At 59.6% G+C, this 56,635-nt stretch carries 50 protein-coding genes, 1 other RNA gene and 1 pseudogene (1 of these 52 cut by a window edge); 33 read left to right on the forward strand and 19 right to left on the reverse strand.

All coding sequences use genetic code 11. The annotated features are described in order from the left end of the window. Window positions 1–200 precede the first annotated feature (200 nt). The 7 genes from ACW9HW_RS05305 (at window position 201) to ACW9HW_RS05335 (ending at window position 6,750) form a co-directional block, all read left to right on the forward strand. A complete protein-coding gene (locus tag ACW9HW_RS05305) occupies window positions 201–1,646 on the forward strand; it encodes a SulP family inorganic anion transporter (RefSeq protein ID WP_457398801.1) in 1,446 nt (481 codons plus the stop codon). 186 nt (window positions 1,647–1,832) lie between these two features. After that, complete coding sequence (locus ACW9HW_RS05310; protein ID WP_095194042.1) at window positions 1,833–3,182, forward strand: GntT/GntP/DsdX family permease; 1,350 nt, start codon at window positions 1,833–1,835, stop codon at window positions 3,180–3,182. A 15-nt stretch (window positions 3,183–3,197) separates the two neighbouring features. Continuing rightward, a complete protein-coding gene (locus ACW9HW_RS05315) occupies window positions 3,198–4,058 on the forward strand; it encodes a MurR/RpiR family transcriptional regulator (protein WP_095194041.1) in 861 nt (286 codons plus the stop codon). Window position 4,059: 1 nt separating this feature from the next. Next, a complete protein-coding gene (locus tag ACW9HW_RS05320) occupies window positions 4,060–5,517 on the forward strand; it encodes an N-acyl-D-amino-acid deacylase family protein (protein WP_457398802.1) in 1,458 nt (485 codons plus the stop codon). A gap of 119 nt (window positions 5,518–5,636) precedes the next feature. After that, entirely contained in the window at window positions 5,637–6,005 is a 369-nt protein-coding gene (locus tag ACW9HW_RS05325) for a glyoxalase superfamily protein (protein WP_095194039.1), read from the forward strand. 83 nt (window positions 6,006–6,088) lie between these two features. Further along, window positions 6,089–6,334, forward strand: coding sequence for a FitA-like ribbon-helix-helix domain-containing protein (locus tag ACW9HW_RS05330; RefSeq protein ID WP_457398803.1), 246 nt, complete (start codon window positions 6,089–6,091; stop codon window positions 6,332–6,334). After that, complete coding sequence (locus ACW9HW_RS05335; RefSeq protein WP_457398804.1) at window positions 6,331–6,750, forward strand: PIN domain-containing protein; 420 nt, start codon at window positions 6,331–6,333, stop codon at window positions 6,748–6,750. Before ACW9HW_RS05330 ends, ACW9HW_RS05335 begins: the two co-directional genes overlap by 4 nt. Before the next feature lie 119 nt (window positions 6,751–6,869). Here ACW9HW_RS05335 and ACW9HW_RS05340 read toward each other — a convergent pair whose 3' ends face one another. From ACW9HW_RS05340 to rimJ, 4 genes and pseudogenes are all read right to left on the reverse strand, one after another. Beyond that, window positions 6,870–7,733 carry a methyl-accepting chemotaxis protein gene (locus ACW9HW_RS05340; RefSeq protein WP_372237759.1) on the reverse strand — a complete coding sequence of 288 codons (864 nt, stop codon included), beginning with the start codon at window positions 7,731–7,733 and terminating at the stop codon, window positions 6,870–6,872. Between the two features lie 42 nt (window positions 7,734–7,775). Continuing rightward, window positions 7,776–8,825, reverse strand: a pseudogene (locus tag ACW9HW_RS05345) (methyl-accepting chemotaxis protein); the annotation flags it as partial. Between the two features lie 383 nt (window positions 8,826–9,208). Continuing rightward, window positions 9,209–9,481, reverse strand: coding sequence for a DUF6124 family protein (locus ACW9HW_RS05350; protein ID WP_457398806.1), 273 nt, complete (start codon window positions 9,479–9,481; stop codon window positions 9,209–9,211). Between the two features lie 329 nt (window positions 9,482–9,810). Further along, entirely contained in the window at window positions 9,811–10,398 is a 588-nt protein-coding gene (gene rimJ / locus ACW9HW_RS05355) for a ribosomal protein S5-alanine N-acetyltransferase (protein ID WP_457398808.1), read from the reverse strand. A 245-nt stretch (window positions 10,399–10,643) separates the two neighbouring features. Between rimJ and ACW9HW_RS05360 the strand changes: the two genes are divergently transcribed. After that, window positions 10,644–10,895, forward strand: coding sequence for a transcriptional regulator (locus tag ACW9HW_RS05360; protein WP_457398809.1), 252 nt, complete (start codon window positions 10,644–10,646; stop codon window positions 10,893–10,895). A 53-nt stretch (window positions 10,896–10,948) separates the two neighbouring features. On the opposite strand, the gene ACW9HW_RS05365 is transcribed toward ACW9HW_RS05360, so the two are convergent. The 3 genes from ACW9HW_RS05365 to ACW9HW_RS05375 all read right to left on the reverse strand — a co-directional run bounded on the left by ACW9HW_RS05365 (window position 10,949) and on the right by ACW9HW_RS05375 (window position 12,583). Further along, a complete protein-coding gene (locus tag ACW9HW_RS05365; RefSeq protein WP_457398810.1) occupies window positions 10,949–11,116 on the reverse strand; it encodes a hypothetical protein in 168 nt (55 codons plus the stop codon). Continuing rightward, the gene (locus ACW9HW_RS05370; protein WP_457398812.1) at window positions 11,116–11,838 is read right to left on the reverse strand and encodes a zeta toxin family protein; all 723 of its coding nucleotides are present in this window, start codon (window positions 11,836–11,838) and stop codon (window positions 11,116–11,118) included. The genes ACW9HW_RS05365 and ACW9HW_RS05370 overlap by 1 nt, the downstream gene beginning before the upstream one ends. A gap of 274 nt (window positions 11,839–12,112) precedes the next feature. Continuing rightward, window positions 12,113–12,583 (reverse strand): cysteine hydrolase family protein, encoded by a 471-nt coding sequence (locus ACW9HW_RS05375; protein ID WP_457398813.1) that lies wholly within the window; start codon window positions 12,581–12,583, stop codon window positions 12,113–12,115. A 267-nt stretch (window positions 12,584–12,850) separates the two neighbouring features. On the opposite strand from ACW9HW_RS05375, the gene ACW9HW_RS05380 reads away from it, so the two are divergent. The 10 genes from ACW9HW_RS05380 to ACW9HW_RS05425 all read left to right on the forward strand — a co-directional run bounded on the left by ACW9HW_RS05380 (window position 12,851) and on the right by ACW9HW_RS05425 (window position 28,185). After that, window positions 12,851–13,783, forward strand: coding sequence for an NAD-dependent epimerase/dehydratase family protein (locus tag ACW9HW_RS05380; RefSeq protein WP_457398815.1), 933 nt, complete (start codon window positions 12,851–12,853; stop codon window positions 13,781–13,783). A gap of 60 nt (window positions 13,784–13,843) precedes the next feature. Further along, window positions 13,844–16,657, forward strand: a complete 2,814-nt coding sequence (locus tag ACW9HW_RS05385) for an endo alpha-1,4 polygalactosaminidase (protein WP_457398816.1) — start codon at window positions 13,844–13,846, stop codon at window positions 16,655–16,657. After that, window positions 16,635–20,273: a tetratricopeptide repeat protein gene (locus ACW9HW_RS05390; protein WP_457398817.1), complete on the forward strand. Its 3,639-nt coding sequence runs from the start codon at window positions 16,635–16,637 to the stop codon at window positions 20,271–20,273. The genes ACW9HW_RS05385 and ACW9HW_RS05390 overlap by 23 nt, the downstream gene beginning before the upstream one ends. A gap of 28 nt (window positions 20,274–20,301) precedes the next feature. After that, complete coding sequence (locus tag ACW9HW_RS05395; RefSeq protein WP_095194028.1) at window positions 20,302–20,820, forward strand: penicillin-binding protein activator LpoB; 519 nt, start codon at window positions 20,302–20,304, stop codon at window positions 20,818–20,820. A 5-nt stretch (window positions 20,821–20,825) separates the two neighbouring features. Next, window positions 20,826–22,190 (forward strand): PelD GGDEF domain-containing protein, encoded by a 1,365-nt coding sequence (locus tag ACW9HW_RS05400; protein ID WP_256590200.1) that lies wholly within the window; start codon window positions 20,826–20,828, stop codon window positions 22,188–22,190. Continuing rightward, window positions 22,168–23,157: a HEAT repeat domain-containing protein gene (locus ACW9HW_RS05405; protein ID WP_095194026.1), complete on the forward strand. Its 990-nt coding sequence runs from the start codon at window positions 22,168–22,170 to the stop codon at window positions 23,155–23,157. The genes ACW9HW_RS05400 and ACW9HW_RS05405 overlap by 23 nt, the downstream gene beginning before the upstream one ends. Next, window positions 23,154–24,668, forward strand: coding sequence for a GT4 family glycosyltransferase PelF (gene pelF, locus ACW9HW_RS05410; protein WP_095194025.1), 1,515 nt, complete (start codon window positions 23,154–23,156; stop codon window positions 24,666–24,668). The genes ACW9HW_RS05405 and pelF overlap by 4 nt, the downstream gene beginning before the upstream one ends. Continuing rightward, on the forward strand, window positions 24,669–26,039 hold the full coding sequence (gene pelG, locus ACW9HW_RS05415; RefSeq protein ID WP_095194024.1) for an exopolysaccharide Pel transporter PelG: 1,371 nt from the start codon (window positions 24,669–24,671) through the stop codon (window positions 26,037–26,039). 339 nt (window positions 26,040–26,378) lie between these two features. Then, on the forward strand, window positions 26,379–27,329 hold the full coding sequence (locus tag ACW9HW_RS05420) for an enoyl-CoA hydratase/isomerase family protein (RefSeq protein ID WP_095194023.1): 951 nt from the start codon (window positions 26,379–26,381) through the stop codon (window positions 27,327–27,329). Window positions 27,330–27,465: 136 nt separating this feature from the next. Next, window positions 27,466–28,185, forward strand: a complete 720-nt coding sequence (locus tag ACW9HW_RS05425; protein WP_095194022.1) for a hypothetical protein — start codon at window positions 27,466–27,468, stop codon at window positions 28,183–28,185. Window positions 28,186–28,216: 31 nt separating this feature from the next. Here the strand turns inward: ACW9HW_RS05425 and ACW9HW_RS05430 are convergent, their stop codons facing one another. Continuing rightward, window positions 28,217–28,594 (reverse strand): winged helix-turn-helix transcriptional regulator, encoded by a 378-nt coding sequence (locus ACW9HW_RS05430; protein ID WP_095194021.1) that lies wholly within the window; start codon window positions 28,592–28,594, stop codon window positions 28,217–28,219. Window positions 28,595–28,684: 90 nt separating this feature from the next. On the opposite strand from ACW9HW_RS05430, the gene ACW9HW_RS05435 reads away from it, so the two are divergent. Beyond that, a complete protein-coding gene (locus tag ACW9HW_RS05435) occupies window positions 28,685–29,842 on the forward strand; it encodes an alkene reductase (protein ID WP_095194020.1) in 1,158 nt (385 codons plus the stop codon). A 121-nt stretch (window positions 29,843–29,963) separates the two neighbouring features. Here ACW9HW_RS05435 and ssrA read toward each other — a convergent pair. From ssrA to ACW9HW_RS05470, 7 genes are all read right to left on the reverse strand, one after another. Next, window positions 29,964–30,360: a transfer-messenger RNA gene (gene ssrA, locus ACW9HW_RS05440) on the reverse strand. Between the two features lie 96 nt (window positions 30,361–30,456). Beyond that, window positions 30,457–30,732: a hypothetical protein gene (locus ACW9HW_RS05445; RefSeq protein ID WP_095194019.1), complete on the reverse strand. Its 276-nt coding sequence runs from the start codon at window positions 30,730–30,732 to the stop codon at window positions 30,457–30,459. A 248-nt stretch (window positions 30,733–30,980) separates the two neighbouring features. Continuing rightward, the gene (locus ACW9HW_RS05450; RefSeq protein WP_457398820.1) at window positions 30,981–33,791 is read right to left on the reverse strand and encodes an FAD-binding and (Fe-S)-binding domain-containing protein; all 2,811 of its coding nucleotides are present in this window, start codon (window positions 33,789–33,791) and stop codon (window positions 30,981–30,983) included. After that, a complete protein-coding gene (locus tag ACW9HW_RS05455; protein ID WP_457398822.1) occupies window positions 33,788–34,459 on the reverse strand; it encodes a LutC/YkgG family protein in 672 nt (223 codons plus the stop codon). Before ACW9HW_RS05455 ends, ACW9HW_RS05450 begins: the two co-directional genes overlap by 4 nt. Continuing rightward, window positions 34,459–35,913 (reverse strand): LutB/LldF family L-lactate oxidation iron-sulfur protein, encoded by a 1,455-nt coding sequence (locus ACW9HW_RS05460; RefSeq protein WP_095194016.1) that lies wholly within the window; start codon window positions 35,911–35,913, stop codon window positions 34,459–34,461. The genes ACW9HW_RS05455 and ACW9HW_RS05460 overlap by 1 nt, the downstream gene beginning before the upstream one ends. After that, window positions 35,910–36,734 carry a (Fe-S)-binding protein gene (locus ACW9HW_RS05465; RefSeq protein ID WP_095194015.1) on the reverse strand — a complete coding sequence of 275 codons (825 nt, stop codon included), beginning with the start codon at window positions 36,732–36,734 and terminating at the stop codon, window positions 35,910–35,912. Before ACW9HW_RS05465 ends, ACW9HW_RS05460 begins: the two co-directional genes overlap by 4 nt. Before the next feature lie 151 nt (window positions 36,735–36,885). Then, window positions 36,886–38,580: a lactate permease LctP family transporter gene (locus ACW9HW_RS05470; RefSeq protein WP_095194014.1), complete on the reverse strand. Its 1,695-nt coding sequence runs from the start codon at window positions 38,578–38,580 to the stop codon at window positions 36,886–36,888. Between the two features lie 262 nt (window positions 38,581–38,842). Between ACW9HW_RS05470 and ACW9HW_RS05475 the strand changes: the two genes are divergently transcribed. Beyond that, window positions 38,843–39,610 carry a GntR family transcriptional regulator gene (locus ACW9HW_RS05475; protein ID WP_095194013.1) on the forward strand — a complete coding sequence of 256 codons (768 nt, stop codon included), beginning with the start codon at window positions 38,843–38,845 and terminating at the stop codon, window positions 39,608–39,610. 171 nt (window positions 39,611–39,781) lie between these two features. Here the strand turns inward: ACW9HW_RS05475 and smpB are convergent, their stop codons facing one another. After that, window positions 39,782–40,264 carry an SsrA-binding protein SmpB gene (smpB, locus tag ACW9HW_RS05480; protein WP_090315874.1) on the reverse strand — a complete coding sequence of 161 codons (483 nt, stop codon included), beginning with the start codon at window positions 40,262–40,264 and terminating at the stop codon, window positions 39,782–39,784. Between the two features lie 119 nt (window positions 40,265–40,383). Between smpB and ACW9HW_RS05485 the strand changes: the two genes are divergently transcribed. The 3 genes from ACW9HW_RS05485 to ACW9HW_RS05495 are packed head-to-tail and all read left to right on the forward strand — an operon-like array spanning window position 40,384 to window position 42,536. Next, window positions 40,384–41,787 carry a sodium-dependent transporter gene (locus tag ACW9HW_RS05485; RefSeq protein WP_457398824.1) on the forward strand — a complete coding sequence of 468 codons (1,404 nt, stop codon included), beginning with the start codon at window positions 40,384–40,386 and terminating at the stop codon, window positions 41,785–41,787. Window positions 41,788–41,794: 7 nt separating this feature from the next. Beyond that, window positions 41,795–42,229 carry a type II toxin-antitoxin system RatA family toxin gene (locus ACW9HW_RS05490; RefSeq protein WP_137806059.1) on the forward strand — a complete coding sequence of 145 codons (435 nt, stop codon included), beginning with the start codon at window positions 41,795–41,797 and terminating at the stop codon, window positions 42,227–42,229. Next, window positions 42,222–42,536: an RnfH family protein gene (locus ACW9HW_RS05495; protein WP_457398825.1), complete on the forward strand. Its 315-nt coding sequence runs from the start codon at window positions 42,222–42,224 to the stop codon at window positions 42,534–42,536. The genes ACW9HW_RS05490 and ACW9HW_RS05495 overlap by 8 nt, the downstream gene beginning before the upstream one ends. Window positions 42,537–42,594: 58 nt before the next feature. Here the strand turns inward: ACW9HW_RS05495 and ACW9HW_RS05500 are convergent, their stop codons facing one another. Then, window positions 42,595–43,122, reverse strand: coding sequence for an outer membrane protein assembly factor BamE (locus ACW9HW_RS05500; protein WP_095194009.1), 528 nt, complete (start codon window positions 43,120–43,122; stop codon window positions 42,595–42,597). A 97-nt stretch (window positions 43,123–43,219) separates the two neighbouring features. On the opposite strand from ACW9HW_RS05500, the gene fur reads away from it, so the two are divergent. Next, window positions 43,220–43,624, forward strand: coding sequence for a ferric iron uptake transcriptional regulator (fur, locus tag ACW9HW_RS05505; protein ID WP_003197684.1), 405 nt, complete (start codon window positions 43,220–43,222; stop codon window positions 43,622–43,624). 76 nt (window positions 43,625–43,700) lie between these two features. Here the strand turns inward: fur and recN are convergent, their stop codons facing one another. Further along, a complete protein-coding gene (recN, locus tag ACW9HW_RS05510) occupies window positions 43,701–45,374 on the reverse strand; it encodes a DNA repair protein RecN (RefSeq protein WP_457398827.1) in 1,674 nt (557 codons plus the stop codon). Window positions 45,375–45,615: 241 nt separating this feature from the next. On the opposite strand from recN, the gene grpE reads away from it, so the two are divergent. The 8 genes from grpE to ACW9HW_RS05550 all read left to right on the forward strand — a co-directional run bounded on the left by grpE (window position 45,616) and on the right by ACW9HW_RS05550 (window position 56,086). Beyond that, window positions 45,616–46,182 (forward strand): nucleotide exchange factor GrpE, encoded by a 567-nt coding sequence (grpE, locus tag ACW9HW_RS05515; RefSeq protein WP_095194007.1) that lies wholly within the window; start codon window positions 45,616–45,618, stop codon window positions 46,180–46,182. A gap of 102 nt (window positions 46,183–46,284) precedes the next feature. Continuing rightward, window positions 46,285–48,201, forward strand: coding sequence for a molecular chaperone DnaK (gene dnaK, locus ACW9HW_RS05520; protein ID WP_095194006.1), 1,917 nt, complete (start codon window positions 46,285–46,287; stop codon window positions 48,199–48,201). Between the two features lie 298 nt (window positions 48,202–48,499). Beyond that, window positions 48,500–49,624, forward strand: coding sequence for a molecular chaperone DnaJ (dnaJ, locus tag ACW9HW_RS05525; RefSeq protein WP_007973132.1), 1,125 nt, complete (start codon window positions 48,500–48,502; stop codon window positions 49,622–49,624). Window positions 49,625–49,634: 10 nt separating this feature from the next. After that, entirely contained in the window at window positions 49,635–50,438 is an 804-nt protein-coding gene (gene dapB, locus ACW9HW_RS05530; RefSeq protein WP_095194005.1) for a 4-hydroxy-tetrahydrodipicolinate reductase, read from the forward strand. A gap of 259 nt (window positions 50,439–50,697) precedes the next feature. Next, a complete protein-coding gene (gene carA / locus ACW9HW_RS05535; protein ID WP_457398830.1) occupies window positions 50,698–51,834 on the forward strand; it encodes a glutamine-hydrolyzing carbamoyl-phosphate synthase small subunit in 1,137 nt (378 codons plus the stop codon). 118 nt (window positions 51,835–51,952) lie between these two features. Next, the gene (carB, locus tag ACW9HW_RS05540; RefSeq protein WP_095194003.1) at window positions 51,953–55,174 is read left to right on the forward strand and encodes a carbamoyl-phosphate synthase large subunit; all 3,222 of its coding nucleotides are present in this window, start codon (window positions 51,953–51,955) and stop codon (window positions 55,172–55,174) included. A 2-nt stretch (window positions 55,175–55,176) separates the two neighbouring features. Then, on the forward strand, window positions 55,177–55,653 hold the full coding sequence (gene greA, locus ACW9HW_RS05545; RefSeq protein ID WP_095194077.1) for a transcription elongation factor GreA: 477 nt from the start codon (window positions 55,177–55,179) through the stop codon (window positions 55,651–55,653). A 28-nt stretch (window positions 55,654–55,681) separates the two neighbouring features. Next, on the forward strand, window positions 55,682–56,086 hold the full coding sequence (locus ACW9HW_RS05550; protein WP_207261696.1) for an MFS transporter: 405 nt from the start codon (window positions 55,682–55,684) through the stop codon (window positions 56,084–56,086). A 9-nt stretch (window positions 56,087–56,095) separates the two neighbouring features. Here ACW9HW_RS05550 and ACW9HW_RS05555 read toward each other — a convergent pair whose 3' ends face one another. Then, window positions 56,096–56,404, reverse strand: a complete 309-nt coding sequence (locus ACW9HW_RS05555; protein WP_007942889.1) for a YhbY family RNA-binding protein — start codon at window positions 56,402–56,404, stop codon at window positions 56,096–56,098. Window positions 56,405–56,505: 101 nt separating this feature from the next. Between ACW9HW_RS05555 and rlmE the strand changes: the two genes are divergently transcribed. Then, window positions 56,506–56,635, forward strand: partial view of a 23S rRNA (uridine(2552)-2'-O)-methyltransferase RlmE gene (rlmE, locus tag ACW9HW_RS05560; RefSeq protein WP_457398832.1) — the 5' portion only. It continues 500 nt past the right edge of the window; 130 of the gene's 630 nt are visible here — the first part of the coding sequence; its start codon is at window positions 56,506–56,508; the stop codon falls past the right edge of the window.

The following is a 56,635-nucleotide window of genomic DNA, read 5'->3' on the forward strand; positions in this document are numbered from 1 at the left end:
AATACCAACCGAATCTAAGGCGGTAGGATTTACCTACAACATAGAATCTCCCACAGTTGACCGCGTTGTTCGGACGTCCGCGGTCTAATGTGGGAGCGAGCCTGCTCGCGAAGGCATTTCTGAAGGCGCATAAGCTGGCCGGGCTGCCCTCGATTCCGTAACATCCGCACATTCTTTCTCGCTACTCCCTGCGGTCCTCCATGAAACCAAAAAACCTGCGTGCCGATGCCCTGGCCGGTCTCACCACGTCCTTTGCCCTGCTGCCCGAGTGCATCGCCTTCGCGCTGGTGGCCCATCTCAATCCGCTGATGGGGCTGTATGGCGCGTTCATCATTTGCACTCTCACCGCGCTGTTCGGTGGTCGACCGGGCATGGTGTCCGGGGCCGCCGGGTCGATGGCCGTCGTGATCGTCGCATTGGTGGTGCAGCACGGTGTGCAGTATTTGCTGGCCACTGTGTTGCTGGGCGGGTTGATCATGTCGGCGTTCGGCTTGCTCAAGCTCGGCAAGCTGGTGCGCATGGTCCCGCACCCGGTGATGCTCGGCTTCGTCAACGGTCTGGCGATCGTCATTGCCCTGGCGCAACTGGAGCATTTCAAGAGCGGCGAAACCTGGCTGAGCGGTACGCCGCTGTACATGATGGTCGGGTTGGTGCTGCTGACGATGGCCATCGTCTATCTGATGCCGCGGCTGACCCGCGCCGTGCCACCGGCACTGGTGGCGATCCTGAGTGTGGGGCTGGCGGTGTATCTACTGGGCCTGCCAACCCGCACCCTGGGTGACATGGCTCACATTGCCGGTGGGTTGCCGACGTTTGCCTTGCCGGATATTGCGTGGAACCTTGAAACCCTGCGCATCATCGCGCCCTACGCGATCCTGATGGCCATGGTCGGCCTGCTGGAAACCCTGTTGACCCTGAACCTCACCGACGAAATCACCGAGAGCCGTGGCTACCCGGATCGCGAGTGCGTAGCGCTCGGGGCCGCGAACATGGTGTCCGGCGTATTCGGCGGCATGGGGGGCTGCGCGATGATCGGCCAGACCATGATCAACCTCAGCTCTGGCGGACGTGGGCGCGTCTCCGGCGTGGTGGCCGGGGTGTCGATTCTGCTGTTCATCCTGTTTCTGTCGCCGCTGATCGAGCGTATTCCGTTGGCGGCGCTGGTCGGGGTGATGTTCGTGGTGTCGCAGCAGACTTTTGCCTGGGCCTCGCTGCGGGTGGTCAACAAGGTGCCGCTCAATGATGTGCTGGTGATCATCGCGGTGACGGTGATCACGGTGTTCACCGACCTGGCCACTGCGGTGCTGTGCGGGATCATCATTGCGGCGTTGAATTTCGCCTGGCAACAGGCCCGTGAACTCTACGCAGACAGCCACCTTGAGGCCGACGGCAGCAAGCTCTATCTCCTGCATGGCACGCTGTTCTTCGCCTCGACGACACCGTTCCTCAATCAGTTCGATCCCGCCAACGACCCGTCGGTAGTGACCATCGACTGTCGTCATTTGAGCTTCGTCGACTACTCCGCCATTGCCGCGCTCAAGACCCTGCGCGAGCGCTACGACAGAGCCGGCAAACACTTGCGGGTACTGCATTTGTCCGAGCGCTGCAAAAAGCTGCTCAAGCGTGCAAGCGTGAATCACGACTGACTGGACGATCGTTTCCGGCGATGAAAATTCGCCGGTCCGATTTTCATTAATCGCGACATCGCATATCCGTCAGCGACATCCCTTACCTCTCTACGAAAATTACTTTCACCTCGTTTGATAATCGCGCCTCGAAATGTTTTAAGAGTTTCACAAAACTTTCGACGTGACCCTCTCGAGGAGTACCGCATGACCCTGTCCTTCGGCTATTGGCTGCTGGTGTATGCCGCCATCGCCATCATTGCCCTGATCGTTCTGATCGCCCGTTACCGGCTCAACCCCTTCATTGTCATCACCCTGATTTCCATCGGTCTGGCGTTGGTCGCGGGGATGCCGCCGTCCGGAGTGGTCGGGGCTTATGAGGCCGGGGTCGGCAAGACCCTGGGGCATATCGCGCTGGTGGTGGCGCTGGGCACGATGCTCGGCAAGATGATGGCCGAGTCCGGCGGTGCCGAGCAGGTGGCGCGGACGTTGATCGACCGTTTCGGTGAAAAGAACGCGCATTGGGCGATGGTTTGCATTGCCTTCCTGGTGGGCCTGCCGCTGTTTTTCGAGGTCGGTTTCGTGTTGCTGGTGCCGATTGCCTTCACGGTGGCGCGGCGGGTCGGCGTGTCGATCCTGATGGTCGGCTTGCCGATGGTTGCCGGGCTTTCGGTGGTGCATGCGCTGGTGCCGCCACATCCGGCGGCAATGTTGGCAGTGCAGGTGTATCAGGCGTCGGTGGGGCAGACCTTGCTCTATGCGATTGCGATCGGCATTCCCACGGCGATCATCGCCGGTCCCATCTATGCCAAATACATCGTGCCGCGCATTCAGCTGCCGGCGGAAAACCCGCTGGAACGGCAGTTCCTCGAACGTGAACCGCGCGACAGCCTGCCGGGCTTCGGCATCACCATGGCGACCATTCTGTTGCCGGTGGTGCTGATGCTGATCGGCGGCTGGGCCAATCTGATTTCCACGCCGGGCACCGGTTTCAACCAGTTCCTGTTGTTCATCGGTAACTCGGTGATCGCACTGCTGCTGGCGACTTTGCTGAGCTTCTGGACCCTCGGTCTGGCCCAGGGCTTCAACCGCGAGTCGATCCTCAAGTTCACCAACGAGTGCCTGGCGCCGACTGCCAGCATCACCTTGCTGGTAGGCGCCGGTGGTGGCCTGAACCGGATTCTGGTGGACGCCGGCGTCACCGACCAGATCGTCAGCCTGGCTCACGAATTCCACCTGTCGCCGCTGTTGATGGGCTGGCTGTTCGCCGCGTTGATGCGCATCGCCACCGGCTCGGCCACCGTAGCCATGACCACCGCGTCCGGCGTGGTCGCGCCAGTGGCGATTGGCCTGGGTTATCCGCACCCGGAATTGCTGGTGCTGGCGACCGGCGCCGGCTCGGTGATTTTTTCCCACGTCAACGACGGCGGCTTCTGGTTGATCAAGGAATACTTCAACATGACGGTCACCCAGACCTTCAAGACCTGGACCGTGCTGGAGACCATCATTTCGGTGGTTGCCTTCGGCCTGACCATCGGCCTTTCTTACCTGATTTAACCGGAGCCGCCCGCCATGGACATCCTTTACCAGATTCGCGCCCGCCAGGATTCTTTCAGCGCCGGTGAAGGACGCATCGCCCGCCTGATGCTCGACGACGTAGGGTTTGCCGCGTCCGCCAGCCTCGATGAGCTGGCGCAGCGGGCGGAAGTGAGTACGGCGACGCTGTCGCGTTTCGCCCGCACGGTCGGCTGCCGCGACTTGCGTGACCTGCGCCTGCAACTGGCCCAGGCCAGCGGTGTCGGCAGCCGCTTTCTCGACCCGGCGGGCACGCCTGAGCAATCAGCGTTCTACGGGCAGATCGTGGGTGATATCGAGTCGACCCTGCGCCAGCATCTGGCGGCCTTCGACGAGTCGCGCTTCAGCGATGCAGTAAAACTGCTGGGCAAGGCGCGGATGATCCACGCCTTTGGCATGGGGGGCTGCTCGACCTTGTGCAGTGATGAGTTGCAGGTGCGCCTGGTGCGACTCGGCTACCCGATCGCGGTGTGCCACGACGCGGTGATGATGCGCATCACGGCCTCCAGTCTCAGCGCCGAACACGTGGTTATCGTCTGTTCGCTGACCGGCATCACTCCGGAGCTGATTGAAACGGTGGAGCTGGCCCGCAGCTACGGCGCACGGATTCTGGCCATTACCCGCAGCGACTCTCCGTTGGCGCAATTGGCCGACATCGTGCTGCCGCTGCAAAGCGCCGAAACCTCCTTCATCTACAAACCGACGGCGGCACGTTACGGCATGTTGCTCGCCATCGATGTGCTTGCCACCGAGCTGGCACTGGCCAATCCTCAAGACAATCAAGAGCGTCTGCGGCGGATCAAACTCGCCCTGGACGATTACCGCGGCGGCGACGATCACTTGCCGCTGGGAGACTGACATGATGTACGACACGCTGATCCGCAACGCCTTGATCATTGATGGCAGCAACAGCCCCGGTTATCCGGGTGACGTGGCGATTCTCAACGGTCGCATCGAGCGCATCGGCGACTTGCACGACGCCCGCGCCGCTGAAGAAATCGACGCGCAGGGTCACGTGCTGGCGCCGGGTTTCATCGACGTGCACACCCATGATGACACGGTGGTGATCCGCCAGCCGCAGATGCTGCCCAAGCTCAGTCAGGGCGTGACCACGGTGATCGTCGGCAACTGCGGGATCAGCGCCTCACCGGTGAGTTTGCGCGGCGATCCACCGGACCCGATGAACCTGCTCGGCACCTGCGCTGCCTTTGTTTACCCTAAATTCAGCGATTACCGCGCCGCGGTCGAAGCGGCGAATACCGCACTGAACGTGGCCGCTCTGGTGGGCCATACCGCGTTGCGCAGCAACCACCTCGATGACCTGTTTCGCACGGCGACCCCCGATGAAATAGCGGCAATGCGCGAGCAACTGCGCGAGAGCCTGGAGGCTGGTGCGCTGGGCTTGTCCACCGGGCTTGCCTATGCCAGCGCGTTCTCGGCATCCACCGACGAAGTCATGCAACTGACCGAAGAGTTGACGGCCTTCGGCGCGGTCTACACCACCCATTTGCGCAGCGAATTCGAACCGGTGCTGGAAGCCATGGACGAGGCGTTCCAGATCGGTCGCCATGCGAAATCCCCGGTGATCATTTCCCACCTCAAATGTGCCGGCGCCGGCAACTGGGGACGCAGTCCGCAACTGCTGGCATCCCTGGAACAGGCGGCGAAAACCCACCCGGTGGGCTGCGACTGCTATCCATATGCCGCGAGCTCGTCGACCCTGGACCTCAAGCAAGTCACCGATGCCCATCGCATCACCATCACCTGGTCCACGCCGCACCCGGAAATGGGCGGCCGCGACCTGATGGACATCGCCGCTGAATGGAATCTGTCGTTGCTCGACGCGGCCCGCCAGCTGCAACCGGCCGGCGCGGTGTATTACGGGATGGACGAGGCCGATGTGCGACGAATCCTCGCGCATCCACTGTCGATGGTCGGTTCCGATGGCTTGCCGGAAGACCCGTTTCCACATCCACGGCTGTGGGGCGCCTTCCCACGAGTACTCGGACATTTCAGCCGAGACGTGGGCCTGTTTGCGCTGCACACCGCCGTGCACAAAATGACCGGGCTGTCGGCGTCGCGATTCGGTTTGAAGGAACGCGGCGAGATTCGTGAAGGGCATTGGGCGGATCTGGTGTTGTTCAACCCGGCGACCATTCGCGATGTCGCGGACTTCAATGATCCGCAACGGGCGGCCGAAGGCATCGAAGGGGTGTGGGTCAATGGTGTGCTGAGCTACCGCGACGGTCAGGCGAACGGGCGCAGGGAAGGGCGGTTTCTGGCGCGGGAGGGGGATTTGCGTGACGGGTTTCAATGACGTTTTGGGTTGTGCGTCACAGTGATGGCATATTGAGATTAAAGAATGCTGCCAGCAAGCCGAATTGCTGACGTACAGCCCGGCTACACTGTGGGCTATTTCTGTCTGGGAGCAACTCGATGAGCTTCGGCAAAACCACCCCGATCCTGCGGATCTTCGATGAAATCAAGGCTGTTGAATTCTACGTCGACTTCCTTGGATTCAAGATCGACTGGCAGCACCGTTTCGAAGCCAACTTCCCGTTGTACCTGCAAGTGTCTCGGGGCGAGTGCGTGTTGCACCTGTCCGAACACCACGGCGATGCGACACCGGGCTCGGCCTTGCGCATCGAGACCGATGAACTGGAAGCCTTCCAACAGCAACTGCTGGCCAAGGACTATCCATTCTCCCGACCGCATATCCAGGCAATGCCCTGGGGCAGCCAGGACATGACCATCAGCGATCCGTTTGGTAACCGGTTGGTGTTTACCAATGCGATTAGTGTGTAGCGCCGTTCGGCAGCTCGATGTCTTTTACTTGAGTATGATGTGCTAGCCTGCAATCAATGATTTCATTGATTGCAGGAGGCATCATGGCCAGCATCACGATTCGAAACCTCGACGATCAAATTAAAGAACAGTTACGCATTGCGGCCGCTCATAACGGGCATTCAATGGAAGAGGAGGCCCGTCTTATCCTGGGTAGAGCATTAGCCTCCGTCGATCGTGCAGGTGGGCTCGGCAGCAGAATCCGTAACCGGTTCAGTGCGTGCGGTGGTGTTGAGCTCGATCTGCCTGTGCGGCAGGAGAAAGCGACCGCGGTGGACTTCTCTGAATGATAGTGCTCGATACCAATGTTCTTTCGGAGTTCATGCGGGTCGAGCCTGACACTCAAGTGCTTGCCTGGGTTGATGCGCAGCCTGCGATGGAACTGGCAATAAGTGCCGTTACCGTGGCGGAAATCCTCCATGGCATTGCCCGTCTTCCCTCCGGCAAGCGCAAGCAGAAACTCGAAGCACATGCGATGGCGATGTTTGAAGAGGACTTTGCCGGACGGATATTGCCCTTCGATGTACATGCCGCAGTCGAGTACGCCACACTGGTGGCGGGTTGTGAAGCAAAGGGGCGGGCGGCGGCAATGGCTGACGCGCAGATTGCAGCCGTCTGCCGAATTCATGGGGCACTGATTGCCACCCGCAATGTTCGAGACTTCGAGTTTCCCGGGCTGGAGGTGATTAATCCGTGGGAAGCCTGAGTATCTTCATTACCCGTTAGATCGCGATCGCGGGCTTGCCCGCTCCCACAGGATGTTCACTGAACCTGTGGGAGCGGGCTTGCCCGCGATTGGATTGGTGATATACCGCTGACTGAACGTCAGACCCGGAAGTGGCTGACCATCATCTGCAACTGATTCCCCAGCCGCGCCAGTTCAACACTGGACTTGGCCGTCTCGTCGCTGGCCGCAGCGGTCTGTTCCGACACGTCGCGCACGTTTATGATGCTGCGGCTGATTTCTTCGGCCACGGCGCTTTGCTGCTCGGCGGCGGCAGCGATTTGCTGGTTCATCGACTGGATGTTGGACACCGTGCGGGTGATGCTTTCCAGTGACTCGCCGGCCTTGCGGGTCAGGGCCACGCTGCTGTCGGTGAGCACGCGGCTGTTATTCATCACCGCCGACACTTGTTGCGTGCCGTTTTGCAGGCCGGCGACCAGGCCTTCGATTTCCTCGGTGGACTTCTGCGTACGCTGGGCCAGGCCACGAACTTCGTCGGCCACCACGGCAAAACCTCGACCGGCCTCACCGGCACGGGCCGCTTCGATGGCGGCGTTCAGTGCCAGCAGGTTGGTCTGTTCGGCCACGGCCTTGATCACGTCCATGACGCTGCCGATCTTGTCGCTTTCCTGTTGCAGCACGCTCATGGCTTCGGTGGAGCGCACCACCTCGCTGGCCAGGCGCTCAATCTGCGCGATGGCTTCGTTGACCACTTTGTCACCTTCACGGGCTTCGCCGTCGGCAGCAGCGGCGGCTTGCGAGGCCTGTTCGGCATTGCGAGCAACTTCCTGCACGGTCGCCGTCATTTCGTGCATGGCCGTGGCGACCTGATCGGTCTCGACCTTCTGGCTGTTCACCCCGGCGCTGGTTTGCTCGGTCACCGCCGACAGTTCTTCGGCGGCGCTGGCGATCTGGGTCACACCGTCGCGGATCCCGCTGATCAAGTCACGCAGAGTCACGCCCATACGCGCGATGCCTTGCTGCAACACGCCGAGTTCATCGCGGCGGGTGACTTTGACGTCCTGGGACAGGTCGCCGCTGGCGATGCGATTGACCACGGCCAGCGTATCGCGCAGTGGGCCAGTGATCTGGCGGGTGATGAGCACGGCGGCAATGATGCCCACCAACAATGCCAACAATGTGCTGACCAGTTGCAGGGTGCGAGCCTTGGCGCTTTCGGCGTCGCGTCGGTCGAGCTGGATCTGATACAGCTGCTCGCTCAGGGAGACGATGGCGGCGCCCTGGTCGGTCATTTCCTTGCGCGACTGCACCACATCGTTGCTCGCGGCTTTATAAGCCTGCAGGGCGCTGCGGTAATTGCCCAGTGCGGTTTCCAGCTGCGGCAGGGCATCCGGTTGCACGTCGGCGAAATGCACGTTGAGCTGCTTCACGCTGGCGATGGCGGTGTCCAGTTGGGCGACGGCCTTCTGTTCGGTTTCGGCGTTGGTGGTGGCGGTGTAGCCGCGCACTTCGTAGCGAGCCAGCAGGAAGGCTTCCTTGGCGGCGGTGATGGCCTGGAACTGTTCGAAGCGTTGATCGCTCGGCGGCAGTTGTTGCACGCGGCTGTTCAAGGCGTTGATCAGCGTGTTGGCGGTTTCCGCGTTGGCGGTCATGACGTCCCGTGCACTGTTGCCGGCGCGATAGGCCCCCCGCATTTTGTTCAGCGACGTCTTGTAGGCGTCGATGACGGCACCTTGCTCCTTGAGCAACTTGAGGTTTTCCGGGCTCTTGAATTTCACCAGCAGGGCCTGCTGCTGAGCGGAAAAGGCTTCAAGGCTGGTCTGCACATTCTGGGCGGTGGTTTCGTCGCCGTTGGTCAGCATGTATTGCAGACGCACCACGCGCAGCTTGGTCAGGCCGGCGTTGAGCTGGGTGATGTCGCTCATCCAGTTGCTGCGGTCAATCAAACTGCCGAGGCTGGTCCAGCCGGTCAGGGCGAGGATGCAGGTCAGGGCCAGGACCAGGCCAAACCCCAGGCCCAGTTTCAGGTTTACGCTGATATTGCCGAACCAGCTATTCATCAAAATTCCTCCAGGAACGTGGTGCTTCTCGATCATCGGTTGGCTGGAAGATTGTTGTTTTTAGGTGCCAGCAGGGTGTGTAGAAGGTGTTTATCGGCAGCAACCGCGAGAGCTGAAAGGATTTTGTCAGGTAGATTCTGTAACAAGGTTTTTGCGTCTTTTACGTTGCCTTTAAGCTTTTTTTTCACAAGCAGTTTCACTGCCTGCCCACGCCCGAGCCTCTTCCCTCGACGCATCAAATGGGGTTGGCGATGTCCGTGCTGCAGATGGCTGAAGAGTCGGTGATGGTGGATGAGACCCAGCCCGGTGTTTTGAATCGTTTTGCCTGATAGACAGCATTCGCGAGCAGGCTCGCTCCCCCAGAAGAGCGCAATCCCTTGTGGGAGCGAGCCTGCTCGCGAAGAACGATAACGCGGTGATCAGACTTGCTCTTGCGGATCAACGTTATCCAGCGCACGGTTAACCGCCAGCTCTGCCAGCATGATGATCTGCGCAATGGCCAGCGCCGTATTGCGCTGTGGGCCGTTCAGGTAGGTAGCGAAGTCGTTGAGCATGACGTTGGCTGAGGCTAATGACTCGCAGGCGTGGGCGAGGAGGTTTTCGGTTTTTATGTCGGGGAGGACGGTGAAAAATGTGGTTGGGCGGTAGGGTCTTTCGATTTCGAAGGGGGGATCGGGGATTAACTTAACCAAGGCAATGCTCCTATGCGGTGGAAGCCATCTCTTGCCGTTTCTCACACGGCAAAAGGTGGCAGCTATGTGCGAGGTGAGAAAACCGGTCATAGGCACCCGGCCAGACATAAAGTCTGCCCGCACACAGCCGCCATAACGCATTTACGGACAGCGGAAAAGCTGGCGGCAATTATGCGGATACTGGCATTGGATGACTATGAGTTGCCGGGATCTCACACCCGGTCACTGAATTTTTCAGCGACCACCAGAGACTATTTCCCCGACTTCCGACGGACAACCTGAAACACCTGTGGGATCTTTCCTCTCATTTTAATCGCCTGTAGGACGCGCTAACCCAGTTGCCGCGACCATTGCCGGTCCGGATCCTCCCAGACCCTGCTGACCAGTGCTGTCAGCACATGATCCTGCCAGCGCCCGGCAATGTTCAGGTAGTCCCTGGCATACCCTTCACGCTCGAATCCCAGCCGTTCCAGCAACCGCGCACTGCGTTCATTGCCGGGAATGTAGTTGGCCATGATCCGGTGCAGGTTCATGGTTTCGAACATATAGCCGATGCCCGCTTCGAGTGCTTCGCGCATCAACCCCTGACCCTGTCGGGACTCGCAAATGTGGTAACCCAGATAGCACGCCTGAAACGCCCCGCGAACGATGCCGCTGAAATTGCACGCACCGATCATTTGCCCGTTGTCGCGATCCAGCACGGCGAAATGCACTGCATACCCTTCATCGAAGGCCATGGCCTGTTGCGCCAGGCGCGAACGGATTCTTTCCGGGCTGTAGTAATCGTTCGCTCGAACCGGTGACCAAGGCGCGAGGTGCGCGTGGTTACGTCGATAGAACTCGCTTTCCAGCGCCGCCTGGCTGGGGTTCAGGATCGCCAGTGTCACGCGTTTGCAAGGCAGGGAGAGGATCGTCATCTGGCGTTCCAGTGGGGGAAGTGACGATCAATCTACAGGCAAAAAAAAGCCCGCGGGAGGGCGGGCAAACCGTAGTTTCTTGAATGAGCGAGGGAAATGTACAGGGTGTGGCATTAAGGTGGGGTGAAGAAAAGTTCATCTGTTGCGTGAGGGGGGGTATGAGGGGCAATGCGGTTGGAAGCTATTGGACTGGCTTCATGTCGCGTTTACAGTACATTTTGTATGAAATGTCACGGAAAACGAACATGGATCATTCACTGATCGCCTCTCGTTTGGCTCAACAGATACGCGATAAGCGAACCAATCGAGGTCTGACGCAGGCTCAACTGACCAAACTCGCCGATTTACCCCGGCAAAAAATCATTGCAGTGGAGAAAGGCGCCCTTTCTGTCGCCATGGTTGCTTATGCGCGAGTCCTTGGCGCATTGGATTGCGAGTTCACCGTGACGCCGGCCGCTATGCCAACCCTTGAAGAACTGGGAGATTTGTTCGAATAAAAAATGGAATAAAAAAGCCCGGCATTTGACCGGGCTTCTAAACGATTCGGGGCTTAACTGCGTTTGGCTTCAGCTTCCATCATTACAAGGTTCTGCTGCTTGGTCGCTTCCGTCAGCACTTCACTATAGACACGCTTTTTTTGCTCTGACTTGGCGTTGCGAATGAAGTCGGCGAAGGAGCTCTTGGCTCCCTTGGAAAGGCCTAGCTTGATCGAAATCATTAATTTACTCCTGATCCTAACCCGAGCCTGGCCATAAGATCGGCCCGTGTGTGTCGCTCAGGAATATGGTAGTCAATTTTATCGACCCCAGCTTTGTAAAGGCGTCCTGAATTATCGATATGCTTGAGCAGCAAATCCACATGAACGTCACCTCCGTACTCTAGCTTAAGAGCATTTACCACGTCACGCGCGGCAAAATACTGATCGATGAAATGCTCTGGCCTGATTCTTCTTCCTTCGGCCTCTTCACGCGCTTTGACAAATTCCCATGCCAGGAGCGGATTCTGGTAGACGTAAAGTATTTGCACGAATCTACCCTTGCGTAATGACCTTTCTACGTTCCTTTTAGCCACATCGATGTTAGAGAGCGTTCCATCCAGCACGAATGACTGCCGCTGATCAAAAGCCAGATCTAGAATTTTCTCGACCAAAATTGACACGCCGCTTTGGAATATCCAGGCATTTCCTCCTGTGTAGGCAGCAAACTCACTGCGAAGCTCATCGGGATCAATTCTCAGGATCGCTGTGTCAGCAAAAAGATTAACCAGAGCAATTGACGCCTCAGTCTTTCCGGCTCCCGGCGAACCAGCCATGAATACTGACACAGGGTCTTGCTCTGGAGGGTACGACTCTCTGGCGGCCCGTCGTTTGGCTATAGCCTTCTTGTTCGAGCGCGCAAAGGAAATAGCTTCATCTCTTATGAGCTGCTCAGCAGGAGTCATTCGTTCATTCCTTCGGGATGAATAGCATCAAAGGGAAAAAGAGATGCCGGGTATGTTCGGGGCAAAGGATATAGGTTTACTCCTCTTGCTCCAGTTCATGGCGGTCGTCAAAACTTGAAGGAAATCTCCTCGGACCAAGACCATATGCTCAAGGTAGCTGCAACGGAGAGCGGTCGTCACGTGGTCCGCGATACGGTTTATTGTCTTCGGGAATGCTGCAGCTCAGTGATCTGATTCACCAGTATAGATACCGTGAAACCGAGCATCCCGACTCCTAAATCTGACGCAGTTCACCGACCCTCACCACCTCCCCAAAATGATGCGCCCAAAGCCGCACCCCCAACCCTCCCGACCGATCCAGTGACGATCCCACCGTCAAATCGGTGATCAGCGTCGGCTGCAACCCCGCATCGAACAGCGCAAACCCGGCCGCAAGGCAGCAGGTTTCGGTTTGCAGGCCGCACACCAGGACGCGATCCACGTTCAGGCTTTTCAGGTACTCGATCGTTTCAGGCGTTGGCGCGTAGCCGTGCTTGATGAAGATACGGTCGGCTTCAATCAGGCTGTCGTCATCCGCGGCGGGGTGCCAGCCGAGTTGTTTCTGGAACGGCGTTTTCACTTCGTCGTGGCGTTCGACGGTGGCGACGCTGGGCAGTGTGCCAACGAGCGAACGAATGCCGTCGATGAGCCATTGCGGCGGGGCGAAGCTGGGTTGTACGTCGATGATGAGTAAGGCTTGGCGCATGTGAAACTCCGGTTGGATCCGATTAATGCCGTCAAAAAAATGGCTTTATTTTGACGCGCTACGCCGTTCGGCGACGAAATAGACAACCTATTGACAGTGCTCGTCCGATCTCCCATTATCGGCCGCGTTTTGATGGCCTACCGCCATAAAACTGCCGGTTGTGACCGGGTGGTTTTACACTTTTTACATTCGTATACGATTAAACCAGCACCACCGTTAGCGGACATCCAACACTAGTATCCGCTTGAATCTTCAGGAAGAAATTTCATGTTCGTTGAGCGAGTACTGGTCACTGGCGGGGCGGGATTTATCGGGTCGCATCTTGTAGAAGCGTTGCTGGCCAAGGGATACAAGGTTCGCGTACTGGATAACCTGTCCACAGGCAAAGTCAGTAATTTGCCGATGGATAATGCCAATCTGAACCTGGTCATCGGTGATGTCGCCGACAGTGCCGCCGTTATGCAGGCGATGCGCGATTGCAGTGCCGTCATCCATTTGGCCGCCGTGGCCTCGGTGCAAGCGTCGGTGGATGATCCGGTGGGCACCCATCAAAGCAACTTCGTTGGCACTCTCAACGTCTGTGAAAGCATGTTGAAAGCCGGGATCAAACGCGTGGTGTTCGCCTCCAGTGCTGCCATCTACGGCAACAATGGCGAAGGTTCGGCCATCGACGAAGACACGCCCAAGTCACCGCTGACACCGTATGCCAGCGACAAACTGGCCAGTGAGCATTATCTGGATTTCTACCGCCGCGAGCACGGCCTGGAACCAGTGGTCCTGCGCTTCTTCAATATCTTTGGTCCGCGCCAGGATCCGTCGTCGCCGTACTCCGGTGTGATCAGCATTTTCACCGAGCGGGCGCTGAACAAGCAGCCGGTGTCGATTTTCGGCGATGGCGAGCAGACCCGTGACTTCGTCTATGTCCAGGACCTGGTAAGCATTCTGCTGCAAGCCGTGACGGCGAAAGAGCCGCGTCCCGGTGCCGTGAACATCGGCCTCAGCCGCTCCACCAGTCTCAACGATTTGATCGCTGAACTGGGAAGTGCCACCGGCGACCCGTTGACGGTGAATTATCAGGCGCCACGTCAGGGCGACATACGCCACTCGCGCGCCGACAACGCCCGCCTGCTCGAGCGCTTCAATCTCCCCGAACCGACCTCCATCGGCAAGGGGCTGGCGCAACTCATCCGCAGTCTGTAACCCGGTCGGTTTATCGTTCCGGGTTCAGTGGCACTGGTTCAGTCAATTCAAGAGTGAGTTATGGAAATCGTTTTTCGCAGGACGCGTGTCCGCTCGGTCGCCAGGCGACTGTTAGCTGCTCTGGCATTGTGCGTGAGCGGGCCCGCCGTGCAGGCCGCCGCATTGGTGCCACCTTCCAGCGTGACCTTCTGGTATGCCGACGAACCGCCCATTTCCGAACTGGCCCAGTTCGACTGGTCAGTGGTCGAGCCGGGGCATTTGACGGCGGGCGATGTCAAAGCCCTGCGCAAGCTGGGCAGCCAGCCGTTCGCTTATCTGTCGGTTGGCGAGTTCAGCGGCAACAAGGCGGCCATCGACAAGGCGGGTCTGGGCAAAGCCGTCAGCCCGGTGCGCAACAGCGCCTGGGACAGCCAGGTCATGGACCTCGCCTCGCCAGCCTGGCGTGAGCATTTGCTCGGCCGCGCCAAGGCGTTCGAGGCTGAAGGTTACGCCGGGTTGTTCCTCGACACCCTAGATAGCTTCCAGCTGATGCCGGAAGGCGAGCGGGAAAAGCAACGCCTGGCCCTCGCCAGTTTCTTGCGCGAATTGCACAAGAGTCAGCCGAACCTGAAGCTGTTTTTCAACCGTGGTTTCGAAGTGCTGCCTGAACTCGATGGCGTGGCCGCCGCGGTTGCCGTGGAATCCATCCACGCCGGGTGGGATGCGTCCGCCAAGCGTTATCGTCCGGTGCCGGAAGTGGATCGCCAGTGGCTGGAAACCCAGCTGCAACCCCTGCGCGCCAAAGGTATCCCGCTGGTGGCAATCGACTACTTGCCGCCCGAGCGTCGCGATGAAGCGCGCAAGCTGGCCAAGCGTCTGCGCGAAGAAGGATTCATTCCGTACATCGGCACGCCCGATCTGGATTCGATGGGCATCAGCAGCATCGAAGTCCAGCCGCGCCGCATCGCCCTGGTCTATGACCCGCGTGAAGGCGACCTGATCCGCAACGCCGGGCACACGCTGCTCGGCGGTTTGCTCGAATACCTCGGCTATCGCGTCGATTACCTGGCCGCCGACGATACGTTGCCGGAGCACCGCTTCAGTGGTTTGTACGCCGGCATCGTCACCTGGATGACCAGCGGCCCGCCGCAGGACGCGCCGGCGTTCAATCGCTGGCTGGGCAAGCGTCTGGACGAACAGGTGCCGCTGGTATTTTTCGCCGGCCTGCCGGTCGAAGACAAAGTGTTACTCAAGCGCCTGGGGCTCGATCGCGGAGCGCCGCCTGCCACGCAGCCGTTGACGATCACCTATCAGGACAAGGCGCTGCTCGGGGCGTTCGAAGCACCGGTGCAACCCCGATCCCGTGACCTGACCGCGGTTTCCGTTTTACCCGACGGCCCTAAACCTGCGCTGTTGTTGACTGGCGAAGGTGGCCAAACGTTTGCCCCGGTGGCTGTCGCCAGTTGGGGCGGCCTGGCCCTGGCGCCTTACATCCTCGAAACCAACAACGAACGCAGCCGCTGGATTCTCGATCCGCTCGCGTTCCTCCAGGCCAGCCTGCGCCTGCCGGTGCAACCGCGTCCGGACACCACCACCGAAAATGGTCGGCGCATTGCCACGGTGCACATCGATGGCGATGGTTTCCCGTCCCGCGCCGAAGTGCGCGGCACACCCTACGCGGGCAAACAGGTACTCGACGATTTCATTCGGCCCAACCCGTTCCTGACTTCGGTGTCGATCGTCGAGGGTGAGATTTCCCCGCGCGGGATGTTTCCGTTTCTGGCCCGCGAACTGGAACCCATTGCCCGCGAATTGTTCGCCAACCCGAAAGTCGAAGTCGCCACGCACACCTTCAGTCACCCGTTTTTCATGCAGCCGGAAGTGGCGCAAAAGCGTGAAGGTTTCAACCCGGAATATGGCCTGAAAATGGCCATTCCGAATTACGACAAACTGGATTTCCGTCGCGAGGTGTTTGGCTCGCGCGACTACATCAACCAGCAGCTGACCACCCCGGAAAAACCGGTGAAGCTGATCTTCTGGCCGGGCGATGCCTTGCCGTCGGCGGCCACAATCAAGCTGGCCTACGACGCGGGCCTGAAAAACGTCAACGGCGCCGAAACCATGCTGACCAAGGCCAACCCGTCGCTGACCGGCCTGAACCCGTTGCTGCGGCCTACCGCCGGCGGTTTGCAGTACTACGCGCCAATTATCAACGAGAACCTCTATACCAACCTGTGGAAAGGCCCGTACTACGGTTTTCGCGATGTGATCGAGACCTTCGAACTGACCGACAGCCCGCGCCGCTTGCGTGGCCTGCACCTCTATTACCACTTCTATTCGAGCACCAAGCAGGCCTCGATCAAGGCGATGAACGAGATCTACGGCTACATGCGTGAGCAGCAACCGATGTCGTTGTGGATGAGCGATTACCTCGATCGCTTGCACGGTCTGTATCAGGCCAGCCTGGCGAAGACAGCCGACGGCAACTGGCAGATTCGCGGCATGGATGCGTTGCGCACCGTGCGCCTGGACCCGCAAATGGGCTGGCCGGATCTGCTGCGTTCCCAAGGTATCGCCGGCGTGCGTGAATTGCCCCAGGGGCGCTATGTGCACTTGAGCAGTGACCAGGCGTTGCTGGTGTTGCGCACGGATCGTGACCCACGCCCAGCCCTGGAAGAAGCCAATTTGCCGTTGCTGGAGTGGCGCTATCTGGATGACAAACGCGTGAGCTTTTCCTTTGCCGGTCAGATCGACCTGAGCTTCTCGGTGCGCTCGGCGAGCGCTTGCCGGGTCGAAGTGGATGGGCAGCGTTTTGCCGGCAAGGCGTCCGGCGGTCTGTGGACTTTTCAATTACCTATCAAGCAGGTGAGTCATGGTCAGCTCCTCTGCAACTAACCCTTCAGTCACTAAAAGCACTCGCCTGCTCAATCCATGGGCATTGGCGGTGGTCGCGGTTGCCGTGGGAGGTCTGCTGTGGGCGACCTTCCAGCGTGAAGAAGTGTTCCAGCCGGATGGGCGCGAGCCGGATGCGGTTTCCGCCAACTACGCCGAGTTGCTGCTGACCGCCCACCCGGAAGACGATCACCTGCGCCTGCAACTCATCGATCTGTTGATCCGCCTGGGTGAATACCCCAAGGCACGCCAGCACCTGGAAAACTGGCCCGAGCCGAACCTGCAATTGCAGGCGTATTACCGTCTGGAGCTGGATGCGCTGGAAGCGGCCAAGGGCAGCGATCTGATTACGCAACAGGCCTTGGTCGAGCGTCTGAAAAGCTTCGATCATCGTATGTTGCCGCTGCCGCAACTGCAGAACCTGGCCAGGCTCGCGCTGACCTTGCAGGCGCCGGCCTTTGCCGCCAACGTCTATGAAGAAATCGCCGCCCGCGATCCGCAGCAGCGCAGCGATGCGCTCGAGTCCGCCGCCAAGTGGTACCTGGCGGGCGAGCAGCCGGCGCGCGCCGCGCAGATCTATCTGGAACTGAAAAAGGACACCGAACAGGCCGCCGAGCGCCGTGAATACGCGCAGCTGGCCTATAACAGCCTGTTGGCCTCCGGGCAGGGTGACCAGGCTGCGCAAGTGCTCGCCGATGAAATCGATCAATTGATCAATCCGCAAACCGACACGGCCTGGGTGCAGCAGGGCGTCGATGTGGCGATCGCGAGCAAGCGCTTCGATCTGGCGCAGCGCTTCCTGCAACAGTGGCGCGTCTTGCAGCCGGACGACCCGCAAATCCTGCAGAAGGATTTCAGCATGCGCCTGGCCCTGGGCGACTTGCCGGGTGCCTGGGAAAGCGGTCAGCAATTGCTGGCTGAATATCCCGAAGATCTGCCCTTGCTGGAGCAGATGGCGCAGCTGGGTGAATGGCGCGGTGAAACCGAAGCGGCGCTCGGTTACTGGATTCGTCTGCTGAAGTTGCATGAAACCGCGCAGACCCGCGAGCACGCCTGGCGGCTGGCCAGCCAGCAGTTCGACTTCGATCGCTCGATTCCATTGCTCGCCGAGATCATGGAGCAACGCGCACTGACCGATGTCGAGCTCGATGCATTGATCTACGGCCACGAATCCCGAGGCACGCCGGAACAGGCCGAAGCCTGGCTGCACACGTATTTGCGCAAGTACCCCCAGCATCGCCTGGCCTGGACGCGCCTGCTGCAAAACCTGGAAAACACCGGGCAGTACGCGGCGAAGGCCAAGGTCTACAAGGACTATTCGAAACGTTTTGCCCTGACCACTACCGAGCGGGTCGATTGGGTCGACACCTACCTCAAGTTGTTCGATAACCCGTCGGCATGGCAGGTGTTGCAGGTCGATAACCGCAAGATCGTCGATCCGAACTACTGGCGCTCCAGGGCTGCACTGGCCTGGGACCTGGAGCTGGACGATGAATTGCAGGTGTCACTGGAGAAAATGCTGGTGCTCAAGGGCTCGCTCAACAGCGGCGACGAGAGTCAGTTGATCACGCTTTATCGCACCAATAACCCGCAGCGCGCCCTGCAGTTGATGATCGGCAGCTGGCAACGCAGCCATGATCAACAACGTCTGGTCGAAGCCTTGCAGCAAGCCCAGGAATTGCAGGACTGGCCCCAGGTGCAAGCACTGCTCAAGGACGCCGAGCAGTACCCGGATGCCTACGGCCAGGCTCAAGTGCTGGCGGTGCGTGGTGCCCTGGCGGTGCAGGACGGCCGGATCGACGAAGCGCAGCGCCTGTATCAGGAAGGCCTGACGCGCTTCCACGATGACAACCTGTTCCGCGAACGCCTGATGTGGCTCTACGTCGATCAGGGCAACACCGCCGAGCTCAAGCCGTTGCTGACGAAATGGAAGGCCCGGGCGCGTGAAGACCGGATCCTCTGGCTGCCGTTTGCCAGTGCCAGCCAGATGCTCGGGCGCGACAGCGAGGCGCTGGCCTGGTATCGCATGTACCTCAAGACCAGTCCGAATGATTGGCTGGTGCAAGCGGCCTATGCCGATGCCCTGGACAGCGCCGGTTATCAGGATGCGGCCCAGCGCCTGCGCCTGAAGTTGTTGCGCAGCCCTGAAGGCGAAAACCTGCAACCGTCGTCCCAGCGCTACGGTATCTGGTTGCGTCTGATGGCCAGCAGCTACTCGCCGAAGAAAGCGCAGCAGGAAGTGTTGAAGTGGAAGGACGGCTCGCCAGCGATGCTGCAGCTGTGGTTCGAACGTTTGCTGGCGCGTCTGGACGCGACCAACCAGGAGTCGCAGAAAGACCAGTGGCTGGAGTGGGCTCGCGGTCAGGGCTTGAAAGTCGAGCGTTATGAGCAGATTCAACAGGCCCTGCGCAGCCGCAACAAGGCTCAGGTTGAAACGCTGCTGGCCAGTAGCGACCTGAACCCGGCCCAGCGCGCGCAAGCTCTCAGTCGCTTGGGGCGCCTGAACGAAGCACTCGATACCAGCCTGACCGCGCTCGGCGACGATCAGCCGGAAGCGGTGCGCGAGCAATTGCGCCGTCAGGCGGTGGAGATCCACGAGCGCACGCCGCAAGGGGCGCAGTTGTCGTGGCATGAGCAAGACTTCGGCGGCCTTGAGTTCAACGCGCCGCGCCTGGAGATTGCACACAACCTGGGCGATCAGTGGTACGCCGACCTCCAATTGGAGCAGGGCGACTACCACGGCGATGACATCGAGTCCTCGAAAATCGGCGAAGAGCGTAACGCGGCCCTGACCTTGCAACGCGCTGTCGAGAACGGCAGCTACAAACTGTTCGCCGACACCAGTCAGCGCAAGGACGACGATCGCAATGGCCTGGGACTGTCCAGGACCTGGCAGTTGGGCGTGAGCGATGAACTGGAAACCGGCGTCGACTGGCATCGCAAGAACGAAGACAGCGGCTTGATGCGCGCTTTCGGTCAGCAGGATCGTGTGTATCTGGGGGGGCGCCATAGCCTGACCGCCCGTGACCAGCTCAGTTGGGAAGTGGCTCAGCGGTCGTTTTCCACCCGTGCCGGTGACGACCTGGGCGATGGCCATGCGCTGAAAATGGAGTACAACCACACGCTGGAATTCGCCGGTCCCAACTGGACCGTGCGTAGCGGTGTGGATTACCAGAAGAACCGGGTCAAGGACAAGACGCTGGATTATCTGTCCAGCAACTTTGGTGGCCCGGTCATCAGGGCGGCGCCTGTGCAGACATTCGACCCTGATACCGGTTTGCCCGATCCGATCAATCCACTGGACATCGAGACCGTGACGGCCAGCGATTTGCTGCAAAGCCGCTACGGCCAACTGTATGTCGGCAGTTCCTGGCGTCGAGGCCTGCCCGGCGCGCTGGTGCGTACCAAACCGCAATACACCTGGCTGGTGGACCTGACAGCGGGGTGGCAATGGACGGATTCAACCTTTAACTACGGCATCAATACCGGGATCGGCGTTGAAGTGCTGGGCGATGACGAACTGGCCTTCACCTTCGGCTACCAATCCGCGCCACAAGGCGGGGACGGCAAGGCCGGCGGAACACTGGGTGTGAGCTACGGCGTGCGTTTCGGACGCTGATCATGGAATTTCTACGGGAGAACAACGTATGCAAGCAATTCGTAATCTGAGCCTGGCGCTGGCGGTCCTGTTCGTCGCCGGTTGCGCCAGCTTCACCGACGATGCCAGCCCGACCCTGCCGCGCAATGCGCAGTGGGGCATCGTGCCGATGGTCAACTATTCGCAAACGCCGCAGGCCGGTGAGCGCAGCGAGCAAATCCTGCTCAGCGTGCTCAGCAGCCACGGCCTGCAACCACGGGTTTACCCAGCCAGCACCCGTGGTGAACAAGCGTTGATGGACGACAACGAGCGTCTGGCCGGTGCCCTTGATTGGGCCCGTGAGCAGAAACTCGATTATGTGGTAGCCGGCAGCGTCGAAGAATGGCAGTACAAGAACGGTCTGGACGGCGAGCCAGCGGTGGGCATCAGCCTGCGCGTACTCGATGCCGACAGCGGTCGTGTGCTGTGGAGCAAAAGCGGTGCACGTGCCGGTTGGTCCCGTGAAAGCCTGGCGGGCACTGCGCAAAAAGTGCTCGACACACTTGTTGGCGCCCTTCGGTTCGAGTGATTGCAATGAATTCTCCACACATGGATTACAGCCTGGCGCCTCGCGCCAGCGGCCCGGTGTCTTGGCTGGAAACGTTCCTGGTGACCGGCCTGGCCATTGGCCTGGGCCTGTGGCTGACCCCGGAAGACCCGATGCAGATGCACGGCGGTTTCCCCTGGCCGATTCTGGCGCCGCTGCTGTTGGGTGTGCGTTACGGATTTGTCCGCGGGCTGCTCAGCGCTGCGTTGTTGGTGATGGCAGTGTTCGCCCTGCGCTACAGCGGCCATGCCGGGTACGCCCAGCTTGAGCCGTCGTGGATTGTCGGCGTGCTGGTGTGCGGGATGTTGGTGGGCGAGGTTCGCGATCTGTGGGAACGACGCCTGGAGCGTCTGCAGATGGCCAACGATTATCGCCAGTATCGTCTCGATGAATTCACCCGCGCCCATCAGATCCTGCGGGTCTCCCACGACCTGCTGGAGCAGCGCGTGGCAGGCAGCGACCAAAGCTTGCGCAGTTCGTTGCTGGGCTTGCGTGAAAAACTGCGGGTGATGCCGGACGAAGGCGATGCGCTGGGCGCACTGGCCGACCCGATCGTAGCAGTGTTGGGGCAGTATGGCGCACTGCGGGTGGCCGGCCTTTACCGGGTCGACGATCGCGGTGAGCGGGTGTTGCCCACGCCGCTGGCCACCGTCGGTGTCATGGGCTCCCTGGACACCGAGGACGGTCTGGTCAAGCTCTGTCTGGAGCGCGGTGAGCTGGTGAGCGTGCGTCAGGAGCTGCTCGAAGCCGGCGCTGCGGCGCAATTTTCCTCGTTGCAGGCGTGCATTCCGTTGATCGATGCCGAGGGGCGTCTCCTGGCGATACTGGCGGTGCGACAGATGCCGTTCTTTGCCTTCCAGGATCGTACCTTGAGCCTGCTCGCGTTGCTGGCCGGGCACATTGCCGACCTGCTGTTGCGCGATACGCAAGTGCTGCAACTGGCCGATGCCGATGCCCAGCACTTTACGCTGCAACTCAAGCGTTCACTGGTGGACGTCGAGCAACACAAGTTGTCAGCCGGCCTGTTCGCCTTCGAAATGACCCGCGCCAATGAAGAACTGACGCGCTTGCTGGAACGCAGTCAGCGCGGTCTGGACCTGCACTTGCCGCTGCGCAACAACCGTGACCATCAGTTGTTGCTGGTGCTGTTGCCATTGACCAGCCCGCAAGGCACTGAAGGTTACCTGGCGAGGATCAACCTGTTGTTGCACGAACACTTTGGCATTGAAAGTGATATGGACAGCCTCGGCGTGCGGGTCATGCCTTTCAACCTGGAGCCTGGTGAACACAACGGGCTGCGTAATTTCCTGTTCAACGAGTGTGGTCTGAATGATCAGCAAGTGGCTGTTTAGCGGAGCCTTTTTGCTAGAGGCAGGCAGTTGGACCAGTCTATGGGTCGACGTGCCCGAGGCGCACCAATTGTGGGTGTTCACCTTCAGTCATGGCCTGGCCTGCGCGATGTTGTGCGGCGCGGTATGGCTGCTGTTGCCGGCGCGTTATCGCTCGCCGCTGCCGTGGAGCCCGCTGTTCATATTCAGCCTGGCGTTTTTTGTGCCGGCGCTCGGTGCGGTGGGGGTGGTCGCGGCGATCTTCCCGGCCCTGTACCTGCCACGCAAACGCGACAAGCAGGCCTGGCAAGCGGTCGGGATTCCGAGTCTGCCGTACCGGGCCCAACTGCAATCGCGCACGCCGATTTTTGCCGATGGCGGATTGCAGGACGTGCTGCGTCATGCCTCCGATCCAGATCAGCGCCTGGCGGCGTTGCTGGCTACCAAACGCATGCCCGGCAAGGAGGCGGTGCCGATCCTCAAGCTGGCACTGGGCGATCCGAGCGATGACGTGCGGCTGTTGGCGTACTCGATGCTCGACAAGCAGGAAAGCGACATCAACCTGCGCATCCAGATTGCCCTCGGCCAATTGCACGGTGCCACGGCCAAGGCCGCCGGTGTATTGCATGGCACGCTGGCGCGCTGGTATTGGGAGCTGGCGTATCTGGGCCTGGCCCAGGGCAGCGTGCTGGAACACGTGCTCAATCAGGCCAGCGAACATGCCGAGCAAGGCCTGGCCGCAGGCGAGGGCGGTGAACTGTTTCTGCTGGCGGGGCGTATCGCCCTGGAGCGCGGGGATATCGATCGCGCCGAAGTCCTGCTGACCAAGGCCCAGGAAAACGGCATGGGCGCGGCGCAGATTCTGCCGTTCCACGCCGAGCTGGCGTTCGAGGCCGGTCGTTATCACGAAATTCCCGGATTGCTCGCCAGCCTTCCGGAAAAAACCCGTCAGCGACCACCCTTCGCTGATCTGGTGAGGAGTTGGACATGAGTCGCAAGGAAGAGGCGCCAATGGCCGACATCTGCCTGCTGCTCGAAGGCACCTGGCCTTACGTGCGCGGCGGTGTGTCGAGCTGGATTCACCAGATGATCCTCGGCCTGCCGGAACTGACGTTCTCGGTCATGTTCATCGGCGGGCAGCGCTCGGCCTATGGGGAGCGTCGCTACCAGGTGCCGCCCAATGTGCTGCATATCGAAGAGGTCTTCCTCGAAGACGCGACCCATCCGACCGACATCCGGGGCACGCCACGGGAAGCCGACCTGCAGCAGTTGCAGGATTTGTATCGCTTCCTGCACCACCCGGACGCGCCGGAACCTGCGCTGGGCGAAAGCCTGCTCGACAACATCGTCCAGGGTCGTCTGACCCTCGACGACGTGCTGCGCAGCCGCGCCAGTTGGGAGGCGTTGAGCGAAGGTTATCGCCTGCATTGCGCCGACCCGTCGTTCATCAACTATTTCTGGACCCTGCGCTCGATGCAGTCGCCGTTGCTGATGCTCGCCGAGTCGTCGCGCCGCATGCCTCGGGCGCGGGTGCTGCATTCGATCTCCACCGGCTACGCCGGGCTGTTGGGCTGCATCCTCAAGCAACGCTGGAACTGCACCTATCTGCTCAGCGAGCACGGAATCTACACCAAGGAACGCAAGATCGACCTGGCCCAGGCCACCTGGATTGCCGAGAGTTCCGGACAGGCACTGAACCGCAGTCTCGACGCCGGCTCGGGTTACATCCGAACCTTGTGGGTGCGCTTCTTCGAACGCATCGGCCAGCTGACCTACAACAGCGCCGACAGCATCATCTCGCTGTATGACGGCAACCGTCAGCGGCAAATCAAGGACGGCGCAGATCCGGTGCGTACCCGGGTCATTCCCAACGGCATCGACCTGCCGCAATGGACTGCGGCACTCGAATCCCGCGCGCCCGGCATTGCGCCGGTGGTGGGGTTGATCGGGCGTGTGGTGCCGATCAAGGATGTGAAGACTTTCCTGCGGGCGATGCGCGGCGTGATCAGCACCATGCCCCAGGTTGAAGGCTGGATCGTCGGCCCGGAAGAGGAAGACCCCGAATACGTCAGCGAATGCCGCAGCCTGATGGCCAGCCTGGGGCTGGAGGGCAAGGTGCATTTCCTTGGCTTCCAGCGTATCCAGGAAATCCTGCCCAAACTGGGCCTGATGGTGCTGACTTCGATCAGCGAGGCACAGCCGCTGGTGATCCTCGAAGCCTGGGCCGCCGGTACGCCGGTGGTCAGCAGTGACGTGGGGTCGTGCCGCGAGTTGATCGAAGGCGGCAGCGCTGAAGATCGCGACCTCGGCCTGGCCGGCAAAGTCGTGGCGATCGCCGATCCACAAGCCACCAGCGTGGCGATCCTCGAACTGCTGCGCAGCCCGCAACGTTGGCAGGCCGCTCAGGCCAGCGGCTTGCTGCGGGTCACCCGTTACTACACCGAAGCCTTGATGCTGCAGCGTTATCGCGACTTGTATCAAGCCGCCATGGAGAACAGTTAAATGGCCGGGATTGGCTTCGAACTTCGCAAGATCCTGTCGCGCGATTCCTACACCGCGACCTTGCACGCTTATGTGTATGCCGGGCTGATCAGCTCCGGTCCCTGGGTGTTGTCGATCATCAGCGTAATGCTGGTGGGGATCATCAGCCTGGGCCTGGTGGTGCCGAACACCCTGGTCGGGCAGTTTCTGGTGACCGTGACGTATCTGATGGCCAGTTCGCTGATCCTCACAGGCGGCTTGCAACTGTTCTTCACCCGATTCGTTTCCGACCGTTTGTTCGAGCACAAATACGAACAGATCCTGCCCAACCTGCTGGGCGTGCTGTTGCTGGTCACCATCGGTGCCGGTGTGCTGGGAATCGTCGTGTTGACGACCTTGTTCGATCAGTCGTTGATCTACCGATTACTGGTGCTGTCGAATTTCGTGGTGCTGTGCAACCTGTGGATGGTGATCATCTTCCTCTCGGGGATGAAGGCCTATAACCGTATCCTGCTGGTGATGCTGGTGGGCTACACGCTGATGGTTGTCAGTGCGTATCTGCTGGCCTTCCTGGGCATCGCGGGCCTGCTGCTGGCGTTGTTGATCGGGCACAGCACGCTGCTGTTCCTGTTTCTCTATGACATTTTGCGCGAATACCGCGCCGAGAAACTGATCGCCTTCGACTTCCTCCAGCGCCGCCAGGTGTTCCTCAGCCTGCTGGCCACCGGGCTCTTCTATAACCTGGGTATCTGGATCGACAAGTTCCTGTTCTGGTTCAACCCGGGTACCTCGAACATCGTCATCGGTCCGCTGCGTGCGTCGATTCTGTATGACTTGCCGATTTTCCTCGCGTACCTGGCGATCATTCCCGGGATGGCGGTGTTCCTGGTGCGCATCGAAACCGATTTTGCCGAGTGGTATGACCGACTGTTCCGGGCCATCCGCGAAGGTGAAACCCTGCAGCACATCAGTTCGCTGAAAACCGAAATGACCCTGTCGATCCGTCAGGGCCTGCTGGAAATCTGCAAGGTGCAGGGGCTGACCGTGGTGCTGCTGTTTCTGTTCGCCCCGCGCTTGCTGGACTGGCTGGGGATCTCCAGTTACTACCTGCCGCTGTTCTACATCGACTTGATCGGGGTGAGCATCCAGGTGGTGTTCATGGCACTGCTCAACGTGTTTTTCTACCTCGACAAGCGTGCCGTGGTGCTGGAGCTGTGTGTGATTTTCGCGGTGTTGAACGCCGGGTTGACGTTGCTCAGCATGCACCTGGGGCCGAGCTTCTTCGGCTACGGCTTCACTCTTTCGCTGCTGGTTTGCGTACTGCTGGGATTGCATCGGTTGTCCACGGCACTGGAAGACCTCGAGTACGACACCTTCATGTTGTCACGCTAAACACCCACAAGGCGCTGGCGACCTTCGCCGGCGCCTTTACATGTCAGGTGTGATCTCATCCGATGACAGGTCATGTCAGCCCAATTTGCGCTGCTACGCTTGAACCGTCGGAGCTGGCGCCGAAGACGACGTGTTCCGGGCCTCCCGCTTATGTTGACCCCAGCCGATGCCTCCGACCGTGCCCGACCGCTTTGCGGCGCTGCACACACTAACGATGTGTTGACCCGCAAAGGGACCGAGCACGGCGCGTGAGTCTTCACGCTCCGCGCAGCAGGCAGGCCGCAATGACTGCTCAACGGGAATCCACATGCCACCAGGCAATCCTCTGGAGAAGTTCCCATGAGATTTCAGTTGCTCACGGCTGCATTGATTTTCGCCAGCACAGCGATGACGGACACAGCGCTCGCAGGCCAGACAGCCCCTTCATCCGCCGACAAGGCATCCTCCACCAGCGCGGTCAAACAGGAAATCAAGCTCACGCGGGTCACGCCCGAGTACTGGCGGGTGACGTTCCACAATCCGCCGTACAACATCTATGGCCCGGAAACCATGCCGCAGTTGAACGAAGTGGTCACGGCCATCGAGTCCGATCCGAAACTGGTGGTCGTGGTATTCGACAGCGATGTGCCGGACTTCTTTTTGACCCACTATGACTTCGTGCCGCCGCTGACCGATACCACCAGCCTGCCCAACGGCCCGACCGGCCTGCCGCCGCTGCCCGACATGCTGGTGCGGCTGAGCAAGGCGCCGGTGGTCTCGATCGTGTCGATTCGCGGACGCGCCACCGGCGTCGGCAGCGAACTGGCCCTGGCCAGCGACATGCGTTTTGCCAGCCGCGAGAAAGCCATCCTGTCGCAATGGGAAATCGGCGCCGCGCTGGTACCGGGAGGCGGCCCCATGGCTCGCCTGCCACGGCTGATGGGACGCGGGCGGGCGCTGGAAGTGTTGCTGACCGGCAACGACATCAATGGCGAACTCGCCGAGCGTTATGGTTACGTCAACCGCGCGCTGCCCGACGCCGAACTCGACAAGTTCGTCGACACCATGGCCCGACGCATCGCCCGCTTCGACAAGCAGTCGATTGCCGACATCAAGCGCCTGGTCGATGCCGCCAGCCTGCCGCCCAACGAAGCCATCGCCAGCGAATGGGAAGGTTTCATCGGCTCGGTGCAACGGCCGGCGGCGCAGGCGCGGATCAAGCAGTTGATGGAGCTTGGCCTGCAGAAGAAAGCGGATGTCGAGAAACGCCTGGCCCACTACACCGGTATGCTGGGCGAGCCGTCGAAGTAAGGTGGTCGGCCCCTGTAGGAGCGAGCTGGCTCGCGATGGTCGTGAACGATAACGCGTAAAACCAGATATCCAACGGCGCCCTCAGGTTTTTCGCGAGCAAGCTCGCTCCTACGCACAGCATTGCGGAGTACGAACGATGATCGAATTGCTGCAAAAGGTGCTCGATGCCCATGGCGGCCTGGAGCGCTGGAGCCGTTTCACCACACTCAACGCCACCATCGTGACGGGGGGCGAGTTGTGGGGGATCAAGAGCGTGTCACAAGACACCGTGCCCCGGGAAATGACCGTCAGCCTGCACCAGCAACGCGCCTCGGTGACACCGTTCGGCAAACCCGACTGGCGCACGGTATTCAGGGCCGACTACATCTCCATCGAAACCACCCAGGGTGAAATCGTCCGCGAGCGTTCGAACCCGCGCGAGGCATTCGCCGGGCATGTCATGGACACCCCCTGGGACCCGTTGCATCGCGCGTACTTCAGCGGATACGCCATGTGGACGTACCTGACGACACCGTTCTTCATGGCGATGCCGGGCTTCAGCGTCAATGAAATTACGCCCTGGCAGGAAGGCCAGGAGCGCTGGCGTGGATTGCGAGTGGAGTTTGCGCAAGACATTGCCAGTCACAGTCGCTATCAGGACTTTTACTTCGATGACGATTTTCTGCTGCGCCGTCACGACTATCACGTCGACGTGGCGGGTGGGTTTGCTGCCGCTCAATACGTGAGCGATTACGTTGAAGCCCAAGGCTTTCGTTTTCCGACCCGGCGTAGAGCCTACCTGCGGGGCGCGGATTTGCAGCCCATGCGTGAACGCTTGATGGTGTCGATAGACTTGAGTGACTTTCGCCTGAGTTGAGGTGCTTTGGTTGGCCAAGGCTGAATGGGCGTCAGTTGTTGCGATCTCGAACCACGGCATCGCAGGGCACCAGCCTATGGACCTCGTCGAGTTCCCTGGCGTGATGGATTCCCCATTCAATCAGCGACTCCAGGAGGGGGCGCAGGCTTTCGCCAAGCGGGGTAAGCAGGTATTCGATCCCCTGACGATCCTTGGCGCTGGGTTGCCGGCTCACCATTCCATGTTCCTCGAGCGCTCGCAGTTGCTCGATCAACACTTTCTGTGAAATGCCTGCAATGCGCTTCTCCAGATCGCAGGTGCGATGCGGGCCGTCCAGCAGCACATGAAGGATGACCGCCTTCCAGCGCCCGGAGAGGACAGCCAGGGTGCGCTCGACCGGCAAGCCCGGCAGTCTATTGATTGTCTTCATTTGCCACCACTGACAAAACGGTGTGTAGATGGGCGCGACTGACGAAAAGTACGCTTTCCTTCCGATCAAAACCGATCCGAAGGAAGTCCCATGATAGACCTGTTTGAATCTCGGTTGCTTGGCGGCACCGTTGTGCTGAAGAACCGCATTGTCATGGCCCCCATGACACGCACGCGGACGTCCGAGGGTGACATCCCGAATGAATTGATGGCCACCTATTACGGGCAACGGGCCAGTGCCGGCCTGATCGTCGCCGAGGCGACCGATGTTGCACCGTCCAGTAACGGCTACGCACTGACACCCGGCATCTACACGCAAGCCCAGCAGCAGGGCTGGCGTTTGGTGACCGATCAGGTTCACCGCAATGGCGGCACAATATTTTTGCAACTCTGGCACGTCGGCCGGATGGCCCATCCATCGCTCATGCCGAACGGCGAAGCGCCATGGGGAGTGACCGAGGAAAGGTCCGAGTCGCAGGTGTTTGCCCACGGCCCGGATGGCAAGTTGGACTTTATCGCCGCCGGTAAACCGAGACGCCTGAGGACGGAGGAAGTGATGGCGTTGGTCAGCACTTTTTCCCGGAACTGCGTCAATGCTCGGGAGGCTGGATTTGATGGTGTCGAAATCCACGGCGCCAACGGTTACCTGTTCGAGCAGTTCATGAACTCGGTGCTCAATACGCGCACCGATTGCTATGGGGGAGGCAGCGTAGAAAACCGTACACGGTTCCTGATGGAAGTCGTTGAAGCGGCGGTGCGTGAACTGGGTCCCGGGCGTGTGGGTGTCCGCCTGTCTCCGTTCGGCAAGTTCAACGGTATTGCGGCAGACCCGCTGACCGAGGAAACCCTGCTGTACGTTGCCGAGCGTCTGGGGCGTCTCGGCGTCGCCTATCTGCACCTGGTCTACGAGCTGATGCCTGAGGCGAACATGGAAATTGCCGAGTTCAAATCACACCACCTCGACCACACGCTGCTGGCCAAGGTGCGAGCGGCGTTTGCAGGTGCAATCATCTGGTGCGGTGGCTTTACTGGTCGCCAGAGCGCCCAGGACGCACTCGACACCGGCTTAGTGGACCTGATCGCCTTCGGCAGACCCTATATCGCCAACCCGGATCTGGCTGCGCGTCTCAAGCACGGCTGGCCGCTGGCCGAAGCGGACCGATCAACGTATTACACCCGACGTGGTGAGGTGGGTTACACGGACTTTCCTGCCTATCCGATGGTGAGTGCTGCATACGGCACGGCCTGACCGGGAGGGGTGTGCAGGCGCTTGATGCCGGCTGGTGGTTGCCCTGTCGGTCGCTGAAAACTTGATTTCACTGAATTCCAGGCACAAAAAAAGACGTCCGTGGACGTCTTTTTTGTTGAGTTGGTGGAGCCGGGGGGATTTGAACCCCCGTCCGCCAGTACTCCGCTGTCGGTACTACATGCGTAGCCGTGTCTATTAAGTTAACCCTCAGCGACCCGACGGGCAGGGTGCTTTGGGCGAGTTGTGTAAGTTTTAGCCGCTTCGTCCACAACGTACTGCACGGCGATTCTGTTCTATATGACAATCACTTTGGGTTTACAGACATCCCCTGGTGATTGCTGGACCCGAAGGTACCAGAAGCTCAGGGCTAAGGCTGCTTACGCAGCGAGAGCGAATTCCTGGCCGTAGTTTTCGTCATTGGCAACTATAAGTAGTTGCAACAGTGGATTTACGAGTTCTGTTACCAACTCGGCATGCACCTAAAGTTTCGCAACCGGCGTCGAATCCTAAACGGCCCCGAACTCATTGCTCGCAAATCATGGTGAGCAACAAGCCTGTACAGTCTACGTCAATGTGGCCCGGAAGGCCAACCCGAAGGTTGGCCTTGTCTCGCATCAGTTCCGGGTAGGGTTTCGGATCTGCATTTTGGTGATCATGCCGGAGGTGATTTCGATGCAATCCTTGTCGTTACCGGCCGCCTGGGCCGCCTTGGATTTTTCCAGCGCATCTTTGACGGTGTTCAGGGAGGTTTCAGGTATGGACGGTGCGCTGTCCACGAAGTCGCTTATTTGTTGAATGTTCGCCGCACAAAGATCCTTGTCTGCCGCGAATACGGGCGATGCCAGCAGTGCCGCAGTGATAAACAATCCAGCAATTGCAGAGTGCTTCATGGGTATCTCCTTGCGCATGAGGGCTCGGTGCTGCCGGTGAATGGGGCCGCTGGCCGAGGGGGTTATAAGCCCGTTCGCAGGGCCTAATCAAATGACTATAGCCGCGCGCAGGAATTCGGTTTTTTTTTGCAGCAGCGCAAGGGGTTGTAGGAGCGAGCTTGCTCGCGAAGGATTCAAGAGCGACGCGTTTATTCAGAAAGCACGCGTTATCGTTGACTTCCATCGCGAGCAAGCTCGCTCCACAGTTTTTACGCAGTGCGCGCTTGCGTCACGCGATCCACCAGATAGACCAGCCCGTGATAATCGATCCCGCCATGCTGGCTGAGGCCGATTTCACAGGTTCGGCTGGTGGAAATGCCTTCACTGCAGTACTGCACCGCGTCTTTCAAGGTGCGCAGCGAATGGGCGTTCAGCTCAGGCGTGGTGAACCCCTTGTCGCCGGCAAATCCGCAGCAGTGAATGCCTTCGGGGATGACCACGTTTTTACTGCACTTGCGCGCCAGATCGATCAACGCCTGGCTTTCCCCCAGGTGCTGGGTGCTGCAGGTGACGTGCACCGCGATGGGTGTGTCCTGTGGCGTGAAGTCCAGGCGATCCATCAGGTGCGTGCGAATGAAACGCACCGGGTCGTACAGGTCCAGGCGCACATCGCCGAGGTCCTGGGTCAGGCGCAAGGTGCAGGGGCTGGTGTCGCAGTAGATCGGATCGAGTCCGCCACGGCTGGCGTGGAGCAGGGCGCCGATCAGTTCCTGGCGTTTGTGTTCGGCCTGTTCGGCGTAACCCTTTGAGGCAAACGGCTGGCCGCAGCAGAGATTGTCCAGATTGTCCGGAAAGACCACCTGATACCCGGCTTTTTCCAGCAGGCCGCGGGTTTTGTCGTACAGCGACATTTGTTCCTTGTCCCCGGCTGACGGACCCATGGCGCGTGAAACGCACGCAGCCAGGTACACCACGCGCGGGCGCTCGTCCGTCACTGCCGGGCTGAAGCGGATCGCCCGTTCAGGCTGCGGCATGGCGTTGGTCCACTGCGGGATTTGCCCTTTGGACAGGCGGGTCACCGCTGCGGAAAGTTTGGCCAGTCGCGGTGCGCCCAGCAACATCCGCGCACCGTTGGCCACGTGGAGGGTGAAACGCGCGCCTTGCAACGCCGTGGCGAAATTTCCTTCAAGCCAGTTGGCAGTTTTCGTATGGGTGGCGTGCTGGCCGCGAAGCTTTTTCACCAGCTCGCCGGTATTGATGCCTACCGGGCAGCGTTGCGCACAAAGGCCGGTGGCGGCACAGGTATCAATACCCTGGTATTCATAGGCTGCTTCGAGTTCCCGGGTATCGACCCCGGCTCGCTTCTTCGCCTGGATGTCACGCCAGATCACGATGCGCTGGCGCGGGCTCAGGGTCAGGCCTTTCGAGGGGCAGACGGGTTCGCAGAAGCCGCACTCGATGCACTTGTCCACGATCTCGTCGGCGGCCGGCAATGGCTTGAGATGCTTGAGGTGGATCTGCGGATCGTCGCTGAGCACCACGTCCGGGTTGAGAATGCCATTGGGATCGAGCAGGCGTTTGAGTTGCCACATCAGCTGGTAGGCATCGCTGCCCCATTCCAGTTCGACAAACGGCGCCATGTTGCGCCCGGTGCCGTGTTCAGCCTTGAGCGAGCCGCCAAACTCCACCGCGACCAACTGCGCCACGTCATCCATGAACGCCTGGTAGCGTGCGACTTCTTCCGGGTTGTTGAAGCCTTGGGTGAAGACGAAGTGCAGATTGCCTTCCAGTGCGTGTCCGAAAAGGATCGCTTCGTCGTAATGATGTTTGTCGAACAATTCGATCAGGCGGTTCACGCCGATCGCCAGTTGTTCCACCGGGAAGGTCACGTCCTCGATGATCACCGTGGTACCGGTTTTGCGCACCGCGCCGACGGCGGGGAAGGTGTCCTTGCGGATCGCCCAGAGGCGGGCGTTTTCCAGCGGATCTTCGGTGAAGTCGACTTGCTTCTCCACCGGGAACGACGCCAATGACGTCATGATCTGTGCCAGTTGCTCTTGCAGCAAGGTGGACGATGCCGCGCGGGATTCGATCAGCAAGGCGCAAGCATTATTCGACAGGTGCTGTACGAAAGCGGGCATGCCGGGTTTGTTCTGCACCGAACGCAGGCTGCGCCGGTCCAGCAGTTCCACAGCTGACACCGGTTGGCTTTTCAGCACGGTGACCGCATTGCAGCAGGTCTCCACGTTCGGGAAGACGATCAGCGCCGAGGCCTTGTTCGGGTGGTCGATCACGGTGTCGTAGGTCACCGCGCTGATGAAGCCCAGGGTGCCTTCGGAACCCACCAGCAGGTGGCTCAAGATATCGACAGGCTCGTCGTAATCCACCAGGGCGTTGAGTGACAGGCCGGTGGTATTTTTCAGACGGTATTTGTGGCGGATTTTTGCCGCGAGTTCGGTGTTGGCGCGGGTCTCGCGACCCAAGGTCGCCAGGCGCTCCAGCAATGTTGCATGGCTTTGACGAAACGCAGCCACGCTGGCGGCATCTTCGGTGTCGAGACGGCTGCCATCGGCCAATACCAGGCGAATGCCGGCCAGGGTGTGATAGGTGTTTTGCGCGGTACCGCAGCACATGCCGCTGGCATTGTTGGCGACGATGCCGCCGATTTTGCAGGCATTGATCGACGCCGGGTCCGGGCCGATCTTGCGTCCGAACGGTGCCAGCCAGGCATTGGCCTGAGCGCCGATTACGCCGGGCTGCAGGCGAATTTGCGTGCCCTGGCCACGGATCTCGCGACCGTTCCAGTTATCCCCAAGGACGATCAACACCGAATCACTGATGGCCTGGCCGGACAGACTGGTGCCGGCGGCGCGGAAGGTCACCGGAACCTGATCGCGCTGAGCCAGTTGCAGCAGCGCTACCACTTCATCTTCAGACTCGACGCGAATTACCAGTTGCGGAATCAGCCGATAGAAACTGGCGTCAGTGCCGAACGCCAGGGTCGACAGCGGATCGTCGAAGCGCCGTTCATGGGGAATCAATTGCTGCGCATCGCGCAGGAAAGCGGCCGGTAGACTCATTGGTCCTCCAGGATCAACACCACCAGGTCCTTTGGACCGTGGGCACCGTAGGCCAGGACCTGCTCGATGTCGGCGGTCTTCGATGGGCCGGACACCAGCAGCGCATTGGTCGGCATGCCTTGAGCCCACTCGAATTCCTGCTGCACCTGATAGAAGTTATCACGGATCTCGCTGGCCTTGAGCAGGGCGAAATGCACCGGTGGCGCCAGGCTCATCAAGCGCGGTTCTTCCCGCGTCGGCCAAAGGATCAGGCTACCTGTCGCCGCGATTGCGCCCAGGGTGCCGGTCAGGCTCGCCGGAGTGTCGTTGAATAGTTCGGCTTTCCATTCTTCCACCGGACGGTCGTAGGCCTTGAGTGTCGGCAGCTGCGGATTTTTCGCCCAGTGCTCGGTGACACGTTGGCCGTGAGTTGTGGTCGGCGCGATCAACAGGCTCGGCAGCTGACGATCCAGCAGCAACTTCGCCAGCAAGGCGGGCCAGTCTTCACCCGAGGTCAGATGGATTTCCGTGTGCACCGCTTCCATCAGTTTGCGCAGTTGCGGGATGCGTTGCTCCGGGGTGTAGGTATAAGGCTCGGTCACCAAACCGACATTGAAGTTGTCAGTCACGGGTGTGGTGCCTGTCAGACTTTTACGCAGTTTGCCGAGAATGTTTTGCTTGGCGCTCATCAACGATCTCCCTGTTTGGCCAGATGTTCGCGAGCCATGTCATGCAGTGAACGGGCAGCGGGTTTCGGTGCGCTATGATTCTGCGTCCACGGGCCGACATTGCTCGGCGTGAGTGCGCGCAGTCGCGTGGCGAAGAAACCGAACAGGCGATACAGCGTCGGTGAGCTGTTGAGCCTGGCCCAGGCGTTCCAGATGAACCGTTCCTTGCGCGAGTATTTGCTGCCCTGGCCGCGCATCGCTTGATGCGGGCTATCGGGCGCTTTGACATTCTCTTCGCGCAGACGCCGCAGCAAGGACGGGATCGGAATCTTGACCGGGCACACTTCACCACAAGCTCCGCACAACGAAGAGGCGCTGGGGTGGTCCGGGACTTTCGCCAGGCCGACCATGTGCGGGGTGATGATTTTTCCGATAGGACCGGGGTAAACCTCGCCGTAGGCATGGCCACCGATTCGGGTATAGACCGGGCAATGATTCATACAGGCGCCGCAGCGGATGCAGTTCAGGGTCTGGCGCAATTCGCTGTCGGCAAACGCCTGGCTGCGACCGTTATCCAGCAGGACCAGGTGCACTTCCTGTGGGCCGTCCAGTTCATGTTCCTTGCGCGGGCCGGAGATCATGTTGACGTAGGTGGTGATCGGAATGCCGAGTGCCGAACGGGTCAGCAGCGACAACAGCGGCACCACGTCGCGCAGGTTTTCCACGACTTTTTCGATGCCGGTGACGGCGATGTGCACCGGTGGCACCGTGGTCGTCATGCGACCGTTGCCTTCGTTCTCAACCAGCAGCAAGGTGCCGGTTTCGGCCACGGCGAAGTTGACGCCGGAGACGCCGATGTCCGCTTCGAAGAATTTCTGCCGCAGGACCCTGCGACCGATCTGAATGAGTTGGTCAACGTCCTTGGTATATTCCACGCCAAGTTTGTCGTGGAACAAGGACGCGACCTGGCCGGCGTTCTTGTGGATTGCCGGCATGATTATGTGTGAAGGCTTCTCGTGGTCGAGCTGGACGATGTACTCGCCCATGTCCGATTCCAGGCATTCAATGCCCTGTTCAGCGAGGACATGGTTCATCTCCATCTCTTCGCTGACCATCGATTTGCCCTTGATCACTTGCCGCCCCTCGTGAGCGCGGATGATCGAGAGGACGATGCCATTGGCCTCGTCCACCGTTTCCGCCCAGTGCACTGTCACACCGTTGCGGGTCAGGTTCTGTTCAAGTTGCTCGAGCAGGTCGGGCAACTTCGATAAAGCGCGGGCGCGGACCGCATTGCCCAGCGCTCGCAGGTGTTCTCTTTCATGGGCATCGCTGAAAGCCGTTGCCCGTTTGGTCATCAGTGAATCCATCGCCTTGCGAAAGTTGTTTCGCAATTGCGCATCACCCAGTGCGTCGTGAGCCCGGGTGCGGAAATCTTCTTCTACGGCGACCGTAGGAATAATCGCGGAAGCGTTCATTGTGCGCCTCCGGTTCGCTGCCAGAGGAAACTGGCCAGGTGTTGGCCACGCAACGCTTCTTGCTGTTTCTCCAGCGAGCCATTGATGTTCATCAGGCAACCGCAGTCGGCACTGAGTACCTTGTGTGCGCCGGATTCCTTCAACGACCGGGTCTTGTCAGCCACCATCGCCCCGGAGATATCTGGCATACGGACGCTGAAAGTCCCACCGAAGCCACAGCATTCGCTTTCATGGCTATGGTTGACGCGTTCTACATTGCTCAATTGCGCCAGCAATTCGCGGCCATGCAAATGAGTGTTCATTTCGCGACGTGCCGAACACGAGGTGTGCAACGCCACTTTCACAGGCGTGCCACTGTCCTTGAGCTGCACCTTGCAGACAAACAGCAGGAACTCGGCCAGTTCATAGGTTCTGGCAGCCAATGCCTGAACCTGTTTCAACGTTTGCGGCTCGTCCTTGAACAGATCGGCATAGTGCTCACGCAACATGCCGGCGCAGGAACCGGACGGCACCACCACCGGATAGTCCCCGGCGAACAGCGCCAGTTGCGAGCGTGCGACAGTCCTGGCCTGCTCGGTGTAACCCGAGGTGTAGGCCGGCTGGCCGCAGCAACTCTGCCCTTGCGGGTACTCGACACGGATGCCTTCGCGCTCGAGCAAGTGGATCGCATCCATACCGGCTTCCGGGTAGAACAAATCCACTACGCAGGTCCCGAACAGGTAAACCCGTTGCGGTTTCTCGCTGGGGTATTGCCGAGGCTCGGGCAGTGGCGGGGCGACACGGGTCGCATTCGGCACAGCGTTGTAAAAAAGCTCGCTCATCAGGCGTGTCTCCGGGTGGGCCCGGTTATCCGTCCGCTGAGGCTGCTGAATATAGAGAGAGATGCTTTCAGCAGCCTTACAGACCGGGTTGTGAATAGCTGACGCCGGAGTCGTGGTCCGGCGTCGGTTTTTTCTATGCGGCGGGTAGTACTCAGTGCACCAGCATGCCGGTGAACCAGTAGGCCTGAGCCAGGGTGATCAGGCCGACGATGGTTGCAAAGAACAGGCTGTGCTTGAGCGTGAAGCGGAACAGATCCGATTCCTTGCCCACCAGGCCGGTCGCGGCGCAGGCCACGGCGATCGATTGTGGCGAGATCATCTTGCCGGTCACGCCGCCGCTGGTGTTGGCCGCCACCAGCAAGGTGTCGTTGACACCGATCTGATGCGCAGTGGTCGCTTGCAACGAGCCGAACAGGGCGTTGGACGAGGTGTCGGAACCGGTCAGGAACACGCCCAGCCAGCCAAGGAACGGCGAGAAGAACGGGAAGGCTGCGCCAGTACCGGCCAACACCAGGGCCATGGTCGACGACATGCCCGAGAAGTTGGTGACGAACGCGAAAGCCAGCACCATGCCGATGGACAGAATCGGCCAGCGCAGTTCGTAGAAGGTCTCTTTCAAAGTGGTCAGACCAGTTCTGAGGTTGATCTTCAGAACCAGCATCGAAATCAATGCCGAGAAGAAAATCGCCGTACCGGTCGCGGAAATCGGGTCAAGCTTGAACACGGCCGGGATGGCGGTCGGATTGGCCACGATCGGTGCGACTTTGATCACCATCTGGTCCAGGTGCGGAATGGCGAAGTTGAACACCCAGCTGTACATGGAGCCGCCGGCGGCAAACATGGCCTTGAACGGCTTCAGGGTCCAGATGGTGACCAGTACGGTGAGGATCAGGAACGGCGACCAGGCCTTGATGATTTCCCCCAGGCTGTAAGGCGAAGCCACGGTCGTGCGCTTCTGGCCGAAACCACCGGTACTGGCGCTCACCACAGAGGCGGATACGGCGCCGACGATGTGTTGGCCGGCGGCGCGTTTCGGCTGCCAGACTTTCAGGAACAGTGTCAGGGAAACCAGGCTGGCCAGGGCCGAAGTAATGTCCGGCAGTTCCGGGCCGATGAAGTTCGAGGTGAAGTACTGGGTCACGGCAAAGCTCAAACCGGCGACCAATGCAGCAGGCCAGGTTTCGCGCACGCCACGCAGGCCATCCATCATGAACACCAGCCAGAACGGCACGAACAACGACAGCAGCGGCAGTTGACGGCCGGTCATGGCGCCGATCTTGAACGCGTCGATGCCTGTCACTTGCCCGGCAACGATGATCGGAATGCCCAGGGCGCCGAAGGCCACCGGCGCGGTGTTCGCGATCAGGCACAGGCCTGCGGCGTACAGCGGGTTGAAGCCCAGCCCTACCAGCAACGCGGCGGTAATCGCTACCGGCGCGCCGAAACCGGCTGCACCTTCGAGGAAGGCGCCGAAGCAAAAGCCGATCAGCAGCACTTGCAGACGTTGGTCGTCGGTAATCGACAGCACCGAGCTGCGGATCACTTCGAACTGGCCACTCTTGACCGTCAGTTTGTAGAGGAATACGGCGGCGACGATGATCCAGGCGATCGGCCACAGACCGTAAGCGAAGCCATATCCCGCGGCGGCGAATGCCATGTCGACCGGCATCTGGAAGGCAAAGATTGCCACCAGAATCGACAAGGCCAGGGTGATGCTGCCGGCCACGTGCCCTTTGAGGCGGAACACGGCCAGGGCCAGAAAGAAAAACACGATGGGGATGACGGCTGCGAGCGCGGATAAACCGAGGCTGCCGAGTGGGCTGTAGAGCTGTTGCCAGGTTTGCATATGGGGTGGCCCCTAATTGTTGTTGGTCAGGCACTGATCAGCGTTCTTGGATAATTGGTAAGACCAATTTACAATCGCTGTTGGCTAGGGTAAAAGCCTTGTAGGCGGTGTGTCAATTTGCCGCCCTAAAACTTTTGTCGAATGCGTGTTCCATCAGGGTGTTCGGGCCTGGGGGTTAAATGCTTGCCAATAGGTGCCGACACGGCGCGAATGGGCCAGAATAGAGGCCCGGCGAGCCGTCGGGTCGTGGAGAAATCGAGTTATGGGGTTTGATCAGATTCGTCAGCGCCGTTTGTCTGACGATATTGTCGAGCAGCTGGAGGGCATGATCCTCGAAGGCACGCTGAAGGCCGGAGAGCGTCTGCCGGCCGAGCGGGCATTGGCCGAGCAGTTCGGTGTGTCACGCCCTTCGTTGCGCGAAGCCATTCAGAAACTGGTCGCCAAAGGATTGCTGGTCAGTCGCCAGGGTGGCGGCAACTATGTGGTGGAGTCCCTGGGTACGACCTTCAGTGATCCACTGCTGCAATTGCTGGAAAGCAATCCCGAGGCTCAGCGCGATCTGTTGGAATTTCGCCATACGCTGGAAGCGTCCTGCGCTTACTACGCCGCCTTACGTGCCACGGATGTTGATCGCGAGCGACTGACTGCGGCATTCAATGAGTTGCAGGACTGTTATTCGCGGCACGATGAGGTCAGTCGGGCGGAAGAAGGCGCGGCGGATGCGAAATTCCATCTGGCGATTGCCGAGGCGAGCCACAACGCGGTGCTGCTGCACACCATTCGCGGCTTGTTCGACCTGCTCAAGCGCAACGTGGTCACCAACATTGGCGGCATGTACAAACAGCGCACTGAAACCCGTGACATGCTGATCACGCAGCACCGGGAATTGTATCTGGCGATTATCGAAGGCAGGGCGGAGTACGCGCGGGAAGTCTCCAGTCGCCACATTCTGTATGTGCAGGAAGTGCTGGAAGAAGTGCGTCAGGAAGTACAGCGCGTGGCCCGGGCGGAGCGGCGCAAGGGGATGTAGAGGTATTCTGTGGCGAGGGAGCTTGCTCCCGCTGGGGCGCGGAGCGGCCCCTTTTACCAGCCACTACACTTCTAGATACAGAGCGTATTTGCCAGATTGCGGCTGCTTCGCAGCCGAGCGGGAGCAAGCTCCCTCGCCACAGTCGTCGCGGTCAGGCCAGAAGATCGAATATCAGTCTTCCTTACCCTTGTTCCGCACCGCACGCTGCAGCTCGCGACCGGCATCGCGTTCGCGCTCGGTATCACGCTTGTCGTATTCCTTCTTGCCCTTGCCCAGAGCGATTTCGCACTTGACCATGTGCTTGCTCCAGTACCAGGACAGGCACACGCAGGCGTAACCTTTTTGCTGTACGGCTGCGGACAGCTTATCCAGCTCGCGGCGGTTGAGCAGCAATTTACGGGTGCGGGTCGGATCGGCAATGACGTGGGTGCTGGCGGTCGTCAGCGGCGTGATGTGGCTGCCGAGCAGCCAGGCTTCGCCGTCCTTGAGCAGTACGTAACTGTCAACCAGTTGCAGCTTGCTTGCCCGCAAACTTTTTACTTCCCAGCCGGCCAGGACCAGACCAGCCTCGAACCGATGTTCGATGAAGTAATCGTGTCGCGCCTTTTTATTTTGCGCGATGGTCCCTGTGGGGTGTTTCTTCTGTTTAGCCATAGGGGCGGCATTATAGGGAGTTGCAAGCGAGTCGGCTACGGTGATGCTGCGTGCTTGAGCAGGTTGATTGAATCCCGGACAATGCGCGCTCTTTTTTTGAACGCTTGGTCGTAATATTGATGTCGACAGACAAGGTTTCTGTCCACGGCAGTTGGGCTAGCCGCTGGGTTTTCATACTCGCCGCGACCGGTTCTGCCGTGGGGCTGGGCAGCATCTGGAAATTTCCGTACATGGTCGGCGTCTATGGTGGCGGCGCCTTCGTGTTGATGTTCCTGGCCTGTATCGCGCTGATCGGTATCCCGGTCATGTTGGCGGAAACCCTGATCGGTCGGCGGGCGCGGCAAAGTCCGGCCAACGCCTTGAAGGTGCTGGCGCTGGAAGCGGGGCATTCGGCGAAATGGTCCTGGGGGGCCTTCGCCGGGATGATCACGGCGTTGCTGATCCTGTCTTTCTACAGTGTGGTTGGCGGCTGGTCGCTCGATTACATCATCGACATGGGGCGTGGCGACTTTCAGGGGGCGACACCCGATCAGGTGGGTGCGTACTTTGGTAATGTCATTGCCGACCCGTGGCGCCTGACACTTTGGCACACGATTTTCATGCTGCTGTCGGCGGTTGTGATCGCCAGGGGCGTGGTTGCCGGGCTTGAGCGCAGCTTGCGCATCATGATGCCGTTGCTGTTTGTGATGGTGATTGTGTTGCTGGGGTACAGCATGACCACCGGGCATTTCATGGAGGGCGTGCATTTCATGTTCGACTTCCATCCGGAAAAAGTCCTCGACGGTCTGTTGCCGGCCATGGGGCACGCGTTCTTTTCCCTGAGCGTGGGCGTTGGTTCGATCATGATCTACGGCGCTTACATGCCGAAGAGTTCATCTATTTCCGGGACAATCGTTGGCGTGGCGCTGCTCGACACTTTTGTTTCCCTGGTGGCCGGCCTGGCACTGTTCCCGATCGTGTTCGCCGCGGGTCTGAACCCGAGCGAAGGTCCTGGGCTGATGTTTGTCAGCCTGCCGTTTGCCTTCGGTAACGTAGCGTTCGGTCAGTTGATGGGCGTAGTGTTCTTTGTGTTGGTGGCGATTGCGGCCTGGAGTTCGGCGATCTCGTTGCTCGAGCCGATGGTGGCGTACCTGGTCGAGCGGACAAAAATCAGCCGCGTCTGGGTGACCTTCTGGCTGGCATTCACCTGCTGGTTTGTCGGTCTGGGCACGGTGTTTTCGTTCAATATCTGGAAGCAGGCCAAGTTTTTCGTGAACGAAGGCGGTTCGTTCCACCTCTACCAATGGGGAGCGGCGAGCGGCCTGGATTTCTTCGGTGTGATCGATTTCTTCACTTCGCGGATCATGTTGCCACTCGGTGGTTTGTGTTTCGTGGTGTTCGCGGGCTGGGTGATGAACCGGGAGGTGGTGCGCGACGAATTGTCGATCCGCAACCCTGCGTTGTTCGCCCTGTCTTTGTTCTTGATGCGCTATGTGGCGCCCATCGGCATTCTTGTAGTGTTTGCCGCCCAGCTGTGGAAATGACGCTGACATGACGACACACATTTCACGTTCGGCTTTGTTGCCGTACCCGGCGCAAGCCCTGTATGACCTGGTCAACGACGTGGCGCGATACCCTGAGTTCCTGCCGTGGTGTTCATCTGCCGAAGTGCTGGAAAGCTCGCCCGAGCATATGCGAGCCAGCGTCGGTGTGGCGAAGGGAGGGCTCAGCCAGCATTTCGTGACGCGTAATACCCTGGTTCCCGGGAAGTCGATCGAGATGAACCTCGAAGAAGGCCCGTTCACTCAGCTGCATGGCATTTGGGTATTCAAGGCTTTGACTGACAAGGCCTGCAAGATCAGCCTGGACCTGTCGTTTGATTACGCCGGTCCCATTGTTCGCGCGACCTTGGGGCCGTTGTTCAATCAGGCGGCCAACACGTTGGTGGATGCGTTCTGCCAGCGGGCCAAGCAAATACATGGTTGAGGCAGTGATCGAGGTCGAAGTGGTCTATGCCGCTGTTGATCGGCAGGTGCTTTTGTCGGTGAAGGTACCGCCAGGAACCAGCATTCGGGCGGCGTTGCTGCAATCCGGGATTGGCCAATCGTTTCCGGAGCTGGATTTGGCCACATGTCCCGTTGGGATCTTCGGCAAGGTGATCGTCGATCCCGGCAACCGTCCCGTCCAGTCTGGGGATCGAATCGAGATTTACCGGCCTTTGCTGGCGGATCCGAAGGAGGTTCGTCGGTTGCGTGCAGCCAAAGCGGTCGAAGCCAAGGCCCGGAATCAGTGAGTGTTACGGCCAGACAATAAAAAACCCGGACATGCCGGGTTTTTTATTGCGTCGCAAATTATTGCGGCGAGGTGTCCAGTGGTTCTGGAGTGGGAACCGGAACAGTTTCTACACCGTCCACTTCCTTCTGGATCTGATCCAGCAACGAACCTGGCTTGACCGGTTTTTCCGGTTTCGGCTTCTCGACGTTTTCAGCTGGCGCGGTCACGGTAGTGCCACTGTCCTTGCCGAGAATGGCCTCGTCACGGCTCACGCCTGGCATGAAATCACCAGAGAGGCTGACAAGTTGATCATTTGGGTTGAAGATAACGCTAATGCGTTCCTGTTGGCGTTCACCGCCCCCTGGTTGCAGGCTGTACAGGTAATCCCAGCGATCGGCATGGAACGTGTCGGTCAACAGAGGGTTGCCCATGATAAACCTTACTTGCTTACGGGTCATTCCCGGGCGTAACTGGTCTATCATGTCCTGCGTGACGACATTGCCCTGCTGGATGTCGATTTTGTAAACCCCGGGGAATGAACAACCGGCGAGTGCGAGCAGTCCCACAAAGGTGAAACTGGTTAGCAAGAGCTTGGTGTTTTGCATCGGTGGGCGACTTCCACTATCTTGGCTGGGACAACGTAAACGCCGATCATACCCGCATTAAGAGAAGCTGCGAAGCAGCATCGCGAGAAAGCTGACCATGGTTGAAAATAGCGAACTACGCAAAGCCGGCCTCAAAGTGACCCTGCCACGGGTCAAGATTCTGCAAATGCTCGATTCCGCCGAGCAACGCCACATGAGTGCCGAGGATGTCTACAAGGCACTGATGGAGGCTGGCGAGGACGTCGGTCTGGCCACGGTTTACCGTGTACTGACTCAGTTCGAGGCAGCTGGCCTTGTGGTGCGGCACAACTTCGACGGGGGCCATGCGGTCTTCGAGCTGGACGACGGCAAGCATCACGACCATATGGTCAACGTCGAGACCAGTGAAGTGATCGAATTCTTCGACGAAGAAATCGAGCGCCTGCAGAAAGCAATCGTCGACAAGTATGGCTTCGAGATGGTTGATCACAATCTGGTGCTGTACGTGCGCAAGAAAAAGTAAGCATGTCGCGCGAACGCAAGGTTCGCGAAACGAACGAAGGCGACCCCAGGGTCGCCTTCGTGCTTTCTGCATCGACTTAGGCTTTTGCAGCAACCACCATTTTTTTGGCGTGAGCCAGGGATTCCTTGGTGAGATCGATGCCGCCCAGCATCCGAGCCACCTCTTCGACACGGTCATTCTTGCTTAGTTTTGAGACGGCAGTACGGGTGGCATCTTCACCTCGTACTTTGTGCACAAACAAGTGCTGATGACCCTGCGCTGCTACTTGTGGCAAGTGAGTCACGGTCAGAACCTGCCCGCGCTCTCCGAGCCGACGCAACAACTGGCCGACGATCTCGGCCGTCGGGCCGCCAATGCCCACGTCCACTTCGTCGAACACCAGGGTCGGCACGCGAGAGGTTTGTGCGGTGATCACCTGGATGGCCAGGCTGATCCGTGACAGCTCGCCGCCGGATGCGACTTTCGCCAGGGCCTTCAATGGCTGCCCTGGGTTGGCGCTGACCAGCAGCTCGACCTGCTCGAGCCCGTTAGGCAGCAGTTCGTCTCCGCTGTTGGGGCGCAGTTCGATGGTGAAGCGCCCCCCAGGCATCCCCAGGCGCTGGATTTCCTGTTCCACTGCGCTGGCCAGGCTGGTGGAGGCCTGATGACGCAAATCGCTCAGTTCGCGGGCCTTTTCCTGGTAGTGGCGGGCGTAGGACGACAGCTCGTCGCTCAGGCGCTCGATGGATTCGTCGTTGGTGTTCAGGGTTTCGATTTCATCCAGCAGCTTTTGTTGCATCTCGGCGACTTCGGTCGGCTGAATGCGATGTTTGCGCGCCAGGGTGTAAATCGAGTCGAGGCGTTCCTCCAGATATTGAAGGCGCGATGGATCGGCGTCGAAGTTGTCGAGGAAGCGATTCAGCTCGCCTACCGCTTCTTCTACCTGGATCTGCGCACTGGTCAGCAGGCTGCTGGCCTCACCCAGCGCGCCGATCGAGTTGTTCACGCTCGAAAGACGGTTGAGGCTGGCGGTCAGGGCGTTCAGCACGTTGCCGGAATCACTTTCGCTGCATTGCTCGACCACTTGCCGGCAGATGCCCAGAAGGGTTTCGGCATTGGTCAGGTTCTTGTGTTCCTGCTCCAGCTGCTCCAGTTCGTTGTCCCCCAGGCCCAGGTTTTCCAGCTCTTCGAGCTGATAGCTGAGCAGTTGGTGGCGGGCGCGCTGTTCGTCGCCCGAGTTGGAGAGCCGCTCCAGTTCCTGGCGGGTCTGGCGCCAGCGTTGGGCGGCCAGCTGTACCTGGCGGGCAAGGTCGGTCGCACCGGCATACTCGTCGAGCAGGCGGCGGTGGGTGTCGGTCTTGAGCAGGGATTGGTGTTCGTGCTGGCTGTGGATATCGATCAGCAGTTCGCCCAGCGCCTTGAGGTCGCCCAAGGGACAGGGGGTGCCGTTTATATAGCCGCGCGAGCGTCCTTCGGCGGTAATGACCCGGCGCAGGATGCACGGGCCATCGTTCTCGAGGTCGCGTTCGGCCAGCCAGGCGCTGGCTTCCGGGATGTCGACCAGGTCGAAGGTCGCCAGGATGTCGGCCTTGTCTGCGCCGGGTCGAACCACGCCGCTGTCTGCGCGATCGCCAAGGGTCAGGCCGAGCGCGTCGAGCATGATCGACTTGCCGGCGCCGGTTTCGCCTGTGATCACGCTCATCCCGCGATCGAGTTCGAGATCGAGATGTTCAACGATGGCGTAGTTGTGTACGGACAGGTGCACCAGCATAAAGGCCGCTCCCAGGCATGAGGTCTGGTTATTTATACAGTGTTTTGTTTCGGGCTGACAATGCCCCTCGTTAGCTCGATTCGCTTGATCCGACGAAATCCTTAGTGCGTCCTGGAATGACAATGCAGGTGTTTTTTGTAGGGTTAATGCATCGATGCCCCTTGAAGCTGCATTTTGCGGCCCCATATAGCTGGGCAGAAGCGCGAGTCAGGCTCGCAGACGATATTGAAAGGAGAATTCTATGGCTGACGAACAGACAGTGGATACGCAAAATCCAGACGCCAACCAGGCGCCCGAGGCTTCGGGTGAAGACCTGGCGGCTCGTGTACAAGTGCTCGAAGAGCAACTGGCAGGTGCGCAGGATCAGGCTTTGCGTGTAGCCGCCGATCTGCAGAACGTCCGCCGTCGCGCCGAGCAGGATGTAGAAAAGGCTCACAAATTCGCGCTGGAAAAATTCGCCGGCGATCTGCTGCCGATCATTGACAGCCTGGAGCGCGGTCTGGAGTTGTCCAGCCCGGATGACGAAAGCATCCGTCCAATGCGCGAAGGTATCGAGCTGACCCTGAAAATGTTCCAGGACACCCTGAAGCGTTATCAGCTGGAAGCAATCGATCCGCACGGCGAACCATTCAACGCCGTCCTGCACCAGGCCATGGCCATGCAGGAAAGCGCCGACCTCGAGCCGAACAGCGTGCTCAAGGTGTTCCAGAAGGGCTACCAGCTCAACGGACGCCTGCTGCGCCCGGCGATGGTCGTGGTCAGCAAGGCTCCGGCGCCAGTTTCGCCTTCTATTGATGAGCAGGCTTGAAATTAGCCGCAAGGCCCCCATTTAGAAGTCAAGCGTTTAAGTGCTACCGCAGTTGGCAACAACCGCTGCGGCAACCAAATCCAAAGTTTCGGGAGAGTGAACATGGGCAAAATTATCGGTATCGACCTGGGGACTACCAACTCCTGCGTCTCCGTGCTGGAAAACGGCAAAGCCAAAGTTATTGAAAACGCCGAAGGCGCGCGCACCACACCGTCGATCATCGCTTACGCCAATGATGGCGAAATCCTGGTTGGCCAGTCCGCCAAGCGTCAGGCAGTGACCAATCCGCACAACACCTTGTACGCGGTGAAGCGTCTGATCGGTCGTCGCTTCGAAGAAGAAGTCGTACAGAAAGACATCCAGATGGTCCCTTACAAGATCGTCAAGGCTGACAACAACGACGCCTGGGTTGAAGTGAACGGCCAGAAAATGGCTCCGCCACAAATCTCGGCTGAAATCCTGAAAAAAATGAAGAAGACCGCCGAAGACTACCTCGGCGAGCCAGTGACCGAAGCGGTGATCACCGTTCCGGCCTACTTCAACGACAGCCAGCGTCAGGCCACCAAAGACGCCGGCCGCATCGCGGGCCTGGACGTTAAGCGTATCATCAACGAACCAACCGCGGCTGCTCTGGCGTACGGTATGGACAAGGCCAAGGGCGATCACACCGTGATCGTTTATGACCTGGGTGGCGGTACTTTCGACGTATCCGTGATCGAAATCGCCGAAGTCGATGGCGAGCACCAGTTCGAAGTGTTGGCCACCAACGGTGACACCTTCCTGGGTGGTGAAGACTTTGACATTCGCCTGATCGACTACCTCGTCGACGAATTCAAGAAAGAAAGCGGCATGAACCTCAAGGGTGACCCGCTGGCGATGCAGCGCCTGAAAGAAGCCGCTGAAAAAGCCAAGATCGAGCTGTCTTCCGCTCAGTCGACCGACGTGAACCTGCCGTACATCACTGCAGACGCCACCGGTCCTAAGCACCTGAACGTGAAGATCTCCCGCGCCAAGCTGGAAGCGCTGGTAGAAGACTTGGTTCAACGCACCATCGAACCTTGCCGCATCGCGCTGAAAGACTCCGGTATCGACGTTGGCTCGATCAACGACGTGATCCTGGTCGGTGGTCAGACCCGTATGCCACTGGTTCAGAAACTGGTGACCGAGTTCTTCGGTAAAGAAGCTCGTAAAGACGTGAACCCGGACGAAGCCGTTGCCATGGGTGCTGCGATTCAGGGTGCCGTTCTGGCCGGCGACGTAAAAGACGTTCTGCTGCTGGACGTCAGCCCGCTGACCCTGGGTATCGAAACCATGGGTGGCGTGATGACTGCGCTGATCGAGAAAAACACCACGATTCCTACCAAGAAATCGCAAGTGTTCTCGACTGCCGACGACAACCAGGGCGCCGTGACCATTCACGTGCTGCAAGGTGAGCGTAAGCAAGCGGCGCAGAACAAGTCCCTGGGCAAGTTCGACCTGGCCGAGATTCCACCAGCACCACGTGGTGTGCCGCAAATCGAAGTGACCTTCGACATCGACGCCAACGGCATTCTGCACGTAGGCGCCAAGGACAAGGCTACCGGCAAGACTCAGTCGATCGTGATCAAGGCCAACTCCGGTCTGTCCGACGAAGAAATCGAGCGCATGGTGCGTGATGCCGAGGCCAACGCCGAGGAAGACCGCAAGTTCGAAGAGCTGGCCGCTGCCCGTAACCAGGGTGATGCACTGGTTCACTCGACGCGCAAAATGGTCGCTGATGCTGGCGACAAGGTGAGCGCTGAAGAGAAGACCGCAATCGAAGCCGCAGTCGTTGCCCTGGAAGCCGCTGTAAAAGGCGACGACAAGGCCGCTATCGAAGCCAAGGTTGAAGAGCTGTCCAAGGTCTCCGCGCCAGTGGCTCAGAAAATGTACGCCGAGCAGGCGCAGCCAGCTGAAGGTGCTGCACCGCAAGGCGAATCGGCTGAGAAGGCTGACGACGTCGTCGACGCCGAGTTCGAAGAAGTCAAAGACCACAAGTAAGTTGTTGGTCGGCCGGTTGACTGCCTTCAGGCGGTGACTGGTAGGATGTCGCCGCGCGGGAGCTTGCTCCCGCGTTGGCGTGTCTGGAGTTAGCGAATTTTTACAGCATGCGACAACGTTCGGATGTTGGTGGCATGGCCGGAAATGCTCCTGCTTTCCGAGCCGAAAGTGCCGCATCGAAACAAAGACCAGGATCGTTGAATTGACGTGAGTTGGGTCCGGGCCTGCATTGGGGCTCAACGAGTTCGGCGAGGCTCAGGAGAGGTTTGTCGAACGTCCTCAAGAGTGCAAAAGACTTATGGCAAAGCGTGACTATTACGAAGTATTGGGTGTTGAACGAGGCTCAAGCGAGGCGGACCTGAAAAAGGCCTACCGTCGCCTGGCGATGAAGCACCACCCGGACCGTAATCCCGATGACAAAGCGTCGGAAGAGATGTTCAAGGAGGCCAACGAGGCCTACGAAGTGCTGTCCGACTCCAGCAAGCGTGCGGCGTACGACCAGTACGGCCATGCCGGTGTCGACCCGAGCATGGGTGGCGGCGGTGCCGGTTTCGGTGGCCAGAACTTCTCCGACATCTTTGGCGATGTCTTCAGTGACTTCTTCGGTGGCGGTCGCGGTGGTTCCCGTGGCGGTGCTCAGCGCGGCAGTGATTTGCGTTACACCCTGGAGCTGGACCTGGAAGAAGCGGTGCGCGGCACGACCGTGAATATCCGTGTTCCGACATTGGTCAACTGCAAGCCGTGCGACGGCTCGGGTGCCAAGAAAGGCTCCTCGCCGGTGACCTGTCCGACCTGTGGCGGTATCGGCCAGGTACGCATGCAGCAAGGCTTCTTCTCGGTGCAGCAGACCTGCCCGCGCTGCCATGGCCAGGGCAAGATCATTTCCGACCCGTGCGATTCCTGCCATGGCGAAGGTCGTGTCGAGGAATACAAGACCCTGTCGGTGAAAGTGCCGGCCGGTGTCGATACCGGCGACCGCATTCGCTTGTCCGGTGAAGGCGAGGCGGGTGCCCAGGGTGGGCCGACCGGTGATCTGTACGTGGTGATCAATGTGCGCGAGCACTCGATCTTCCAGCGCGACGGCAAGCATCTGTTCTGTGAAGTGCCGATCAGTTTTGTCGATGCGGCGCTGGGTGGCGAGCTGGAGATTCCGACCCTTGATGGTCGGGTCAAGCTGAAGATTCCTGAGGGCACCCAGACCGGCAAGCAATTCCGAGTGCGTGGCAAGGGTGTCGCGCCTGTGCGTGGCGGCGGTGCCGGTGACTTGATGTGCCGTGTAGCGGTCGAGACGCCGGTCAACCTGAGTCGTCGTCAGCGCGAAATGCTGGAAGAGTTCCGCAGCTCGCTGGCGGATGACAACAGCCATTCCCCGAAAACCACGGGCTGGTTCGAAGGCGTGAAGCGCTTCTTCGGCGATTTGTAAGGAGGCAGGCATGCGACGTATAGCTGTGATGGGCGCCGCCGGGCGCATGGGTAAGACTCTGATCGAAGCGGTGCATCAAGCGCCGGGCGCTGGTCTGACCGCGGCTGTGGATCGTCCTGACAGCACGCTGGTTGGTGCCGATGCCGGAGAGCTGGCTGCGCTGGGCCGAATCGGTGTGCCGCTGTCCGGTGATCTGGACCGTGTCGTTGACGAATTCGACGTGCTGATTGACTTCACGCACCCGACGGTGACCCTGAAGAATCTCGTCTTCTGCCGCAAGCACGGCAAGGCGATGATCATTGGCACCACCGGTTTCAGTGTTGAAGAGAAGCAGTTGCTGGCGGAGGCGGGCAAAGATATCCCGATCGTCTTCGCGGCCAACTTCAGCGTCGGTGTAAACCTCTGCCTGAAGTTGCTCGACACTGCAGCTCGTGTGCTCGGTGATGATGTCGATATCGAGATCACCGAAGCCCACCATCGGCATAAAGTCGACGCGCCGTCGGGAACGGCGGTGCGCATGGGTGAGGTGATCGCCGATGCGTTGGGTCGTGACCTGAAGAAGGTGGCGGTTTACGGTCGTGAGGGGCAGACCGGTGCCCGTGAGCGCGAAACGATCGGTTTCGCCACTGTGCGCGCCGGTGACATTGTCGGTGACCACACCGTGCTGTTCGCTGCCGATGGCGAGCGTGTGGAGATCACTCACAAGGCGTCCAGTCGCATGACCTTCGCCAAGGGTGCTGTGCGTGCCGCGTTGTGGCTGGATGGGCGCGAGCCTGGCCTTTACGACATGCAAGACGTGCTCGACCTGCGTTAAGATGTGCCCGAAATCGGGTTCAAACCCATCGTTTGAGCCCGGTTTTACTCCGCCAAGCGACGACCTGTCGCATTCTCCGGCCTTTCGGGCTCATTGGCGGTAGACCAAAAATGCCTTTTTCTGTAAGCTACAGCTTTAGTGTGTCCACTAAAAGCGCGCAGAATAATTCAGTGAAGAAGCGGGGTGACGTGTCCATACGTCACTCCGCTTTTTTACAACCTGCGATCGCCCTTTCAGGCTTTATTTACGGGAGGTCTTCTTGACTAAGCCAGCCATACTCGCCCTTGCTGATGGCAGCATTTTTCGCGGCGAAGCCATTGGAGCCGACGGTCAAACCGTTGGTGAGGTGGTGTTCAACACCGCAATGACCGGCTATCAGGAAATCCTTACCGATCCTTCCTACGCCCAACAGATCGTTACCCTGACTTACCCGCACATCGGCAACACCGGCACCACGCCGGAAGATGCCGAGTCGAACCGCGTCTGGTCCGCCGGCCTGGTTATCCGTGACCTGCCGCTGGTAGCGAGCAACTGGCGTAACACGATGTCCCTGTCCGACTACCTGAAAGCCAACAATGTTGTGGCAATCGCCGGTATCGACACCCGCCGCCTGACGCGCATTCTGCGTGAAAAAGGCGCGCAGAACGGCTGCATCATGGCCGGTGACAACATTTCCGACGAAGCCGCCATCGCCGCTGCCCAGGGCTTCCCAGGTCTCAAAGGCATGGACCTGGCGAAAGTCGTCAGCACCAAGGACACCTACGAGTGGCGCTCGACTGTCTGGGATCTGAAAACCGACAGCCACGCGACCATTGAAGCTTCCGAGCTGCCCTATCACGTGGTGGCCTACGACTACGGCGTCAAAGTAAACATCCTGCGCATGCTGGTCGAGCGCGGTTGCCGCGTGACCGTGGTGCCTGCTCAGACCCCTGCGGCTGATGTGCTGGCGCTGAAGCCGGACGGCGTGTTCCTGTCCAACGGCCCAGGTGATCCGGAGCCTTGCGACTATGCGATCCAGGCGATCAAGGATGTGCTGGAAACCGAGATTCCGGTGTTCGGTATCTGCCTCGGTCACCAGTTGCTGGCCCTGGCCTCCGGCGCAAAGACCCTGAAAATGGGCCACGGCCACCACGGTGCCAACCACCCGGTCCAGGATCTGGATACCGGTGTCGTGATGATCACCAGCCAGAACCACGGTTTTGCGGTTGACGAAGCGACCCTGCCAGCCAACGTCCGCGCGATCCACAAATCGCTGTTCGACGGCACCCTGCAAGGGATCGAGCGTACCGACAAGAGCGCCTTCAGCTTCCAGGGTCACCCTGAAGCCAGCCCTGGCCCGAACGACGTAGCGCCACTGTTCGATCGCTTCATCAATGAGATGGCCAAGCGACGCTGATCGCTCGCCGTGATGTAGCAAAGCTTGAGGGCGGTCCCGATACCGGCGGCCCCCTCAAGTCTTCAGAGATTGAACAAGACGGCTTGCCGACTGACCTGCGGATTTGAGTGACAAACCCATGCCAAAACGTACAGACATTAAAAGCATCCTGATTCTCGGCGCTGGCCCGATCGTAATCGGCCAGGCCTGCGAATTCGACTACTCCGGCGCCCAGGCCTGTAAGGCCCTGCGCGAAGAGGGTTATCGCGTCATCCTGGTGAACTCCAACCCGGCCACCATCATGACCGACCCGGCCATGGCCGACGCCACCTACATCGAGCCGATCAAGTGGCAGACCGTTGCCAAGATCATCGAGAAAGAGCGTCCGGACGCACTGCTGCCGACCATGGGTGGCCAGACTGCTCTGAACTGCGCCCTGGACCTGGAGCGCGAAGGCGTTCTGGAGAAGTTCGGCGTGGAAATGATCGGCGCCAACGCCGACACCATTGACAAGGCTGAAGACCGTTCGCGTTTCGACAAGGCCATGAAGTCCATCGGCCTGGCGTGCCCGCGTTCCGGTATCGCCCACAGCATGGAAGAGGCCAACGCGGTCCTCGAGAAGCTGGGCTTCCCGTGCATCATTCGTCCGTCCTTCACCATGGGCGGCACCGGTGGCGGTATCGCTTACAACCGTGAAGAGTTCGAAGAAATCTGCGCCCGTGGTCTGGACCTGTCGCCAACCAAAGAGCTGCTGATCGACGAATCGCTGATCGGCTGGAAAGAGTATGAGATGGAGGTTGTCCGCGATAAGAAGGACAACTGCATCATCGTCTGCTCCATCGAAAACTTCGACCCGATGGGCGTGCACACCGGTGACTCGATCACCGTGGCGCCAGCACAGACCCTGACCGACAAGGAATACCAGATCCTGCGTAACGCCTCCCTGGCGGTACTGCGCGAGATCGGCGTGGAAACCGGTGGTTCCAACGTCCAGTTCGGTATCTGCCCGAACACTGGCCGCATGGTTGTCATCGAGATGAACCCGCGCGTATCCCGTTCCTCGGCACTGGCTTCGAAAGCCACCGGTTTCCCGATCGCCAAGGTCGCAGCCAAGCTGGCTGTGGGTTACACCCTGGACGAACTGTCGAACGACATCACCGGCGGCAAGACCCCGGCGTCCTTCGAGCCGTCCATCGACTACGTTGTGACCAAGCTGCCACGTTTCGCCTTCGAGAAATTCGCCAAGGCTGACGCACGCCTGACCACACAAATGAAGTCGGTCGGTGAAGTCATGGCCATCGGTCGTACTTTCCAGGAATCCCTGCAGAAAGCCCTGCGCGGCCTGGAAGTGGGCGTTTGTGGTCTGGACGAGAAGGTTGACCTGAGCAACCCGGAAAGCATGAGCATCCTCAAGCGCGAACTGACCGTACCGGGTGCCGAGCGTATCTGGTACGTGGCGGACGCAATGCGCGCCGGCATGAGCGTTGAAGACATCTTCGGCATGACCATGATTGATCCTTGGTTCCTGGTGCAGATGGAAGATCTGATCAAGGACGAGGAGAAGGTCAAGACCCTGGGTCTGACCAGCATCGACCGCGACCTGATGTTCCGACTCAAGCGCAAAGGTTTCTCCGATCAGCGTCTGGCCAAGCTGCTGGGCGTGACCGAGAAGAGCCTGCGTGCTCATCGCCACAAGGTGGAAGTGTTCCCGGTCTACAAGCGCGTCGACACCTGCGCCGCCGAGTTCGCGACGGACACTGCTTACCTGTACTCGACGTACGAAGAAGAGTGTGAAGCCGCGCCGTCGGGTCGCGACAAGATCATGATCCTGGGCGGCGGTCCGAACCGTATCGGCCAGGGTATCGAGTTCGACTACTGCTGCGTACACGCGGCACTGGCCCTGCGCGATGATGGTTATGAGACCATCATGGTCAACTGCAACCCGGAAACCGTTTCCACCGACTACGACACCTCCGATCGCCTGTACTTCGAACCAGTAACCCTGGAAGACGTGCTGGAAATCGTCCGCGTCGAGAAGCCGAAAGGCGTGATCGTCCAGTACGGCGGTCAGACCCCGCTGAAACTGGCTCGCGCCCTGGAAGCCGCCGGTGTGCCGATCATCGGTACCAGCCCTGACGCCATCGACCGTGCCGAAGACCGCGAGCGCTTCCAGCAAATGGTCCAGCGCCTGAACCTGCGTCAGCCGCCAAACGCCACCGTGCGCAGCGAAGATGAAGCGATTCGTGCTGCTGCCAAGATCGGCTACCCGCTGGTGGTGCGTCCGTCCTACGTGTTGGGCGGTCGTGCGATGGAAATCGTCTACGAAGAAGAAGAGCTCAAGCGCTACCTTCGTGAAGCGGTTCAAGTGTCCAACGACAGCCCGGTGCTGCTGGATCACTTCCTCAACTGCGCCATTGAAATGGACGTGGATGCGGTCTGCGACGGCAAGGACGTGGTGATCGGCGCGATCATGCAGCACATCGAGCAGGCGGGTGTTCACTCCGGTGACTCCGCGTGCTCGCTGCCGCCGTACTCGCTGCCGGCGCACATCCAGGACGAGATGCGCGAACAGGTCAAGAAAATGGCCCTGGAGCTCGGCGTGGTCGGTCTGATGAACGTACAGTTGGCGCTGCAAGGCGAAGACATCTACGTTATCGAAGTCAACCCGCGTGCTTCCCGTACCGTACCGTTCGTGTCCAAGTGCATCGGTGTTTCCCTGGCAATGATCGCTGCGCGCGTGATGGCTGGTAAAACCCTGAAAGAGTTGGGTTTCACCAAGGAAATCATCCCGAATTTCTACAGTGTGAAAGAGGCGGTGTTCCCGTTCGCCAAATTCCCTGGCGTTGACCCGATCCTCGGCCCTGAGATGAAGTCCACCGGCGAAGTGATGGGCGTGGGCGACACCTTCGGCGAAGCGTTCGCCAAGGCGCAAATGGGTGCCAGCGAAGTGCTGCCGACCGGTGGTACTGCATTCATCAGCGTCCGCGACGACGACAAGCCGCTGGTTGCGGGCGTGGCCCGTGATCTGATCAACTTGGGCTTTGAAGTGGTTGCCACTGCCGGTACTGCCAAGCTGATCGAAGCCGCAGGCCTGAAAGTGCGCCGCGTGAACAAGGTGACCGAGGGCCGTCCGCACGTGGTCGACATGATCAAGAATGACGAAGTCACTCTGATCATCAACACCACCGAAGGCCGCCAGTCGATCGCCGACTCCTATTCCATTCGTCGCAATGCCCTGCAGCACAAGATCTACTGCACCACGACCATTGCTGCTGGCGAAGCGATCTGCGAAGCACTGAAGTTCGGTCCCGAGAAGACCGTGCGCCGCTTGCAGGATCTACACGCAGGATTGAAGGCATGAGCATAACGAAGTACCCGATGACCGTTCAGGGCGCTCGCGCCCTGGAAGAGGAGCACGCTCACCTGACCAAAGTCGTCCGTCCGAAGCTCAGCCAGGACATCGGTACGGCCCGCGAGTTGGGTGACTTGAAGGAAAACGCCGAATACCACGCTGCTCGCGAGCAACAAGGTATGGTCGAGGCACGGATCCGTGACATCGAAGGCCGTATGCAGAACGCTGTGGTTATCGACGTCACGACCATTCCTCATACTGGCAAAGTGATTTTTGGCACGACCGTCGAAATCGCCAACGTCGAAACCGATGAAAGCGTGACCTACCAGATTGTTGGTGAGGACGAAGCTGACATCAAGCTCGGCAAGATTTCGGTCGGCTCGCCCATTGCTCGCGCCTTGATCGCCAAGGAAGAGGGCGATGTGGTCGTCGTCAAAACGCCTGGTGGCGTTATCGAGTACGAGATTGTCGAAGTTCGCCACATCTAAAGGCAGGCGTCCGCTTCGAGCGGGCGCCATGCTTTGGCAGCTGACCCAGATGTTGTGGGTCGGCGGTCTGTGGTTGTTGCACATCGGTCTGCTGCCGGTACTGGGGCGAATCGGCCTGGCGCCGCTGCTGATCGACGAAATCGCAGGCATGTTGAATGCGCTGGTGGTGGGGTTTGCCGCCGCGTGCGTGGTTTTTCAGGCTTTGGTGCTGGTTCAGGCCGAGGGCCTTGCGAGTCTATGGCGGGATATTCGCGGGCAACTGTTGTTGATGGCGCTGTATGCGTGTGCGATGTACTTCGCGGCGCGTATCGGTTGGCCGGATGCAGTGCGTTGGCAGGTGTTCAGCTATCTTGTCCTGGGCCTTTCCGGGCTGGTGCTGGTATTGCAGCCCGTGCCGGGATGGAGTGGCAGGGTGCGCGAAGCACACCCTTGACCCTTGCCATCACTTGAAGCGATGGACGTTCGACAGCTGCTTGTTGACGCTGAAGTTCTTGCGGTAAATCAGTGCCATCTTGCCGATGACCTGAACCAGGTCCGCTTTGCCGACTTTGCACAGTTCTGCAATGGACGCCAGGCGCGATTCGCGATCCAGGATGTTGAGCTTGATCTTGATCAGCTCGTGATCCGCCAAAGCGCGTTCAAGTTCGGCTAGCACACCTTCAGTCAGACCGTTGTCAGCCACAATCAAAACTGGTTTCAGATGGTGGCCAATGGATTTGTACTGTTTCTTCTGCTCTTGAGTGAGCGGCATAATCTGACCCTTTCGTCTGGATTCTGTAAAATGGCGGCCATTTTACCCGAGGGTTCGTGGATCCGCCCAACTAATCACGACCCTTATCATCGAGGTGCCCAATGGCGCGTTCCAAGACAAGCCTTGGTTGGCTGAAAAGACATGTCAATGATCCCTATGTGAAGCAGGCGCAGAAGGATGGCTACCGCTCGCGTGCGAGTTACAAGCTTCTGGAGGTCCAGGAGAAATACA

It is taken from the genome of Pseudomonas sp. SDO5532_S415 (assembly GCF_054071155.1).

What these genes read in the sequence shown, in the direction of transcription:
- rimJ (WP_457398808.1), bottom strand. Translation starts at nt 10,398, where the DNA reads ATGACGATCCTCTCCCTGCCTTGCAAACGCGTGACACTGGCGATCCTG.
- fur (WP_003197684.1), top strand. Translation starts at nt 43,220, where the DNA reads ATGGTTGAAAATAGCGAACTACGCAAAGCCGGCCTCAAAGTGACCCTG.
- ACW9HW_RS05555 (WP_007942889.1), bottom strand. Translation starts at nt 56,404, where the DNA reads ATGCCGCTCACTCAAGAGCAGAAGAAACAGTACAAATCCATTGGCCAC.
- ACW9HW_RS05500 (WP_095194009.1), bottom strand. Translation starts at nt 43,122, where the DNA reads ATGCAAAACACCAAGCTCTTGCTAACCAGTTTCACCTTTGTGGGACTG.
- ACW9HW_RS05340 (WP_372237759.1), bottom strand. Translation starts at nt 7,733, where the DNA reads ATGGGCGTGACTCTGCGTGACTTGATCAGCGGGATCCGCGACGGTGTG.
- ACW9HW_RS05550 (WP_207261696.1), top strand. Translation starts at nt 55,682, where the DNA reads ATGCTTTGGCAGCTGACCCAGATGTTGTGGGTCGGCGGTCTGTGGTTG.
- ACW9HW_RS05495 (WP_457398825.1), top strand. Translation starts at nt 42,222, where the DNA reads ATGGTTGAGGCAGTGATCGAGGTCGAAGTGGTCTATGCCGCTGTTGAT.
- ACW9HW_RS05405 (WP_095194026.1), top strand. Translation starts at nt 22,168, where the DNA reads ATGATCAGCAAGTGGCTGTTTAGCGGAGCCTTTTTGCTAGAGGCAGGC.
- ACW9HW_RS05385 (WP_457398816.1), top strand. Translation starts at nt 13,844, where the DNA reads ATGGAAATCGTTTTTCGCAGGACGCGTGTCCGCTCGGTCGCCAGGCGA.
- ACW9HW_RS05360 (WP_457398809.1), top strand. Translation starts at nt 10,644, where the DNA reads ATGGATCATTCACTGATCGCCTCTCGTTTGGCTCAACAGATACGCGAT.
- ACW9HW_RS05420 (WP_095194023.1), top strand. Translation starts at nt 26,379, where the DNA reads ATGAGATTTCAGTTGCTCACGGCTGCATTGATTTTCGCCAGCACAGCG.
- ACW9HW_RS05365 (WP_457398810.1), bottom strand. Translation starts at nt 11,116, where the DNA reads ATGATTTCGATCAAGCTAGGCCTTTCCAAGGGAGCCAAGAGCTCCTTC.
- ACW9HW_RS05375 (WP_457398813.1), bottom strand. Translation starts at nt 12,583, where the DNA reads ATGCGCCAAGCCTTACTCATCATCGACGTACAACCCAGCTTCGCCCCG.
- ACW9HW_RS05370 (WP_457398812.1), bottom strand. Translation starts at nt 11,838, where the DNA reads ATGACTCCTGCTGAGCAGCTCATAAGAGATGAAGCTATTTCCTTTGCG.
- dnaK (WP_095194006.1), top strand. Translation starts at nt 46,285, where the DNA reads ATGGGCAAAATTATCGGTATCGACCTGGGGACTACCAACTCCTGCGTC.
- ACW9HW_RS05450 (WP_457398820.1), bottom strand. Translation starts at nt 33,791, where the DNA reads ATGAGTCTACCGGCCGCTTTCCTGCGCGATGCGCAGCAATTGATTCCC.
- ACW9HW_RS05490 (WP_137806059.1), top strand. Translation starts at nt 41,795, where the DNA reads ATGACGACACACATTTCACGTTCGGCTTTGTTGCCGTACCCGGCGCAA.
- ACW9HW_RS05305 (WP_457398801.1), top strand. Translation starts at nt 201, where the DNA reads ATGAAACCAAAAAACCTGCGTGCCGATGCCCTGGCCGGTCTCACCACG.
- ACW9HW_RS05455 (WP_457398822.1), bottom strand. Translation starts at nt 34,459, where the DNA reads ATGAGCGCCAAGCAAAACATTCTCGGCAAACTGCGTAAAAGTCTGACA.
- ACW9HW_RS05475 (WP_095194013.1), top strand. Translation starts at nt 38,843, where the DNA reads ATGGGGTTTGATCAGATTCGTCAGCGCCGTTTGTCTGACGATATTGTC.
- recN (WP_457398827.1), bottom strand. Translation starts at nt 45,374, where the DNA reads ATGCTGGTGCACCTGTCCGTACACAACTACGCCATCGTTGAACATCTC.
- ACW9HW_RS05400 (WP_256590200.1), top strand. Translation starts at nt 20,826, where the DNA reads ATGAATTCTCCACACATGGATTACAGCCTGGCGCCTCGCGCCAGCGGC.
- pelF (WP_095194025.1), top strand. Translation starts at nt 23,154, where the DNA reads ATGAGTCGCAAGGAAGAGGCGCCAATGGCCGACATCTGCCTGCTGCTC.
- ACW9HW_RS05445 (WP_095194019.1), bottom strand. Translation starts at nt 30,732, where the DNA reads ATGAAGCACTCTGCAATTGCTGGATTGTTTATCACTGCGGCACTGCTG.
- ACW9HW_RS05330 (WP_457398803.1), top strand. Translation starts at nt 6,089, where the DNA reads ATGGCCAGCATCACGATTCGAAACCTCGACGATCAAATTAAAGAACAG.
- ACW9HW_RS05310 (WP_095194042.1), top strand. Translation starts at nt 1,833, where the DNA reads ATGACCCTGTCCTTCGGCTATTGGCTGCTGGTGTATGCCGCCATCGCC.
- ACW9HW_RS05335 (WP_457398804.1), top strand. Translation starts at nt 6,331, where the DNA reads ATGATAGTGCTCGATACCAATGTTCTTTCGGAGTTCATGCGGGTCGAG.
- ACW9HW_RS05395 (WP_095194028.1), top strand. Translation starts at nt 20,302, where the DNA reads ATGCAAGCAATTCGTAATCTGAGCCTGGCGCTGGCGGTCCTGTTCGTC.
- ACW9HW_RS05380 (WP_457398815.1), top strand. Translation starts at nt 12,851, where the DNA reads ATGTTCGTTGAGCGAGTACTGGTCACTGGCGGGGCGGGATTTATCGGG.
- ACW9HW_RS05435 (WP_095194020.1), top strand. Translation starts at nt 28,685, where the DNA reads ATGATAGACCTGTTTGAATCTCGGTTGCTTGGCGGCACCGTTGTGCTG.
- smpB (WP_090315874.1), bottom strand. Translation starts at nt 40,264, where the DNA reads ATGGCTAAACAGAAGAAACACCCCACAGGGACCATCGCGCAAAATAAA.
- ACW9HW_RS05430 (WP_095194021.1), bottom strand. Translation starts at nt 28,594, where the DNA reads ATGAAGACAATCAATAGACTGCCGGGCTTGCCGGTCGAGCGCACCCTG.
- ACW9HW_RS05425 (WP_095194022.1), top strand. Translation starts at nt 27,466, where the DNA reads ATGATCGAATTGCTGCAAAAGGTGCTCGATGCCCATGGCGGCCTGGAG.
- ACW9HW_RS05325 (WP_095194039.1), top strand. Translation starts at nt 5,637, where the DNA reads ATGAGCTTCGGCAAAACCACCCCGATCCTGCGGATCTTCGATGAAATC.
- ACW9HW_RS05470 (WP_095194014.1), bottom strand. Translation starts at nt 38,580, where the DNA reads ATGCAAACCTGGCAACAGCTCTACAGCCCACTCGGCAGCCTCGGTTTA.
- dapB (WP_095194005.1), top strand. Translation starts at nt 49,635, where the DNA reads ATGCGACGTATAGCTGTGATGGGCGCCGCCGGGCGCATGGGTAAGACT.
- pelG (WP_095194024.1), top strand. Translation starts at nt 24,669, where the DNA reads ATGGCCGGGATTGGCTTCGAACTTCGCAAGATCCTGTCGCGCGATTCC.
- ACW9HW_RS05485 (WP_457398824.1), top strand. Translation starts at nt 40,384, where the DNA reads ATGTCGACAGACAAGGTTTCTGTCCACGGCAGTTGGGCTAGCCGCTGG.
- ACW9HW_RS05465 (WP_095194015.1), bottom strand. Translation starts at nt 36,734, where the DNA reads ATGAGCGAGCTTTTTTACAACGCTGTGCCGAATGCGACCCGTGTCGCC.
- ACW9HW_RS05320 (WP_457398802.1), top strand. Translation starts at nt 4,060, where the DNA reads ATGATGTACGACACGCTGATCCGCAACGCCTTGATCATTGATGGCAGC.
- ACW9HW_RS05390 (WP_457398817.1), top strand. Translation starts at nt 16,635, where the DNA reads ATGGTCAGCTCCTCTGCAACTAACCCTTCAGTCACTAAAAGCACTCGC.
- grpE (WP_095194007.1), top strand. Translation starts at nt 45,616, where the DNA reads ATGGCTGACGAACAGACAGTGGATACGCAAAATCCAGACGCCAACCAG.
- carB (WP_095194003.1), top strand. Translation starts at nt 51,953, where the DNA reads ATGCCAAAACGTACAGACATTAAAAGCATCCTGATTCTCGGCGCTGGC.
- dnaJ (WP_007973132.1), top strand. Translation starts at nt 48,500, where the DNA reads ATGGCAAAGCGTGACTATTACGAAGTATTGGGTGTTGAACGAGGCTCA.
- ACW9HW_RS05315 (WP_095194041.1), top strand. Translation starts at nt 3,198, where the DNA reads ATGGACATCCTTTACCAGATTCGCGCCCGCCAGGATTCTTTCAGCGCC.
- ACW9HW_RS05460 (WP_095194016.1), bottom strand. Translation starts at nt 35,913, where the DNA reads ATGAACGCTTCCGCGATTATTCCTACGGTCGCCGTAGAAGAAGATTTC.